This is a genomic window from Brevibacillus centrosporus, from assembly GCF_046622605.1.
Lineage (GTDB): Bacteria > Bacillota > Bacilli > Brevibacillales > Brevibacillaceae > Brevibacillus > Brevibacillus centrosporus.
The window spans coordinates 2394011-2449484 of record NZ_CP176856.1 but is presented as its reverse complement, the minus strand read 5'-3'; the positions used below and the strand labels follow the sequence as shown (position 1 = coordinate 2449484).

Sequence of the window (55474 nt, the reverse complement as noted above, 5' to 3'; positions counted from 1 at the left end):
GGCTACTGCACGTATATGAGCAAATACGAGCTGCCTTACATATTTGCCAACTTCAACGGAACCTCTGGCGATATCGATGTACTGACACATGAAGCTGGGCACGCCTTCCAGGTGTTCGTAAGCCGCAGCTTTGAAGTTCCTGAATACCACTTCCCTACTTACGAAGCCTGCGAAATTCATTCCATGAGCATGGAGTTCTTGACCTGGCCGTGGATGGAGATGTTTTTTAAAGAGGATACCGAAAAATATAAGTTCGCCCATCTGAGCAGTGGTTTGACCTTTATTCCGTACGGGGTCGCTGTGGATGAGTTCCAGCATGCGGTCTATGAAAAACCCGAAATGACACCTGCGGAGCGAAAAAGCACCTGGCGTCAAATCGAACGAAAGTATCTACCGCATCGTAACTACGACGAAAATGAGTTCCTGGAAGAAGGCGGCTTCTGGCAGCAGCAAAGCCATATTTACCGTGATCCTTTCTACTATATCGACTACACACTCGCACAGATCTGCGCCTTCCAATTCTGGAAGCGGGCTCAGGAAAATGCAGATGTCGCTTGGCAGGATTATCTGACATTGTGCCGGGTAGGCGGCAGCAAGTCGTTCACAGAGCTCGTCGCTGTCGCAAAACTGATCTCGCCATTCGCGGATGGATGCGTTGAATCCGTCATCGGCGATATCGAGAGCTGGTTGGATAATGTCAACGATAAAGCACTGTAAAACAGTTTCCCCTCCTCTCTGGGTTGTCAGAGAGGATTTTTCTTTTCAGCAGCGCTGTACAAAAAGAACCAGTGCGTCGTCCGGATTACTCCGAAAAACACACTGGCCTTTTCTTAAACCGTGCCATTACTTTGTCCGATTGCGCACATAATCTGCCAGGGGACTCAAGGCAGAATGCTTTATACCCGCATCTGACAAAGCTGCTTTTGCTTCCGTGATCAATGCTGCTACGCGTTCTTTGGACTGTGCGAGACCAAGAATGCCTGGATACGTCGCTTTTTGGCGTTCCGCATCGCTGCCGACCGCTTTTCCAAGCTGGCTTGCGTCGCCCTCGACATTCAGGATATCGTCCTGAATTTGAAAAGCAAGCCCGATGCAGTAGCCATAACGAGTCAACAGCTCCATCTGCTTCTCGGTCGCTTCTGCTAAATAGCCGCCACCACGCAGGGCAGCGATCAAAAGATCACCGGTCTTGTGCTCGTGGATAAATTCAAGCTGTTTGAGCTCAAGCTGCTTGGTCTCTCCCTCGATATCGGCCATTTGCCCTCCGACCATACCAGTTGCACCCGCTCGTTTGCCTAATTCCGCGATCAGATTGACCGTCGTTAAAGCAGAAACGTCCTTGCGATTGCGGTACGACTCCGCGATGAGAGAAAACGCTCTCGTCAGCAAGGCATCCCCAGCCAAAATGGCGGTTGCCTCCCCAAAAACCTTATGGTTGGTTGGCTTACCGCGGCGCAAATCGTCATCGTCCATGGCAGGCAAATCATCGTGGATCAACGAGTATGTATGGATCATTTCCAACGCAACGGCGAATGGCACTCCACGCTCAAGCGGCTTGTCCAGCGCTTCCAGAACAGCAAGGACCAGCATCGGACGCAGTCGTTTGCCTCCCGCCATCAAGGAGTATTTCATCGAATCGTAAAGTGCTTGCGGGACGCCTTCCTGTTCGAGCGCTGGAATTAACTTTTCCTCAATATAGGCTGTCTTTTCGGCCAAGTAAGTATCAAACGTATCCACAGCCATTATGCTTCCCCTTCCACGCGAAAAGCTTTTTGTTTCAGCATGCCGTCTTCCTCGACCAGCTGAGTAATTTTTGCCTCGATCGCGTCGAGCTTCTGTCCGCATATCCGCGAAAGAGTGACCCCCTCCTGGTACAGCGTAATCGCTTCCTCCAATGGGATATCCCCTTCTTCCAGGCGCGCTACCACTTCTTCCAGACGCTTCATTGCTTCTTCAAACTGCAGATCAGTCTCTTGCTCCGTTTTCTTTCGAGCCATTTTGCTTCTCCTCCCGATCAATCTGTTCCACGCGTGCAGTCGCGCTACCATCACTTAATCGTACCACGAGCTCGTCCCCACTCGCAAATTGCTCGACTGATTTGACGATCTGTCCTCCCGCATAGACGAGTGAAAAGCCTCGCTGCATGACTTTGAGCGGGCTGAGTGCGTCCAGCTGGGCCACTCTTGCAGAAAAGGCCATTTGCTGGTCGGTCAACCTCCTGCGCATCCGCTCATCCAATCGGGCGCGGACGGTGAGAACTTGCTTGCGGCGCTCCCCTACCTGGTCGGCCAACCGGTATCGCCTGATTTGTTGAGCAAGGCGTTCATAGCGCTCACGACGCAAGGTAAGCAAATGCTTCATCGATTGCTTCATTCGCAAATGCGCGCGATCTAGGCGCTCGGCTGCCTCTTCCAATCGGCGCTGCGGCTGGCGCATCGCGTACGAATTGCTCAGCTGGTTCAGACGCTTGCGCTGGTCAGAAATACGAGTAAGTACCGCCCGTTGGATTCTCGCGTCAAATTGCTTGACCCTCTCGACCCATTCTAAATAGTGCGGTACCGCGAGCTCAGCTGCTGCTGTCGGTGTTGCTGCGCGCACGTCCGCTACAAAATCAGCTATCGTAATATCCGTCTCATGACCAACTGCAGAGATGACCGGGATGACGGAAGCGGCGATCGCCCTCGCCACCTTTTCGTCGTTAAAGGCCCACAGCTCCTCGATTGAACCACCGCCACGCCCTACAATCAGCACATCAATATCAGATTGTGCATTGATAATACGTATCGCAGAAATAATGGACGCCGGTGCTTCCACCCCCTGTACGACTGCAGGAGCGAGTACAATCTCTGCCTGCGGGTACCTTCGGCGAATCGTCGTGCAAATATCGCGGATCGCTGCACCTGTCGGAGAAGTCACGACTCCGACTCTTTTTGGAAAACGGGGAAGCTGCCGTTTTCTTTCGGCGGCAAACAGCCCTTCTGACGCAAGCTTTTCCTTAAGCTGTTCAAATGCCAAATAAAGAGATCCCAGTCCGTCCGGCTGCATCTCTTTGGCGTAAAGCTGGTAGGCGCCATCCCGTTCAAACGCGGATATCGAACCACGAACGATAGCTTTGGTCCCGTCCTTGGGCAAGAAGCGCAAAAAACGGTTGTAGCTGGCAAACATGACGACTTTTATTCGCGACTGCTTGTCCTTGAGCGTGAAATACATATGTCCGCTCGAATGATGTGTAAAATTGGATATTTCCCCTCTCACCCACACATCCTGCAACCGCGAGTCTTTCTCCAAAACCATTTTGATATAACGGTTCAGATCACTGACAGATAAAATATCTTGAATAGCCATGCGCTCCTCCTAGATAGAAAACCTCTTTTGCCGGCTGCATCGAGAAGATTCAGGTGCGGACTCTTATAAATTCTTGCTGTATAAAAAAGAAATGGATAAAGTACCTTTACCCATTTCCCTTGTCTGTGACTTATCGGTTGGCTTGCTTGCGAGCCGCCGCCACTGTATTTTTCAAAAGCATGGTGATGGTCATTGGTCCAACGCCGCCAGGTACCGGCGTAATATAGCTCGCGACTTCCTTCACTTCATCGAACTTCACGTCACCTACCAGCTTGCCAGTCTCAATGCGGTTTACACCTACATCGATCACGACAGCTCCTGGTTTTACGTGTTCTTTTCCGATCATGTGCGCACGTCCTGTCGCTACGACGAGGATATCCGCTTTTTTCGTAAATTCCTCAAGGTTTTGCGTTCGGGAATGGCACATGGTCACGGTAGCATTTTCCTGCTGCAGCAAGAGCGAGACGGGCTTACCCACGATGTTGCTCCGACCGATGACAACCGCATGCTTTCCGCTCATATCCGTACCTGTGCGCTTGATCAGTTCAATAATACCATGCGGCGTACATGGGAGAAACGTTTCATTTCCCAGCACCATGTTTCCCACACTGATCGGATGAAAGCCGTCCACATCTTTATCCGGATGAATCGCTTCGATCACGGCCGTTTCGGAGATATGCTTCGGCAGAGGGAGTTGAACCAAGATCCCATTAACGTTCGGATTTTCGTTCAATTGCTGAATAATGGTAAGCAGTTCTTCCTCTGTAATGGAAGCATCCTTTAAAATCAGCTCTGATGCAATTCCAACTTCCTCGCAGCCCTTCGACTTGCCTCGTACATACGATTGAGAAGCAGGGTCATCACCGACCAATACAACGGTCAACCCTGGAACGATGCCTTGTTTTTTTAGTTCCGCCACTTCGTTTGCCAGTTCGGCGCGAATGCTTTGCGCGACTTCTTTTCCTTGGACAATAATTGCAGCCATGGAGAAAAAACCTCCTTCATAACGTCGTTACCTGTAGTGTAACGATTTCACAGCGAGCTGTAAAGGCGAATCATAAAATGTTCAAACTTATGTAATGTTCGTCTTTTGCTTCATCCACCCCAGCATAGCTACCCCGTATGCGTTGTCACCCGAGTAAACCGGGTCACAAAAATACAGCCGAGCCTTGACTGCCGGATGCTCCAAGCGCTTGATCAATCGTTCGCGCATGTATTGATTCGCAGCTACTCCGCCTACAATCAGTATGTCCTTCGGTAGCCCTTGTTCTATCGCATAGCGCAAGGTTTTTTCCAGTGTATTGGCAATGCACTGCTCAGTCGCGCGTGCAATATCAGCAGGAGCTGCTTGGCCTGCCTCGATCGCGCGCAGCAACGAAGCCTCCGGACCGGAAAAACTGAAGGAAAAACCATCTACCGCAGAAGAGATGCGAAACTCACCGGATGCGCCTTTGGCAAGCTCCTCCAGCTGAGGTCCTGCTGGAAACGACATTCCTAGTGCCACTCCAATCCGATCGACGAGCTGCCCGGCATGCAAATCGATCGTCCCGCCGACCTTTTCAATCGCATAGCCAGCTTCATGACGATCACAAACCAACAGCTCGCTCGTACCGCCAGATAAATGGACGACTAAAAAGCGATTTTCGCCCGGACGCTTCTCAGCGGTAAATTCTCCTGCTGCGATGTGCCCTTCCTGGTGCGTCGTCAAATGCAGCGGAACGCGCAGATAGGTAGCCAGTGATTTTCCCAGCCCCTCTCCCACCTTGAATACAGGCATGTAGGATTGATCCACTGGACGCGGCTTTTCGCTGACGCAGATCGCTTCGATCTCGTACTCGTTCCACTTCATTTGTTCACTTAATTCCGGCAAGTTCATCACATGTTGAAAGACGGCTTCAGATTGCTGCAGCCCGCGTTTGCCTTCCTTCACTTTCAGAAGGCGCTTCGCTTCTGCCACAATCCGGCCGTCTTCCTGAGCCAAGCACAGTGATGTCCGGTAATTGCTCGTATCGATGCCCAAAATTACCTTAGTCATGCCCCGGTCCCCTGCCCTATTTACGCCTGCGCAGTCTCACGAGCATGCAGGAAGCTGGACAAGACACCGTTGATGTAACGATGGGATTGCTCATCACTAAACAGCTTAGCAATTTCAATCGCTTCGTTCATGACGACCTTGTCAGGAGTCTCTGCTTCAAACATAATCTCGTAGAAAGCCAGACGGAGTATCGCGCGATCTACGTTGGCAATGCGATCCAGCTGCCAGCCGCGCAAGTATTGTTTGATCTCGTTATCGATCGCAGCCTGATTCGTTAGGACACCGTCCACCAGATAACGCAGATACTGGGCGTTCTCTTCAGAACCCTCCATAACCAGTGCTACAGCTTCCTTTACCGGAACTTCCGCCATATCGATCTGGAAAAGACATTGGACTGCTTTTTCTCGTGCTGTTCTTCGTTTCATTCCATTCACCTACTATTAAATTTGAGTTCGGGAGCGGACAGATTTACCGGGAGCACCCGAACATCCGTTACCGAAACTTGCCTGGCAAAATCCGATCCAAAATTTCCCGCAAGTCTTCTTTATGATCCAGCTTTCGGCCGATGTAATAACCGGTACCGATAAACACAACAAACACCAGTGTATCCCAAAAGCCCACCAGAAGGTAGATGATCCCGAAAATAAATCCAGCCAAGATCCCCAATAGTTTCCCCTTGTGTTCCCACAATAACTCCCATAGCATGGCTCTCACCTTCTATTCCACCCGTTTACGTGCCGCGTAGTTATCTTGTTGAGCCACTTCCGTCACGACGACCGTCACTTCCGAAATCACGACGCCCGCGATCCCTTCGACCTGTTCCTTGACGTCCTGCTGCAGCTTTTGTGTCAAATCAGGCAAAGGAGTTTCTCCGTCTACCGATACACGCAGGGTGATGATATTTCCGCTCTCCAATGCCTTGACACTGGTCTTCATGTCACGTACGCCCTTTACTCGACGAGCAGCACGCTCCGCAATCGTTGTGATGGTTTGAAGGGTAATGTTGACTTCACCCAAATCGCTGCGTTGACGAATACCGCGGTCTACTTTAGGCTTGTTTGAACGGAATGAGCTGAAAAAGAAACGAAGGCTGACAACGAGGAAAATAATCGCGACGATGAGATAGGCTAGATTCGTCCCTGAGAGCATTTGCTCCACGTAAGGGCGAAACACATCTGGAGAAATCAAACCACTAGTCGCTGCAATCGCAATGCAGGAAAGTATAATCAGCGCAAAACTGTAGATCGTCAAAATAAACCGGTCGAACAAGTTCACATGCATCTCTCCTTCAACCATGCTTCACTCAGTCAAACATGGCACGTTCGGGGTAGCAGTATGGTGCAGCGGTTGATGAGGAAAATGCCCCCTGTGAGTAGGGGGCATCCATCCGTTGCCTGTCTTAGCGCACGCGCTGGTAATCTTCCACCACAGCAGTTGCAGCTGCCGGCGCTTTTTCTTCCGCTTTCAGCTCTACATCTACGATATGTACATTTACTTCCACAACTGACAGCCCTGTCATGCTCTCAATTGCATTGCGCACACTATCTTGAATATTTCGAGCGACATCCGGGATGCGGTGTCCATATTTGACAATAATCGAGACATCCACAGCTGCTTCACGAGAGCCTACTTCTACCCGAACTCCCCGAGCAATATTTTTACGGCCTAATCGTTCCGCTATTTCCCCAACGAAACCGCCGCTCATCTGTGCTACGCCTTCTACTTCGGACGCAGCCATGCCGGCGATCACTTCCAAGACTTCAGGAGCGATCTGGACCTTCCCAAGTTCTGTTCTATCTAAATCTGGAGAAAATTCTTCCACGCTTCGCACCTCCCTTTGGATTTGTATTCCATTATACCAAGCGCTCTGTTTTTTTACAAATAAGCGCCTATTCCTCGTCGAGGTTCAGCTCGTACGTCTCCAGGAATTTCGTGTCAAAATGACCGCTCACAAAGACTTCATGCTCGAGAACCTTGAGGTGGAAAGGAATGGTTGTCGTGATGCCTTCCACAACAAACTCTCCCAGTGCACGCTTCATGCGCTCAATCGCTTCGTTGCGATCTTTTCCCCAGACGATCAGCTTCGCAATCATCGAATCGTAGTAAGGCGGAATGGAATAGCCAGCGTAGGCCGCACTATCCACACGCACGCCAAAGCCACCCGGCGCCAAATACTCGGTAATGCGTCCTGGAGATGGCATGAAGTTTTTCGCAGGATTTTCCGCGTTGATCCGGCATTCGATTGCCCAGCCATCCAGCACAATGTCCTCTTGGGTAAACGACAATGGCTGTCCTGCTGCTACCGTCAGCTGTTCCTTAATGAGGTCAAAGCCCGTTACCAGCTCTGTTACCGGATGCTCTACCTGAATACGGGTATTCATTTCCATGAAGTAGAATTTGCCATGTTTGTCCAACAAAAACTCTACTGTACCTGCTCCGTGGTAGGATACCGCTTTGGCAGCAGCGACAGCGGCTTCTCCCATTTGCTTGCGCAGTTCCTCGCTCAAGGCTGGCGATGGAGCTTCTTCAATCAATTTTTGGTGACGGCGCTGAATCGAGCAGTCACGCTCGCCCAAATAGACCGCGTTTCCATGCTTGTCTGCCATCACTTGAATTTCTACGTGACGAGGACCTTCTACGAATTTTTCCAAATAAACGCCCGGGTTGCCGAATGCCGTTTTGGCCTCGTTTTGCGCCTGGCGAATGGCTTTCTCCAGATCCTCATCGTCGACTGCGACGCGCATCCCGCGTCCGCCGCCGCCTGCTGTTGCTTTTACCATCACCGGATAGCCGATCTCGTTCGCTGTCTTGATGGCATCCGCAACATCTTCAATCAGACCTTCCGTACCTGGAACAGTAGGAACCCCCGCTGCCTTCATCGTATCTTTGGCGGTAGCTTTATCCCCCATGTTAACGATAGCATCCGGATCTGGTCCGATAAACGTAATATTGCATGCCGCGCAAATTTCTGCAAAGTCAGCGTTCTCCGCCAAAAATCCATAGCCTGGATGAATGGCATCTGCCCCCACCTTGGTCGCTACGCTCATGATGTTGGCTATGTTCAAATAGCTGTCCTTGGATGCTTTTGGACCAATACAGTAGGCTTCGTCGGCCATTTTTACATGAAGCGCTTCACGATCCGCTTCGGAGTAGACGGCGACCGTACGAATGCCCAGCTCGCGGCACGCGCGGATGACCCGCACTGCGATTTCTCCGCGATTGGCAATCAATACTTTTTGAAACATTCCGCTCTCCCCCACCTTATTCTGGCTTCACTAAAAACAATGGCTGTCCGTATTCAACCAGTTGGCCATCCTCGACCAGAACCTTTACGATCTCGCCGTTGACTTCTGCTTCGATTTCGTTGAACAGCTTCATCGCTTCCACGATGCAAACCACTTTGCTTGCGTTTACTTTGTCGCCGGCTTGTACATACGCAGGCTTGCCTGGCTCTGGAGAGCTGTAGAACGTTCCTACCATAGGAGATACGATCTTGTGCAGGTTTGCATCGTCTGCTGCTGCCACTGCTGGAGCCGCTTTTGGAGCTTCTACAGCAGGTGCAGCCACAGGCGCAGCTTGCAGAGCTGGAGCTACAGCGACAGGAGCAGCTTGTACAGGAGCTGCCGCGACTGGTTGAGATACAACTACTGTTTCCATACCGGTAGACTTTTTCAGCGTTACTTTCGCGCCTTCTGTCTCCAGCTTGAATTCATTAATGGAAGATTGATCAATCAGCTTAATAATTTCTCGGATTTCATGGATTTTCAACACGAATGAGCACTCCTTCGTTTCGTTAGATGTTCCTGGGTGGCTATATATGTATCAAGAGCGAAGCATAAATCAATGGTAGCCTGTTGCCCATAACACGTCAAGAAAGGATTTCCCCCCTTCTGTTTGCGAAGAAGTGAGGAAATCCTTACCATCATGCCCATCTCTCGCTTCCCTTATAACGGTAAACTTATCCACGGGATCCGCTGCGAGCGGGGATGTTACGTTGTTTTAAATTGGACCGTTACGTTTGTCGCAGGCACGTTGAGCTGCTGTTTCACTTGCGCAATGATATCAACCGCTTCGTTTGCAGACAGCTTCTCTTTTTGCACAATGACGGTCACTTTGTCGTTTTGGACGAAGACAACCGCGTCCTGATACCCGTTGGCTTTCAGCATTTCTTCGATGTTTGTCGTCGCACTTTCCTGCGTGGAGAGCTGCTCGTATTTGGTGCGTGCATCTGCTACGGCTTGAGCGGAGGAGTCTGAGCTGCCGATGATCGCCAGCTGTTCATCCTTTTGCTGCTGAAGCTGTGCTTCCCGCTTCATTTTGTAGCCTTGGAAGATCTCGCTGGATGTTTCGGCTACAGGAACCACTGCATTGCCAACATTTTGCTGTGGAGCAGGTGTGGATTGAGCGGCAGGTGCTTTCGTGTCAGCAGGAGCAGGCTGATTGGTTGCTACCGGGTTCTCATTTTTCGCATTTACAGGTGTAGCTTGCTGCGGCTGATCCACTTGCTTGGACTCAACAACGACCCCAGAGATTTGCTCCTGTTTGTCTACTGCCTGCTGTTGTCCGGAAGTGGGCATTTGATCTTGCGGCCCTTTTACCAGGTAATACCCGGACAGCACCACCATAACAGCCAGCATTGTCAACAACCATACCGTTTGCTTGCGCAGAATCATTCGCCATTACCTCCTACCCTTTTTTGGGCAATATGGATATTTTGTAGGCGGGAACATCCAAAACCTTTTGGACAGCTTCGGTGATCCACGCCTTGACCTGGATGTTATCGGCGCCCTTCGCGACTACCAGGACACCTCTGACACGGGGTTTCATCGTCTTGACAATGACAGGCGAATCTTGTTTGCCCCCCTGTACGATGACGACTTCGGAATCCTTTGTTTGGTCGTTTTGATTGCGCGTTGCCCTGTCTTTGTCCATTTCCTGGTTGGTCGAAGATCGGTTGTTGCGATTCTCTGCCATGACTAGCTCGGGAGTGGACTCCAGATTGACCATGACATCGACTTCTCCGACTCCCACGACGCTTGCCAAAATATCGCGAAGCTGCGCTGCGTAATTGTTTTCATATTCAGCGATGATATCCGGTGCAGGTGATCCACCGATTGCGGGTGCTGCCGAATCGCCTCCAGTCCCATCACCACCGCCACCACCGCCACCAAACCATCCTGCACTGCTCGCTCCCGAAGTCGCATCCGTCTCCGTGCCGCCGATAAATCCAAGCGGCGCATCTTTTTCCACGCGCAGAAAGTCGGTCAATATCATGGCGGCGATCCCAATCCCCAGTACGACGATCAGATAGTGAAGGGGCTTCAGCTTTTTGCTTCCACTGTTTCCTTCCCATAGCTTCTTCAGCTTTTCCAGCATCTTACTCACCTCGCTTTTTAAGCCACATCCGTTACTGTTTTTCTCCTTGGTGAGACTCGTCCGTAACGACCACTTGATCGCTCGACAGGCCCCATTGTTTTGCTATATCTTCAGCGATCTTCGCATACGTAGGATCTTGCTTTTGCGAAGCCGCTTCGATGTCTTTTCGCGTATCCGTCACGGTTTGCCCGTTCAGCTGAATCGAAACTGGTTGAACCGGCTTGATTGGCGTGATCGAAGACTTTCCTTTCTGCTCGCTATCCCCCACGCTCAGCTCGATTTTTTCCAAAGCAGGCTGCTGGGGATTTTGATAGTTCACCTGGATTTCCACATGCTGGACCTCCATGCCGTACTCGTCTTTGACCTTTGCTATCACGGCCGCCTCCACTTGCGATTGGACGTATGCTGTCACCTGTGCGTCCTGCTCACCCAGCAGCTTGTCAGTGACGCGCTTCCATTCCACTGCAGCGGGCTTGTTCAACTCCTGCTGGTATCGGTCAAGCCGCAGCGCCAGGTCATCCTGCGACAGGCTAAACAAGGAGAAAACGGGTGAGATGATCGTCAGCAGCAGAATAAGCCCCATCACCATCTTGACGTATCGCTGCAAAGTCGTATTGGGCAATATCAGATCGAGAAAGGCTGCCAAGAGCACGAGCAAGATGATTTTTTTTAGCCAGAGCGTTAACCAGTCCATTTGATCACCTACCGAACCATCATGGAGATGTTGCCCGCTGCAATAATGATGGTAATCGCCAGAAAAAACATCAGTCCCACCGTTGCCAACGCGGCGAATACGAACAACAGACTTTTGCCGATCGTTCCCAGTGCGCTAATGATCGGGCTATTTCCTAAAGGCTGCAATACCGCGGATGACAGATTGTAGATCAGTGCCAGCACCAAAATCTTCAGGGCTGGGAACGCACACAGCATGATCAGGATCACCACACCTGCCAATCCGACTGCGTTCTTGACCAGCAGCGAAGCATTGAGCACGGTATCTGCTGCATCGGAGAACACCCTGCCGACGATGGGAATGAAATTTCCGGTGATGTATTTGGCTGTTCGCAAGGTAACGCCGTCGGTTACAGCTGAGGTCGCTCCCTGGATCGAGATCACCGCCAAAAAGATCGTGAGAAACGACCCGAGTACCCCCATCGCGATGTTGCGCAGCAGCGTTGCAAGCTGTGTCACTTTATACCGCTCGGAAAAGAGACTGACGATCGACAGCATCGCAGAAAGGAAGAGCAAGGGAAACACGACGTAGGAAATCATCATGCCGCTGATGTTGATCATGAAGATGATGAGCGGATGAAACATCGTCGCCGTCGCCAGATTTCCCACCGACGCCAAGAGCGCGATTACCAGTGGAATCATCGCGAGCATGAAGTCGGACATGTCGGTAATTGCATCCTTGGCGTAAGAAATGGCGACGTGAAAGCTGTTGATGGCAAGTACCATCAAAACGAGGTACGCAATCGAGTAAGCTACTGTGGAAACAGCGTTTCGCTCAAAAGCATTTTGCATGGTCTCCAGGATCATCGCGAACACGGTAATGATAATTATGGAGCTGAGCAGCTTGCCGTTCATCAAAATTTCGTGAAAGACAAATTTGCCCATTCCTTTAAGAACTCCTGAGATACTCAGCTCGCCCTGCTGCATGAGCAGTTGAATAAAGCCCGGTGATTGAAGGTCAGGCAGGTAGCCTTTGTACTCGCGCTGCAGCTGCTGCCAATACTGCTCTACCCGCTCCAGCTGCAAATGGTCGACCTGCTCTTGAACCATTTGATTAATCGGTCCGGAGGTGGTTGTCCCCTCGGCAGACGCACCTTCAAACGGTACAAACAGGAATAGCAGGAAGAGTACGATTATTTTGCCTGTACGCACCACGGACTTCATCCCTCCCCTCATGCAGGCAGCAAGTCGATGACTGTTTCGATAATGATCTGGATAATCGGTACCGCCATGACCAGGATGAGAACCTTGCCAGCCAGCTCAATCTTGGAAGCGATTGCCCCTTGTCCCGCATCTCTCGTCATCTGTGCACCGAATTCAGCAATGTACGCAATTCCAATAATTTTGAGGATCGTTTCCAGAAATACAAGGTTCAGATCAGCCTGGACGGCCAATCGTTCGAGGATCCGGATTACTTCGGCGATTTTTCCGACGAGAAAGAAAAAGATGATGACGCCACTCGCGATCGCCAGCAAAAAGGCGAACATCGGCTTCTGTTCCTTGATGACCAGCGCGAGAATGGTAGCCACCAGCCCAAGTCCGACGATTTGTACGATTTCCATCTGCCCTTGCCTCCTCAGTTAAAAAGGAAGACACGTTTCACCTCGGTAAACAGATCGCCAATGTAGTGGGATACCATGTACAGGACGATGACAAACCCGACCAGCGTAGCCCAATGCGCGATTTCTTCCTTCCCTGCCTGCTTGAGTATGGCATGCAGGATCGCTGTGATAAACCCTACTGCACCGATCTGGAAAACAGGTGTCAAATCAAAACCCACTGTGAACACCTCGCCTTTAGAACATCAGGATGACGACCAGCAGTCCACCCAAAAACCCGAGACTCTTGTACATCTTTTCGTATTTCGCTTGCTCGACCCGCGCTTCTTCCTCCAAGCCCCGTAAATGGGTGACAGCGAGACGCAGATGTTTTTGCTGGTCTTCCCGGTCGGAGGAACCGAGTACTTGCGAAAGGCTTGCCAGCACATCGCCTTCTTGCTTGCGCAGCGCTGTCTGCGACCAATGACGGCTCATCGCTTGCCGTAGAGAATCTTCAGCGGAGTGTGCCTTTTCTGTCACTAAGAGCTCTGCAGCGAAGACAAACATTTTGCCGACTTCCTCGTTTACGCGATTGCCTACCTTTACAAACGCGCGGTGGAGAGGGGTCAAGCCGTAGACGATTTCCGTCTCCAGCATTTGCAGGGCGACGAGCAGGGCGCGAAGCTGGATCGGGCGGTACGCGTAATAACGTCCAATTTGCCAACCGACCATGGAAGCGGAAAACAGGATCAGCACTGCTCCAATCAGCTTGACCATGCCACCTTCTCCTTTTCCACTAGTTTTAATTGCTGGTCGTAAATAGCTTGGATCGTTCCGACTCCTTGCGCGCGACTCAGCACGATGTAGCGAGAGAAGGCGCCATACTGAATCAGCTTGCCAAGCATCGGTCTTTGTGACACCTCAGAAACATCAGCCCCATGTGCCGAGCAAATGACGGCGACACCCGCGTGAATCGCTTCCCAGACAGCCTCTCCGTCTTCCGGTCTGCCTACTTCGTCTACGATCAGAACATCCGGGGACATCGAGCGAATGAGCATCATCATGCCGGCAGCTTTGGGACAAGCATCAAGCACATCGGTACGTGGGCCTACATCTCGCTGGGGCACTCCTTGGAGGCAGCCTGCCAGCTCCGAACGCTCGTCCACGATCCCTACCTTGCGACTCGACGCCCATTCACTCCCGTAGCTGATGGAGCGGGCCATGTCACGCAGCAGCGTCGTTTTCCCGCATTGCGGCGGGGAGATGAGTAACGTATTTTGCAGTTTCCCCCCGTCGAACAAGTACGGCATGACCTTCGTCGCTGCTCCTTTTTTCTCGCGGGCGATCCGGATGTTGAAGCTCGTTACATCCCGAATCCCCTTTACTTCACCTCTGTCCAGCACCACCTTGCCCGCAATACCGATCCGGTGACCACCAACGACAGTGATGTACCCGCGCTTCAGCTCTTCCTCCAGCGCGTACAGGGAATGCTGGCTTACCTGATTTAGCAGTTTCACTGCGTTTTCCTCGGTAAACAGCCACCCTTGCTTGGCAATCGCTGTAAGCTGGCCGCTAGGTGTCACATAGCTGGATTGTTGGCCGTAACGGATTTCTAGTGGCTGATTTTGCCGAAGCCGTATTTCCTCCAGATGCTCTCTGACCGCGGAGGGGAGGGCGGTCAAAATGCTTCGTACGGAAGCGGGCAAGATCGCCAGTATCTCTCTCACAGCAGTAACCCTCCTTTTGTGGCCAGATATTCATCCAGCCTTTGTCCACATTGACTTACCTCCATCCTATGCATGGCTGGACGAGATTTATGCTAACAAAACTCTACGAGTCCTCCTCAACTTGCATCCTGTACTCTCGCAGAATTCTACTTTTCCTCCACTCAAAAACTCGACGGAGGAAGCCTTCTGTGATCCCATTTGCCCCCGTGCAGGTTCAACTTGCGTCACGCTGCCCTGCTGCTGGATCAGAATCTTTTCCCATCTTATCTGCACAAAAAAATCGCCCTGCACGATACGCACAGGACGGGCTGCACAAGCCTCGTTTTTAGAAGCTTTTAGGTGGGATTGATAGCTTCGATATCCGATCCCGTATGATACGGCTCGATGACGAAATGATAGTAACCGTCTTCATCTATACCCTCATGCAAGAAAATCATCTCCTGACAAGACGGGCAAGCAAATTCATACGTGGTTTCCAAATGATCTTCGTCGTCAACGGATTCGTACACGCGGGCATCCTCATCATCATCCAGATCGTAGTAGGTAACGTATTCGTCATCCTCGTCCTCGCAATCGGTGACAGTCTCATAGAGCTCCTCCTCGTTGTCAAACAGGATCAGCTCTACATCCTCCAAATCTTCATCGATCGCTTCCATGTAATCCTCTGTTTCCTCGATCCTCATATGCAGCTCGCGAAATTCATTTTGCATCTCATCCAGAATACCCACGATTTCTACCAGCAGCTTGCCTTCTGCACTCTTTTCACTCACATCCAGTCCATCTGCCAGACCGCGCAAGTATGAAATTCGCTCTGTCAACGTTTCGAGCATGATCATTCCCCTCCTCTTGTCCATTCCTTCCTCTATCATTCCCAGAGGAGTAGATGGTTACCAGTGGAAGGAATTGGGGATTTATTTGCGCACCCCTATCAAAATGCACGAAATGCCGACCAAGATCCAAGCCAGCTTGGAAAAGCTGATACGATCCGACATCCCCAGAAGACCGATAGTGGTCGTCGTAATCAAGATAATGGGTCCCACAATCGCCAGCCCGGAATTTATTAAAAGAGCTTTTTCCACTTCGTTTACTTTCAGGATCAACAGAGCAGCCAGGATTTCCAAGCTCCCAGACAGTATGCGCAGCGCTGCCATGCCGATAATCGCTTTTTCCCACATTTCGCTCGTCCTCCCTTTCTTCCACTCTATGCTTGTACCTAGTTCGCTCAGCACTCCTCTGGGCAATCGCCTAGAGACGCAAGCCTTCACTCCTGCTCAGCAAGAGGCATACACTGAACCATACGCCTAGAAGAAATGAGGAAACAGCCTATGCTAGACTGCGACCACCCTTTTTTGCCCGTTCATTGGGCAAATCCCTCCGGTTCCAGGCGAGAAAAGCCACGGGCAGAGGGATTGACGATGGTCATTGACAAGGGCGTCGGACTTACCGCCTATCGAGATCTGCTGGAAATGGCCTCTCCTTATATGGATATATACAAGTTAGGCTTTGGCACAGCGGCTCTGTATCCTGATGAGCTGCTGAGGCAAAAAGTGCATCTAGCAGTCCAGTACGGGCTGCACATTATGCCAGGCGGCACTTTCTTTGAGATCGCCCTGAGACAATCCCCCGTCTCCGCTTACATGAAGGCGATCAAATCGGCTGGCTTTAACGCTGTGGAGATTTCAGACGGTACCTTTCCGCTGAGCGCAGAAAAGCGTAGAGCTGCTATCACGGCAGGATGTGAAGCTGGACTGTTCGTTTATTCCGAGGTAGGGAAAAAGGCTTCGGATTATCGAGCGGAGCGTGAAGAGCTTTTAAAGACGCTGCAGGCAGACCTAGAAGCTGGGGCCAGTCATGTGATCGTGGAAGCGAGAGAAAGCGGCACGGTAGGCATCTTTGACAAAAACGGCAGTGCAGATGACACCTTTATACGAGATGTCGTCAGAGCTGCAGGTGAACGGGCGAGCCGTCTCATCTGGGAGGCTCCCCAAAAAGAACAGCAGGTGCTGTTGATCTGTACACTCGGCACAAAGGTAAATTTAGGGAATATCCACTATCAGGATGTCTTGTCAGTGGAGACACTTCGTCGAGGCTTACGGGGAGACACTGCTGCCATCATGGAGGCAGGGAGGCCTGCCGCGTGCGAATAGAAGTTGTTCCATCCGTAGAGGAAATACGGTTCGACCAGATTAGCAACCATGTGGTCATCGTGATCGACGTTCTGCGCGCCTCCAGTACCATTGTAACGGCTCTTGGCAACGGCTGTGTTTCCGTCATTCCCGTAGAGACAATCGGTCAGGCCAACGCTTTGCGCACAGCGGGCTGCCTGCTGGCTGGCGAGCGTCACTGCCGCAAAATCCCGGATTTTGATTGCAACAACTCGCCCACTGAAATCGCTGCTCGAACATTAACTGACAAACAGCTGATCCTGACCACTACAAACGGAACACGTGCCATCCAAAAGGCAGAACGAGCCGCTGCCCTTCTGATTGGCTGCTTCCTCAATGCTACTGCCTGTATGTCTCACGCTCTGAGCTTTCATCTGGACGTCACACTGTACTGTGCAGGTACGCGCTCCGAGTTCGCCCTCGAGGATGGATTGGCAGCGGGACTCATGATCGCGCAGGCACAAAAAATGGCACCTCATTTTCAAGTCTGCGATCTCGGAGAGGCTCTCAAGGCAAGCTACTTGTATTTTGCGGACAGAATCAGTGAGCTTTTGCCGCAAACCACTACGGGAAAACGCCTGATGCAGCATCATTTTGCGGACGATGTATCCTACTGTGCAAAAGTGGATCAGTACCGACTCGTTCCCTACATCAAGGAGAAACGCATACTCCCACACCTTGTCTCATAAAGTGAAAGGAGAACAGGAACAGGGGTTTTGATGCCAATGATGTCTGGAGAAGTGATGCTCGTCATCCTAATCGTGATAGGGTTAATAGGCCGTTCACCGATCATCGCTACTGCCGCGAGCATCCTTTTGGTTCTGAAGCTCACGGCGCTGGAACGTTTTTTTCCTTCCGTAGAAAGACGCGGGCTGGAGCTGGGGTTGCTTTTCCTGACGATCTCCGTCCTCGTTCCCTTTGCCAGTGAAAAAATATCGTGGAAAGATGTGCTCCCCTTATTCACTACCGTCGTCGGCTTGACTGCACTGGCGGGCGGAGCACTTGCCACCTGGATGAACGGCAAAGGACTCGATCTGCTTCGGACCGAGCCCCATATGATCGTCGGCTTGGTCATTGGCTCGATTATTGGTATCGTCTTTCTGCGGGGCATTCCGGTCGGCCCTCTCATGGCTGCGGGCATAACGGCTTTCGTGCTGAAGCTGTGGGAATGGCTCGGGGGACGATAATACAAAAAGGCAGTACCCTTCGAGTGGGTACTGCCTTTCTTTCGTCTTTCCCTTTTTATGCGCGAGAAACGTATGCTTCGGTACGCGTATCGATGATCAGACGCTCGCCTTCTTCTACGAAGAGAGGTACGTTGACAACGAATCCTGTTTCCAGGGTAGCTTTTTTCGTTACGTTGGAAGCAGTGTCGCCTTTTACGCCTGGCTCACACTCGGTAACCACGAGTTCAACAGTGTTTGGCAGCTGAATTCCGATGGTTTCACCGTTGTACTGCATGATTTGCACGTTCATGTTTTCTTTGAGGAAACGAAGTTCGCGCTCGATTTGGCTGCGAGTGAACGTCATTTGCTCATACGTTTCCGTATTCATGAAAGTGTAGTCATCGCCGCTTGCATACAGATATTGCATTGTGCTGGATTCAATCCGCGCAGGGTTTACTTTTTCTCCGCCGCGGAAGGTCATTTCAGTGGTATTACCACTACGCAGGTTGCGCAGTTTGGAGCGAACAAATGCCGCACCTTTACCCGGTTTCACGTGTTGAAACTCAAGAACCGTAAAGATATTGCCGTCCACTTCGATCGTCAAACCTGTCCGAAAATCGTTCACAGAGATCATAGTAGTCCTCCCAAATCAATCGATAACAGAATAAGTATAAATTACACCGGCAAAATGATCAACTCTTTCGTAGACTTGTTCAGAACCTCGTGTCCGTCAGCTGTGATCAGCACATCATCCTCGATCCGAACGCCGCCTAAGCCACTAACGTAAATTCCTGGCTCCATCGTTACCAGCATGCCTGGCTCCAATACAAATGTGCTGACAGTGGAGAGGCTTGGCAGCTCATGCACCTCAATACCCAAACCATGTCCTGCACTGTGGCCGTAGCAGTCACCATAACCCGCTGCCGCGATAATGTCGCGAGTAGCAGCGTCCGCTTCTTTCCCTGTCACACCCGGCTTCAACGCCTCCACACCGGCGAGCTGGGCACGCAGAACGATGTCGTAGATTTCTTTCATTTTGGCACTTGGTTCACCTACGGACAAGGTACGGGTAATATCGGAATTGTAGCCTTTATAAGCCGCGCCAAAGTCAAGGGTAACCATTTCACCGGCTTGAATGATTTTTTCACTTGCACGACCATGTGGCAGCGCGCCGCGAGGACCAGAAGCCACGATCATGTCGAATGCAGAACCGGATGCCCCTTGCTTCCGCATGAAAAATTCCAGTTCCAGCGCTACGTCTTCCTCGCGCACTCCCGGTCGGATATAGCTTTGAATATGCGCAAAACCTGCTTCGGCAATACGCACCGCTTCTCGAATGATGACCATTTCGGACTCATCCTTGAACATGCGGATCTTTTCCAACAGGCCGTTTGTCGCTACCAGCTCCACGCCATCAAAAGCTTTGCTCCACTCTTGATGAGTATGGAAAGAAACAGAGCTTTCAAATGCCAAACGCTTTACTCCTTTTTCTTTCAGAAGCTTTGCGATCGCTTCTACTGCTTTGCGTTCGTTGTTCACAACCGTGAAGTGAGGAGCTTGTTCCCCAGCCTGCTCCACATAGCGGAAATCCGTTACGAGAAACGCTTCCTTTTCGGTTACGACGACCCACCCCGTAGAACCGGTGAATCCACTAAAATAAAATCGGTTTTCCGCTTTTTCTGTGATCAGAGCATCTGCCCCCACATTTGCCAAAGCCTCGCGCAATTTGTCCAGACGTTGTTGCATGACAACCTCCCCTTTCTATGAACAACCCATTGGTCTATTTTTTCTCGATTTTACGAACCAAGGCACGCAATGCCCACTCGTATCCGTCTGTTCCCAAGCCGACTACCTGCCCAACGACAACAGGGGCGATCACGGATTGATGGCGGAATTCTTCTCTCGCATGAACATTGGAGATATGTACTTCAATGGTTGGCAGAGCCACACTCGCAAAAGCATCGCGAATCGCGTAGCTGTAGTGTGTAAATGCACCTGGATTGATTAGGATCCCATCATGCACGCCTTTTGCGCGATGAATGGCGTCGATCAGCACGCCTTCGTGATTGGACTGAATGTGCTCCAGTTCGCCACCCAGCTCTTGCATCACCTTGCGCAGGTTTGTGACCACGTCCTCTAGCGTTTCACTGCCGTATACTCCCGGTTCCCGCAACCCCAATAAATTGAGATTCGGCCCATTCAGCACCAGAACGGAAGCCATCGTTCATCCCTCCCAGGTAGAATTTCTCACAAAAAGTTTTTTTACTAATGAAACATTTTACCACAAGCCTTGCAGAGTTCAACTGTCGATCCGCTGTTTTAAGAAAGATGGCAAGATTCGCACGCTAACGGACAGAAATGGGCGTTTCCACCCATCAGTAGGAAAGCTGCTATTCCTCATCGGATGCCTCAAGGGTCAAGGTCATCCCGATAAACAACCCGTAAGACAAATACCAAGCAGCTTCTGTACTTAACGTGGACATCTCCCAATTCCCGATCCGAAAGAAAAATCCTGCTACCAAGAGCATAACAGCCCCCAGTACCAATCCGCTCCACCACACTCTCAGCTTGCCAAACAGCGTGGAAAAAATAGCGGAGACGATCAGCGACTCTACAAACAGAAAGATAACTCCCAGACCGAGAGCAGCAAGGGACTTCTCATCGATTCCAGCGAGGATCGGACGCGCGAACGATCCTAAACCATAGGGGGTCAGATTTAAAAAATGGGCAGTCAAACGGATGATTCCCCAGAAGATTGTCCCCCAGAGGGCGACCTCCAATATTTTCTTCGATGCGCTCTGTTCCGTTCGCTGCTCTTGTCGATGTTGTTCACTCTGTCTTCCCCGCAAACCTCTAAAACTTCTCCGAGTTTTCGTTGCATCCACTCTCCATCACCTCGCCACTAGTATGTGCGTTGCTGCTGTTTTTCACTAATTGTTGACATTTGCTTGTTAGGCCATGAACTGTATGTAGCTTCAAGACTCTATTTCCGTTAATATAGGGAATAAGGATGGTGATTCAAGTTGGCGCAGCAAATCGTACCCAGCTACGGTGGTCAGGCCGTCATTGAAGGTGTCATGTTCGGTGGCAAATCCATGACCGTCACAGCTATTCGGAAAAAAAATCAAGAAATTGAGTATTTTGAAGCACCACGTACGGAATATAAATGGATTACTCCCTTGAAAAAGATTCCGTTCTTGCGTGGGGTTGTTGGATTGATCGAATCCGCTGCAAACGGGGCCAGACATCTGAACTTTGCCTCTGAACGCTACAACTCAGAGTCCGGCGAAGAAGTGACAGAGAGTCCTTCCCGCTTGACGATGATTCTCGGCGTAACCCTCGTAGGTGTCCTGTCTTTCTTGTTTGGGAAATTTGTCTTTACGCTCGTCCCTGTATTCCTAGCCGAGTTCCTTCTGGGAAAATGGGTCCCGGATGGTGTCCCGCAGACCCTTGCAGAGGGCGGCTTCAAAATTATTCTGCTTCTCGGCTACATCACCGCGATTGCGAAAGCACCGATCATCAAAAGGCTGTTCCAATATCATGGGGCAGAACACAAGGTGATTAACGCATTCGAGTCCGGGGTAGAATTAACAGTAGCCAATGTACAAAAATTTTCCACCTTGCATTATCGTTGCGGTAGCAGTTTTCTCATATTCACGGTGTTCGTTGGCGTAGTGATTTACTCCCTGTTCCCTTATGACTCCCTGACGGAACGAGTCATACAGCGCATCGTTCTCCTGCCAGTCGTAATGGGCGTCTCTTATGAGGTGCTGCAATGGACAAACAAGCTCCGCGATACACCTGTCCTGCGTTTTTTGGGATACCCGGGATTGTGGCTGCAAAGAGTAACAACCCGTGAACCGGAAGACCATCAGGTGGAAGTGGCCATCGCCTCCTTCCTGAAAATGCGTGAGCTTGATCAACAACAGTTCCAAGAGAGAATGGCAGCGAATTGATAACGTGAGGCATTTTTGAATCTCTCAGAGGTGAGGCCCTATGTTACGCCGCATTCCACCAGTGATTTTAATCGTGATGTTGCTGGCCATTTACGGTTTTCTGTTGACGTTCATCGAAGACCCTGTGAATACGTTGATCATTCTGGGGTTGTCTGCCTTGCTCATCATCGTAGTGCGCAACTACTTGCGTACAGGATCGTTTTTCCAGCGTAGCAGCGGGCCTCGCAAACCGAAGCCAACCAAGCCGAAGTCGCCTGGATTGCGACAAGCGACCAAAAAGCAAGCTCCCACCCCCAGGAGAGATCATCCTTTCCGTGTCATTGATGGCAAAAAAGGAAAGGCCAAGCAAAAACAGGACGACCAAAACTCACACAACAACATTTCGCATTAAACGAAAAAGAGACAGACAGCCGGTTGCAGCTGTCTGTCTCTTTTTTTATTCCCCTCTTTTCTTACACCAGATGCTTGGGGGACGTATTCCGAAAAACCTTGACGTACTCCTCGAAGTCCCATTTCCCCAGAAAGCGCTGCGCCGATTCCTCCCCCGACGTGAACAGCTTTTGACGAAGCTCGAGAGGCATTTGAAACTGAGTAGCACGAATCCCAAGGGTGTTGATGAATATGGTGCGGACAGCACTTGCTTTCTCTACGTAGAGTCTGTCGTGCGCGTCCAGCATCGTCGTCAACAGGCCTCGCGTAAACGAAAAGAGCCCGTGTATAGGTGTCGCTTCCGTTTCGATCTTATTGTCGTGCAGACGAAATCCGATCGTCGGCCACTGCGGTTTGCCTGGCACATCAAATAACCAAACCGGATAGTTACTGAGTAAAGCCCCATCGACAATATAATGGTTCTGTCCCTCGCTTTGCAGATGAGCAGGCTGAAAAAAGAAAGGAATGGAGGAGGACATCCGCGCTGCTTTTGCAATCGGGAAATCATTTGGGTCTATATCGTAGCGCGGCAAGTCATCCGGCAAAACCAGCATCTTGCCCGCAGTTACATCTGATGCAACTATTCGCAGCTTTTCCGGCGGCAGATCCCCGAATGTACGTATCCCCTTGCGACGCAGCAAATCCTCTATAAACAGCTCCAAGCGATCTGCTCGAAAGAGGCCTTCGTGAAACACAAGCTCAATGATCGGGCCAATCACGGGAAGACGCCCCAGCCCTTTTCGCTGAAGAAAAAATAGATAATCCATTTCTTCAAAAATCGGCTTCAGCTCCAGGCTGGTATAGCCAGCGCTCAGTAAGGCGGCTACAATCGAGCCAGCCGATGTTCCCGCGACTTTTTCCCAGGTGTATCCATGCTCCTCCATGACCTTCAAGGCTCCGATAAAAGCGATCCCCTTCACCCCTCCACCTTCAAAGACCGCGTCCGCTTTCATCTGCTCGCCCCCTGTGACTGGAATTCTTAGTCTCTTTACCAAATATAGGGGGATAGCCTATCCATTACGACTAGAAAACTCGGAATTGCCGAGCATTTCTATACGAAAGCTTGACTGCGCCAAGAAAGTCTTGCTTTCTCACTTCGTTCGAAGTCTCGCTATGTAGCACGTATACAGGCTCGGAATCTTTTACGTTTTTTCTGCACAAGAAAAGCGTAAGCCACATCGCGGCCTACGCTCTCATTTCCCCACCTATGCTATTCTTCTTTTTGCTCATCTTCCTGACGAATGCGCCGCAGCTCTTCCATCCGGATGGGATCTGCCTGAAAGTATTGAACCAAATATTCCAAGCAAGTGATCGACTCCCAGCTCAAGTGGTGTTCGATCCCTTCCACGTCCTGATAAATATGATCTTCATCGACACCAATCACCCGCATGAATTCTTCCAGCAGGCTATGACGATCAACGAGCCGTTTGCCTATCTTTTTCCCTTTTGTCGTCAAAACAAGACCACGGTACTTTTCGTAGACAAGGTATTTGTCTTTGTCCAGCTTTTGTACCATCTTCGTAACCGAAGAGGGATGTACTTCCAACGCTTCAGCAATATCGGAGACACGAGCATAGCCCTTTTCTTCAATTAAGCTGTAAATGCGTTCCAAATAGTCTTCCATACTCGGCGTCGGCATGTGAACCCCTCATTTCAAACCGTATTTCTGACGTCCTTCAAAAAAAATCGGGTTTTCGCCAAAGAGCGCAAGCCATCATTTTTCATATACTATCGTTTCCGTATAGTACAAAAAAGCACGTAGAAATATAATACCGCGTAATGAAAACGATTTGCAAGGGGAACCTGCCTTAGTGGACCTGTTTTTCCGTTTGCGGGTTCATCGATTGGATGTACTGGACAAGTTGTTTGCCCAGCAATTCAAATCGGGCCTGCAGACGCTCGTCCTTTAGCTTACCTTCCGGTGTGAATGCATTGTAAGCATTGGGGATGCTCGGACTTGCAGGAAGCGGCCATGCATGCAAATTGCGCATGATGAGTTGCAATGTGTTGACTGTATTGGTTGCCCCCATACTTCCCCCTGCAACTCCGATAATGGCGACCTGCTTATCCCGCAAATGGCGACCTTCCAAAAAGTCCAAGCTATTTTTCAGCGCCCCTGTCATCGTACCGTGATACTCGGGTGAACCGATGACCAGCCCGTCTGCTTCCGTAATTTTCTGGATAAAATCATGAACCACCTTTGGATAGGTGGAGGATTCCTCGCGATTGTCATATATAGGCATTGGCCACTCACCCAGATGAATCAGCTCTACTTTTGCACCTGCCGTTTTTGCTGCATCAAGAACGATGCTCACAGCCTTTTTCGTAGTGGAGTCGGCGTTCATGCTCCCGGAAATTCCTACAATTTTCACGAAACGTCACCTCGTCTTCACTTATTTACCTGTTGTCCTTATCCATTATATGCAATTTACCATAAATAGTAAACATTAAAGTTTAATTAGTATCCTCGGTTCTGAACAAGCCTTGCATCCTCATACACTTGTACCAAGCTGGAAATAAGGATGATGCCTATGGACAAAGGCGCTTGGCAAATCGCCGTTCTTTTTGCAGGAGCTGCCCTTGGGGGTACGTATCTGGGTGGATATGAGTGGCTGCGATTCTTTGCTTATTTCGGTTCTTGGGGAACGATCGGGGTGGTGCTCGCCAGTCTTGCCCTCGGATGGTTTGGCTATTCTGTTTTGAGTATTTGTTATCGTGCCCATATCCGTTCCTTGCACGAGCTATTTTTGCACTGGTTCGGGGAAGCGTTTGGTCCTACGCTTTCCGTTCTTACTCATTTGTTTTTATTAGCGTATGCGGGCGTCATTACGGGACAGTTTGCGATGCAGGCACCAGCTGGAGCTTCCCCGCTCCTCTTTGTCCTCGTCCCCTTGCTTGTCGCCATTGTTTGGCTGCAAAAGGGCTGGTCATGGCTGATTACCGGGATGTCTGTCTCCCTCGCTACAGGGTTTCTGCTGTTCGGAGTGATCTTCCTGGAACAACCCCATGTTCCGATCCCCAATCTCGGTTATCAGATGAACCTGAACTGGATCGTTCATGCCCTGCTGTACGTAGGACTGCACTTTTTGCTCTGCCTGGCTGTAGCCATTCCTTTGGTAAAGCATGTCGCGCACCACCAATCCATTCGACTCGGGGTTGGCATCGGCTCCTTGCTGTTCTTTCTCCTTCTGATCACCGGACATGCGATTTTGCTGTCTTACTGGCACGATGTTCATGCTTCTGCATCGCCATTCAAGCTGATCATGCTGCAGCTGATCCCCAAGGGTGACTGGCTGCTCGGCTTGTTTTCCCTCTTTCATGGGGGCGTCCTCATCGCAGCAATCCTGTACGCGCTCGCCGAGCCTATCACAGACCGCCATGATCTTCATCTCCTGCCACTGCTCCTGGTGATGCTGTCCTTTCTTGCCCTTTTTGCCCTGCTCCCCATGGCGTTAAGCTGGAGTGTGTCGCTCGTTGCCTCGGGTACTACCTACTGCGGCCTCAGCCTGTTAATTCGCTTCATCTGGAAACGCCAAGCTCCCAAATAAACGGATCCCCTGGGCAAATAGACTCCAGGGGTCTTCGTCTACCTATACAGGCAGCGTAATATGTACGGTCGTTCCTTTTTCCGGCTCACTCTCGATCGTTAAACTGCCTCCGTGTTCTTCCAAAATGCGATAGCTGACCATGAGGCCAAGTCCTGTTCCATTTTCCTTCGTCGTATAAAACGGCTCTCCCAGACGTGGTATACGGATTGGATCGATCCCTTTCCCTGTGTCACGGATGCTGATACGGATACGTGATGCGGCAAGTCTCGAGCTTTCCACGTAGATATCTCCCCCCTCTGGAAGTGCCTCAATCGCATTCTTGCAGACATTAATGAAGACCTGCTTCAATTGATTTTCATCACAAGAAATAGTCGGCAGGCTCCTCTCGAGATGGTCGTGAAAGATGACGTTGTTCATGTTTGCCTGGCTTTCGAGCAAGGAGATGACATCATAGATGATTTGCGTCGGTTTTTTGTCCTGGAATTTCATCTGCTTAGGCTTGGCCAAAACCAGCAGCTCGCTCACGATAAAATTGATCCGGTCCAGCTCTGCCAGCATAATTTCGCAGTAGCGCGGGTCAGCTAGCGAGGCTTGCAGTAGCTGCACAAACCCTCTCAAGGCCGTTAGCGGATTTCTAATTTCATGCGCAATACCTGCGGCAAGCTGTCCGATCGCAGAGAGCTTGTCAGTTTGTCGGAGCAGCTCTTTCGTGTGCATGACCTCGGAGACATCCCGAGAGACAATCATGACACTGTCGAGCCTTCCCGCTTCATCCAGAATGGGGTTGTACCTGGATTCGATCGAGATCCAGTGTCCTTCCTGATGTCGGATCCGAAACACAATCGTCGTCCCGCTGCACTTTTCCCAATTCCGAGTGAAAACCTTTGCGACCATAGCCAGATCGTCTGGATGAATCAAACCGGCGAGTTCATCCGGCTTCATCGCGACAAGCTCATGGATGGGGTAACCAAGCTGCTTCGTGTGGGAAGCAGATGCGTACAGAACGTTGCCACTTGGCTGATAGACAAAAATCATATCCGACATATTTTCTGTAATCAGGCGATAATTGGCTTTACTCGCTTTGAGCTCCTGCTCGATTCTTTTTCGCTCTGTCAAATCTCGAGAGCATCCGATTATCCGTACGACCTCTCCCCTCTGATTGAAAACGGGGGTCAACGTATAAGAAACCGCGAGCGGCGATCCGTTCTGGTGTACCCACGTTTCACAACCACTGGCGGTACTGCCTTGCAAAACCTGGGTGTACATCGCTTGAATATCTTCACTTCGTTTTTTATGTAGATGCGGCTGTTTTTTTCCGAGCAGCATTTCTTCTGTGTATCCCGTCAGCTCCGCGTAGGCGTGATTGATACGCTCAATTCTGCCCTCTGCATCCATGATCGCGATCGCATCAGTGGGATGCTGCAGCAAGACTTCCAATAGCTCCCGCGTTTGCTCCAGGTCGGCTCCTCCCTGCCTGCCCCGATGAAAGGTGCGCCAGTTCCCATACAGCAGCCAGATGATTCCCCCGCCTAGAATTACAGGAATGACACTGAGATGCGGTGTGTTGATCAGCTGTTTATTCGACGCGAGCAAATAAAGAGTGAACGGGAACCACCCCGCGAGGAATAGAACAAGAATGAATAAAGGATGATACCCAATGCGATTCATTACGACCTCCACGATCTTTGGTGTGCGAACTTCGGCTTTATGTGAGGATGGATAGCTAGGAAGTATGTCGTATAATCCGTGACGCTCATTCACAAAAATCAGATAATGGAGAACTTTTTTAGGACTCTTAAAAATTATACGACTTTTCTAAGTTCGTGACCATTCCTTGTCACTCGACATTGTTCGACACACACGCTCTCTCGTTCGAGCCAATAAAAATAGCGCCCTTTTCAAGGACGCTTTTTCACTCTCTTTGCTATTGCGTTGATTCTGATTCCGTTGATTTCCCGCTTTGACTGCCGTCAGCGTTTTCCCTGTAGGCAGGTGATGCAAAGTCAGTTATTTGGGTCACCGCGGAAAACACAACATGAACAGCCTCTGCGAGACGCTCACGGTCGATCTTTTCTACTGTGTCCTCTGGTTGATCCCGCCATGTATCTGCGGGTGCTCTCGTGAGAAGGGCTGCCGGTATGCCTGCATCTGTGAGAGCCAGATGATCACCTGTTTTCTCCCCCCGATCATTCCAAACCGTAGAGAATACGGCACCGCTGCTCTCTGCCAGGGAGACAGGCAAATTTTTCGTTCCTTGCTCATCGGTTACCGTGAGATTTCCCGCCTCCCTGCTCCCGACAGCATCCAGACAAAAAGCGGCGATGGTTTTCCGTCTATCGGCATCCGAGAGGGATTCTACATATGCAGCTGGTCCTCTCTCCCCTGTCGAGGTCGAGCCAAAGCTCACCAGGCGCACCTCCGTATCGATCGGTCGCTCCGCTAGCATCCTCGCTACCTCCAGTAAGGCTGCAACACCGGAAGCCCCGTTGTTCGCACCTGGCGATTTCGCTGCACTGTCATGATGAGCGGTCACAAGCACGGTTTGTCCTGTTCCCGCCTGGCTCGGCTTTCGAGATGCCACGAGATTGTACGAGGTTTGCCTGGTCGTTAATCCACCGTCTACCTTTACGATTCCTTTGAGCGTTCCCTTTTTTAGCGCCTCCTGCAATCTGCCCCCCTGCTCTTTTGATAGGGAAACCACGGGAACAGACATATCAAGCGGTTCTCCAAGAGTTGCCTTCCGATTGTCATCCCGATCGTTCCAGATGATGACTGCCACAGCACCGGCAGCAGCTGCCTGTCGCACTTTTTCCCCGAATGGCGTCTGCCCTCTTTTTACCAACGCAATTTTTCCTCTTGCTTTCCCATCCTGAAAGTCAGCAGCCGTTCCAAAGCCGCTGTCTACCAGCTCTCCTGTTCCTGTCCCGTTCGGACCGTATGTAAAGCTGCGCACATCCCACGCAGAGCCCTTCCATCCCTCCACAGAGAGGGTTAGACTGGATGGCTGGCGATAGGTGTAGTAGTAAAAAGGCTGCAAGTCGGTTTCATAGCCGTATGCACGAAGCTGATTCTCTACATAAACAGCTGCTGCAAACTCGGACTCCGTAGCAGGTGGCCGCGGTGTACGCGACAATTTTTCCACATGCTCGTATAGCGTATCTGCATCGATCCATTCAGGTACCGATTGGGCATTTGCCTCTGTGAAGAAGGGCAACGGCAGCAGTAGCAGCCCACTGGCTAGCAAGGCAGTCAGCGAGTAATTTCGTAACGGTCGCACGGCAGTTCCCTCCTTACGTCCTCTTTGCCTTTTTATTATGAGCCGTTGCTGCAAACAGCGTCTAGTCAGAATAGTTAGTCAAATACTTTCATCCCACGCCAGCGGACGACAGCTTTAGTTTTCCTTCCCCCTATTCTTCCTTCCGACCGCTGTCGAATCAGAAATACCGTCGATTCTTGCTTTTTCAGGAGGCGTTCCGACAGCATTATATTTCTTTATAGACTCGGCTTTTTCTGACGAAATAATTGATAGCCTTTTCGCTACTTTCAAATTGACCCTCCTGTGTCGATTTGCTAAGGTTGAGTCATAAAAGCGCTGGAAGGGTTAGCAACCAATTGTTCGTAAGTAGGGCAATTGCAGATTGTTCTAGCAATTCATTCCTGTCATCATTATTCTTGAACTGACCGAAGGAGGACTCACCATGCTGTATGTAGGTGGAAAATGGGTAGAAGAAGGGGAAGTAGCCGTTCATCCAGAGGATCGAGGTTACAACTTTGGAGACGGGATTTACGAGGTTGTGCGGATCTACAAAGGCAAGATGTATCAATGGGATGCTCACCTCACCCGCTTGTTCAGAAGTGCACGGGAGATCAAAATGGAGCTGCCTTGGACTGCTGATGAGCTGAGCACGCTCGCCCAGCAGCTGCTGGAGAAAAACAACATCACGAAAGATGTGGATGCAACTCTCTATCTGCAAGTCTCTCGCGGCATTTCCCCTCGCGTTCACGATATACCAGAAAAGACTGAGCCTGTCCTCATGGCTTTTGCCCGTCCGAAAGCACGCCCTCTGGCAGATATGAAAAAGGGAATGACTGCGCAATTGATCGAGGATATCCGCTGGCTTCGCTGCGATATCAAAACACTGAACCTCTTGGGTGCTGTTCTCGTGAAACAGTACGCAAAGGACGCGGGCGCTCAGGATTCGATCCTGCACCGGAACGGTACCGTGACCGAATGCAGCTCCGCGAATGTTTTTGCGGTTAAAAATGGCGCTCTCTACACTCATCAGGCAGACAACATGATCCTGCACGGTATCACGCGCCAAGTCGTCATCGACCTCGCAAAGGAAAATGGCATTCCTGTTCACGAGGAAGCCTTTACCACAGACTTCCTGAAGCAAGCTGACGAAGTGTTCTTGACCAGCACTACTGCTGAAATCATGCCGTTGGTGTCTGTAGACGGACAGCCCGTGGGAACCGGCGCAGTTGGCCCCCTTTCCCTGAAGCTGCAAGACCTGTTTGAGCAGCACATCAACGAGAGCGTACTAGTCTAAACAGCAAAAGCTCCCTTGGTCATCTCGATGGCCTCGGGAGCTTCTTTTGTTCTGGTGCGGGTAATGCTAGCGTCGCAAATTCCATTCATCAGTCGAATATCGCGTGCGGGCCAGCTCTTCTGCCAGCGCCAGCTCTTCTGCGGTCAGCTCCGTTGACACGAGCTCTACTTCCAAACCAGATGCAAAGCCCGGCCCAAATGCTGCGATCGCTTCCTGCAAGCCGATCGGACGCGGGCTCACTTCGTTGATCGTGACTGCTTTCTGGCGGAAGCTGTCCATCATTCTTTCCTTGACTCGCTCAGACGGGAAGTTCAACAGGGAGAACAACAGCTCTACGTCCATGTCCAACAGGATGGAGCCATGCTGGAGGATGACGCCTTTTTGTCTAGTCTGCGCACTGCCTGCTACTTTTTTCCCTTCTACCACGAGCTCATACCAGGAAGGAGAGTCAAAGCAAGCAGACGAGCCAGGAGAGCTGTACTTCTCTTTTTCTTCTTCACTGGCGAGCGACACCATCTCTGCCTTCAGTCCCAGATTTTGAAAACCGTGCAGCAGCCCAAGACTTATGATCTTGTAGGCTTCTGTCACGCTGGAAGGCATCTTGGGATGGTCCTCGGACACGATCACACTGTAGGTGAGCTCTTTATCGTGCAGAACCGCACGTCCCCCTGTCGCCCTGCGCACAAACCCCAAACCGCTCTCATGCAAAGCCTCCATGTTGATTTCCTTGACTGCCTTTTGAAAATAGCCAATCGACAGCGTGGCTGGCTTCCACGTGTAAAAACGGACAGTTGGCGGTACTTTGCCTTCACTGTGCAACTGCAAAATCGCTTCATCCACTGCCATATTCATCGCGGGAGACATCGCTTCCGTCACGATATAACGCCACTGTTCCATTCTATGTACCTCCCTCATCACTACGCATACATTGTAGCCTTCTGCCTCGAGAATCGGCAATACCTCTGTGGGCTTCCTTTTGTTGACGGATAATAAAGTGTTAGACTGGCTTAGTTTATCGAAGGCCGCCGGTTTATAATCGGCAGCCTCATTTTGTGTTTATTCCGCTATCAAACCCCGCTAGCGTAACAAAGTATGTCAAGCCGCCTATATCGATTCAATATAATGGCGCGTACCTACAGAGTACGCGCCAAGACAACTGTTCGAGTTACGAGGATCAGATCATGAACCCGCCGTTGTTAAAGGGTATGCGATTCTGCAAATCAAGGAAAATGATAATAAGGTTGCATTAATTAATTTATCTAACGAAAAAAAACAATGTGGTTTCCCATAATTAGAAATGGATGTTTCTTCAATGTCTATGCTGATAAAATTTTTCTGCAGGGAAACTCTATAAACAAAGTAAACTTTTATCGGTTGGAGGCCGTTAAAATGAAGGTTTTATCAATGATTCAGCCTTGGGCAAGTCTTTTTGTCCTTCGTGAGGCCAAATATGAAACAAGGACATGGAGAACGAATTATCGAGGGCAATTGGCGATTCACACAAGTAAAAAAATAGATAAGGCTGTCTGCAACCATGTAGCAATCCAGGCGTTGCTTGGAAAGCATGGGTACACAAAAGAGAACCTTCCAACTGGCATGATCATTGCGGTATGCAGGCTGGAAAATTGTTTGATGGTGACTGAAAACAACCAGACGAGTTCAATCCTGGAGGATGGAAGAATCGTATCAGGTAATGACTATTTTTTAGGTGACTTTCAAGTGGGAGGTTTTGCTTGGGAAGTTCAGGACATGCAGATACTGGATGAGTTTATTCCAGCGAAAGGAAAACTAGGACTATGGGAATATAATTTATAACAATTTTTAGATAAAACTTATCGGCAGAATAAATTACACTGACTTAATTATTAGGGTGCTATTCAGTTTTTAGATCTTTTTTCACCACAACACGTATAGAACGGTTACATATGTTCGTTGAAATTAAATTCTTTATTTTTCAGTCTAATGGTTTATTTTCTTTTATCACCTTTACCCTGCTGTTTGCTCAAGCAAAGCGATGACCTTCACCAAAGAATCGGTGTGAGGGTCTTCCTTCATCCGGTTCAATAGCTGGAATCGATTTTCCTCCAGCTTTTTCAGTGCTGCAAGAAACGTGGATTCTGTCAGCTCCTCCTCCAGCAGAACCTCGCAAAAGCCTCTTTTTTCAAACGACCGCGCATTTACTATCTGATCCCCGCGGCTGGCAGCTTTGGGCAAAGGAATGAGGAGCATCGGCTTTCGCAATGCCAAGTATTCAAAAATAGCATTGGAGCCAGCCCGGGATACGACCATGTCGGCCATAGCCAAGAGATCAGGAAGCTCCTCTTTGACATATTCGTATTGGCGATAGCCTGCCCTTTTAATGGAATCATCACATTGACCTTTGCCGCAGATATGAACAACCTGATAGCTCTCCAGGAGAGCAGACAGCTGAGAGCGAATGACTTCATTGATGCGTCGTGCGCCCAGGCTACCTCCCATCACAAGCAGAATCGGCTTTTTGGGAGTAAAACCGCAGTAGGAGATACCATGCTCCCGAGAGCCCTTCAAGAGCTCATCGCGGATCACAGCTCCTACATGCACCCCTTTTGCTTGCGGCAGATGCTGGACCGTTTCTGGAAAGGTCACACAAACCTTGCTCGCGAACGGCACGGACAATCGGTTGGCGAGCCCTGGGGTCAGATCCGATTCGTGTATGACCACAGGCAATCGGTTCATCCACGCCCCTAGTACCACCGGCACCGAAACGAAGCCCCCCTTTGAAAAGATCACGTCCGGCTTCCACCTTCGCAAAAAGAGAAAGGCCTCCCCGATTCCTTTGGCGACACGCATCGGATCCGTGACATTTTTCCAGTCAAAATAACGCCGCAGCTTCCCGGTGGAAATCCCGACGTACTGAACTCCTGCCAGCCCGGCTACCAGTTCCTTCTCTATTCCGCTTGTGGAGCCAATATAGGCGACCTCCCAGCCAGATTCGAGAAAATGGGGAATCAACGCAAGATTGACGGTCACATGTCCTGCAGAACCACCGCCGGTAAAGACAATTCGCTTTTTCATCCCGACACCCCCATACCCCACATCATAACATCGCCAAATGGAAAGAAAAACCGCCCAAATGATCAGGCGGTTGTTCGCTCCTCTTGGCTATTAAGCTTGCGGCTGGTAGCGCAGGATCGGTTTGCGGGCAGCTGTTGCTTCGTCCAGTCGTTTTACCACAGTGGTGTGTGGCGCTTCCTGTACGAGTTCCGGAGTTTCCTCGCACTCACGGGCAATCTGCAGCATAGCGTCAATGAACTCATCCAGTGTTTCTTTGGTTTCGGTCTCGGTTGGCTCGATCATCAGGCACTCGTCGACGATCAACGGGAAGTAGATTGTTGGTGGATGGTAGCCAAAGTCCAGGAGACGTTTTGCAATATCCAGTGTACGAACACCCAATTTCTTTTGAATCACGCCAGACAAGACGAATTCGTGCTTGCAGACCTGATCAAACGGCAGATGGTAAGCCGTAGCCAGGCGGCGCATCATGTAGTTCGCGTTCAGCACTGCGTTTTGGGATACCTGCAGCAAGCCTTCTGGACCCATCGTACGAATGTAGCTGTACGCGCGAACCAGAATACCGAAGTTTCCGTTGTAGCCTTTTACGCGGCCGATAGATTGTGGACGGTTGCTGTCCCAGTAGAATGTGCCATCTTCTTTTTTCTCCACGATTGGAGTTGGCAGGAATGGCTCGAGTACTTTTTTGACCCCGACAGGACCTGCACCCGGTCCGCCACCGCCGTGAGGACCCGTAAAGGTTTTGTGCAAGTTGAGATGCACCACGTCAAAGCCCATATCCCCTGGTCTGGCAATACCCAAGATCGCATTTGCATTGGCTCCGTCATAATACAGGAGTCCACCTGCTTCGTGCACGATTTGTGCCATTTCCACAATATCTTCTTCAAACAGACCAAGCGTGTTTGGATTGGTCAGCATCAGGGCAGCGGTGTCAGACCCAACTGCATCACGCAGCGCTTGAATGTCTACCAAGCCGCGCTCATTCGACGGGATCGTTACTGTATCGAGACCCGCAACAGCTGCAGAAGCTGGGTTGGTACCGTGCGCAGAGTTTGGCACGATGACTTTTGTACGATGTCCTTCCCCACGGCTCTCGTGGTAAGCACGAATCATCATCAAACCTGTCCATTCCCCTGCGGCACCAGCTGCTGGCTGCAGAGTCACTTTATCCATGCCCGTGATTTCAGCCAGCTCTTCCTGGAGGTTGTAGAGCAGCTCCAGTGCGCCCTGTACCGTCTCTTCCGGTTGGTAAGGATGCGTCTGAGCAAAGCCAGGATAACGGGCAATATCTTCATTGATTTTCGGATTGTATTTCATGGTGCAGGAGCCGAGCGGATAGAAGCCGTTGTCTACCCCGTGGTTGCGACGGGACAGCTCGGTGTAGTGACGAACGAGCTGCAGCTCGGATACTTCCGGCAGCTCCGCAGGTGTTTCCCGGATGAGATGCTTCGGCAGCAGGCTGGCTACCTCTACCTCAGGCACATCCAATTCAGGCAGATTGTAACCCACACGGCCTGGTTTGCTCATTTCAAAAATCAGTGCTTTCTCCTGGTTTTTATGCACGGGTGATCGCCTCCAGTTCCTGCGCCAGTTGGTCAATTTCTTCTTTCGTTCTCAGTTCTGTTACCGCCAGGAGCATATGGTCCGCAAACTCTGGATAATCCAGTCCCAGATCGTAGCCACCGATGATGCCTGCAGCAAGCAGGTTTTTGTTTACTTCTGCTACTGGTTTGGACAGCTTCACGGCAAATTCGTTGAAGAACGGCGATGCGAAAACAACTTCCAGCCCTTTTGCTTGCAGGGCTTGTTTGGCATAGTGCGCTTTTTGCAGGTTCATCATCGCCATTTCCTGAACACCCTGCTTGCCGAGTGCCGTCATGGTGATGGAAGCTGCCAAAGCGAGCAGCGCCTGGTTGGAGCAAATATTCGAAGTCGCTTTTTCACGACGGATGTGCTGTTCACGAGCTTGCAGCGTTAGTACGAAGCCGCGCTTGCCATTTTCATCTTTCGTTTGACCGACGATACGACCTGGCATTTTACGCATCAGCTTGGTAGTGGTTGCAAAATAACCGCAGTGTGGTCCGCCAAAAGAAGCCGGAATCCCGAATGGCTGCATGTCGCCTACAACGATGTCTGCGCCCAGCTTTCCTGGAGCCTCCAGCACGCCCAAAGCAAGTGGGTTGGAGGAAGTGATCAGGAGTGCGCCGTTTCCATGTGCGATGGATTCGATCGCAGACAGATCCTCTACGTTGCCGAAGAAGTTCGGGTATTGGACAATCACAGCTGCTGTGCTGTCGTTGATCAGAGCTTCCAGCGCTTGTGGATCCGTCACGCCGTCACTGTTGATGCCAACTTCAACCAACTCAACGTTTTGGCCGTACGCGTACGTTTTCAGAACGCCGCGTGCTTCTGGATGTACGGCGCGAGAGACGATTACGCGCTTTTTGCCAGTATGTCCAGCAGCCATCATGGCAGCTTCTGCCAAAGAAGTGGCGCCATCATACATGGAGGAGTTCGCTACTTCCATGCCTGTCAGCTCGCAAACCATGGTTTGGAATTCAAAAATCGCTTGCAGCTCGCCTTGGCTGATTTCCGGCTGGTAAGGTGTATACGCGGTGAAAAATTCCCCGCGAAGCAGCATGTGGTTGACTGTGCTTGGCGTATAGTGCTGATAGACTCCGGCACCCAGGAAGTTTACGTGTGTGCTGAAGTTGACGTTTTTATTGGACAGGCCGGTAAAGTATTTGACCAGCTCTGGCTCAGAGAGTGCTTCCGGGATTTGAAGCGCACCTTTGAAGCGCACTTCCTCTGGGATGTCAGAAAACAGTTCTTCTATGCTGGAAATGCCGAGTGTTTCCAGCATTTCGCGCTTGTCCTGATCAGTTTGTGGCAGGTAGCGGTATTTCACGAACGTAGTCCTCCTTTAGTATGGGAAATAGGCATTGCCATTAGTTTTTCGGACGTTTATAGAAAGGAGCGGCAACCACTTGCGCTTTCAGTCGTTTTCCGCGAATTTCCACTTCGAGTGTCGTTCCCAGAGCGGCATGCTCTGTTTTGATCAGCGCCAGACCCACATTCTTTTTCAAAGTCGGCGATTGTGTTCCTGTCGTTACTTCTCCGATCAGCTCTTCCCCAGCATAAACCGGATAGTGCGTACGCGGGATACCGCGGTCGATCATTTCGATGCCGACCAGCTTGCGCGGAGCACCGTTTTCTTTTTGCGCTTTTAATACTTCTTGGCCGATAAACGGCACTTCTTTGTCGACCTTCACCGCGAAGCCGATACCCGCTTCGATCGGAGTAATCGTTTGGCTCAGCTCTTGTCCGTAGAGAGGGAGCTTTGCCTCGAAGCGCAAAGTATCACGAGCGCCGAGACCGCATGGAACCAGGCCTTCTTCAGCACCTGCAGCCAAGAGGGTGTCCCAGAGCTTTGCTGCTTGGTCTGCAGCCAGATAAATTTCAAAGCCGTCTTCACCCGTATACCCGGTACGGGAAACCAGTGCAGGAACTCCATCGACCAATACGTCGGATTGAAAGCGGAACACGCCGATTTGAGACAAATCTGTCGTCGTCAGCTTTTGCAAAATCTCTTCTGCCGATGGACCTTGGATCGCAAGCTGAGCGGTTTGAGGAGAGATATTTTCAATCGTAACCCCTTCGATCAGATGCTCTTGCAGCCAAGCGTAGTCTTTGTCAATATTGCCAGCATTAATGACCAGCAGGTAGTGATCATCTGCGTATTTATACACCAGAAGGTCGTCGACGGTGCCTCCATCCGGGTAGCAAAGCACGCTGTACTGTGCCTGACCAACCGCCAGTTTCGACACGTCGTTGGTTGTGACGCGCTGGAGATAAGCCAGTGCGTTCTCTCCTTTTACATCCACTTCTCCCATGTGGGAAACATCGAACAGACCAGCCTTTGTCCGGACTGCTTCGTGCTCTTGACCGATGCTGGAAAACTGAACAGGCAATTCCCAGCCACCGAAGTCAATAGTTTTCCCACCGTACTTTGCATAAGAATCAAACAGCGGTGTTCTTTTTAATGTGGACATATCGGCACCTCCTGATAGCCAACTGGGTTGGCGTTTTTCCCCGCGAATAACATCCAAGCTGGAAAAACGAATGACGTTTTTCCGCATAAGAAAACCTCTGTCGAGGCCATCTCATGGAGGAGCGACCGCGTTTTAGCGGAAAGTTTCCATGCGCTCCAGAATTCATAAGCATTACGCTTATAAATTCCTACACGTAAAAAAAGAGGAGGAAAAATGGGTACACCAAGTAATGGTGCCCATTTCTCCTCCTCTGTCCTTGGTACCTGAGAGTTACCTTGCATATCAAGCGAGGCGGGGAACACCTCGCTTGCAAGTTTCCCCTTTGGTGGCTCCGAATTGAGCTCTCTCCAGAGTTGCGTCCAGTAGAGGTACTTTTGCCTGAGAGATTCACCGTTACCGGCTTGCTCCTTCGGCGCTGCCTCGATCGGCAGTCTCTCCCTGCTACTATCATTCGCGTTGGATTTGTGGTCATACATAAGTTTTTCATATGATTCCATACTAACAAGTGAACTTCCTCTATATCCTACCATGAGAGTACGCACTTGAAAATATGCAAATTCACAGTCATCTTAAGAAATACTTAACAAAATGATCTATCAAAATAAAAACGTTAAGATTTTTTCCTCTCGTTATGTAAGATATGGCACAGACATGCAAAGGAGCTATACGTATGCCGAATATTCCTCTTACCTTCGACACCAGCTGGCTCGATCCGCTTGCGGAGCGCATGCAGGAGGACGGACCTTGGGACAAGTGGGAGCTGTTTAAACTGGCTCTGGAGGCCGAAGAAGCCATGGCCGTGCGCGAGTTTGACCAGCTGCAGTCCTTAAAGTATCTGCCTCTTTTGTCTCCTTTTCCTCATCAGCTCCAAACGGCGGAGAAAGTCCTGCTAGAAATGCGCGGACGTGCCATTTTGGCGGATGAAGTAGGATTAGGCAAAACGATAGAGGCCGGACTCATTATGAAGGAATACATGGTCCGCGGTCTGGCGAAAAAGATCCTGGTGCTGGTCCCCGCCTCCCTCGTGATTCAGTGGACGAAGGAGCTGTATCAAAAATTCGGGATCGCCGCTGTCGCCCAAAAAAAGGAGTACATGTGGCGGCAGCATGATGTCGTCGTGGCTTCCATCGATACGGCGAAACGAGACCCACATCGTCGCCACGTCCTCGATATCGACTATGACATGCTGATCATTGACGAAGCACACAAGCTCAAAAACAAGCGCACGCGCAACTACCAGTTCGTGAAGGAAATCCGCAAGAAATACTGCCTGCTTTTGACCGCAACGCCGATTCAAAATGAGATGGACGAGCTGTACAACCTGATCAATCTGCTCAAACCTGGTCATTTGGGACATAACGCGACGTTCTCTTCCAATTACGTCGAAGGCAAACGCCAATCCAAAAACAGTGAGAAGCTGCGGGAAGAAATCGAAAAGGTCATGATCCGCAACAAGCGAAGCGATGGCGGGATTCAATTCACCAGCCGCCGCGTACAATCTGTGCCCATTCAGCTGTCTGCCGAAGAAATGGCTCTCTATGATGGCGTAACCCGCTTCGTTCGAGAGCAGTACCATACCGGCATCACAGGCGGAGCAGGCGGTTTTAACTCGCTGTCGCTGATCACCTTGCAGCGCGAGGTTTGTTCCAGCAAGGAAGCGGCCTTCATGACCTTATACAATATGCATCAGCGCACCGCTGAGAACTCTGTGATGCGCGAGCAAATCATGGAGCTCGTCGAGATGATCAAGCAGATCGACACGCATTCCAAAGCCGCCAAAACTGTCGAACTGATTCAAGACATCAACGACAAGGTAATTATCTTTACGGAGTACCGTGCCACCCAAAACTATCTTCAAAAGTATTTGCATGACCATGGCATCACCTCTGTCCCCTTTCGCGGCGGCTTCAAACGCAGCAAAAAGGACTGGATGACCGACCTGTTTCAGAACCGCGCCCAAGTCCTGATCGCTACGGAAGCAGGTGGGGAAGGCATTAACTTGCAATTTTGCAACCAGGTCATCAACTACGATATGCCCTGGAACCCCATGCGCGTCGAGCAGCGGATCGGACGCGTCCATCGACTCGGTCAGAAACGGGATGTCCATATCCACAATCTGTCTACCGTGGGTACAATTGAAGAGCATATCCTAAATCTGCTCTATGAAAAAATCGATTTGTTCGAGATGGTAATCGGAGAGCTGGATGACATCGTGGAGCGTCTCAGTCTCAACCATTCGCTCGAAGAAAATCTCATCCAGATCATCATGGATTCCCGCTCGTCCAGAGAAATGGCTCTCAAGCTGGACAATATGGGACATGCCATTCGTGCCATCCGGCAGACGCAGGCTCGGACTTCATCACCTCTATCCGAAGCCGCAGACCAATAAACACGAAAAGAGGTTCTCCTATGCAGCAAGAGCAGGTTCGACAATTTGTGGAGCGCTATCTCGCCTCCTTTTCTGCCCATATCGTCGAATCCCATCCCGATTACTTGACCGTCAAGCTCCCCGTCGAGGTAGACAAAGATATCGGAAATCGCCCGTTTTATTGGAGCTGGGTAGAAAAGATGAATATCGCTTACCAGCCATTAGTGATGACGTTTGCCTTTCACCCTGACCGTATTCCTGAAGGGAAGCGGGCAGAATACCTCCATCTCGGAGCCGCGCGCATGCAGCAGATCTTTGCTTCTACCCAAAAGCATGGCCGCTTTCTTTGCATGTATGAGCAAAAGGGCGGGGTGCTGGGAGGAACGCGCCGCTCGACGCCGCTGGTGCCTTGGCTGGGGCTAAATTTGAAAATCTCCCTCCTCTGTGACAAGAAGCGAGACATCCTGCTCTACCTGGGGATCAATCTTCACAAACCGCAAGTGATCCATGATTTCACTTCGTTTTTATTCAGCCTGCCGCTCACTCCGACGATCCCGGACTACTTTTACACCTTGGATCGACGGATCACCGTTCCTCAGGCACTCAGCATGGCAGAAAAGACGGTAGCAGATGTATTGGAGCTAGAAGACCAAACCTGGGCAGAGGAAGCCAAAGCTCGTCTGCAAGAAGAACTGGAAATTCTCTCAGCCTACTACGAAGAGCTTGCCCGGCGCGAGCCCGAATCTGCGGAGAAAGAAGAAGACGAGCAAGAAGTGGAGGAAAATGTCGAGATAATCCCGGAGGTGGAAGCTCCTGCCGCTCCTACTTCCCCTCCTGTCGAACAAGTGCAGACGTTTGACGAATATCGAGCTTCGGGAGGAAGAATCCTCGACTTTTTACGTGCGAACGGCATTCATGAAACCCCTAAAGAAGAAGTCAATCAGAAGGAATGGCGAAAAAGTACACCAGATGAGGAACGGCAGCGTCGCATGGACGAGCTGACCTGGCAGTACGAGCCGCGAATCGAGGTGCAGTTTATCAACGGAGGCCTGTTTTACCTGTCGTCTACCCCTCCGTCCAACTCGACGCCAAGAGGGAAAAACGCATCCAAATCCCTCGTATCCGGACGAATTCTGTAAAAGAAGTGCGAGAAAAGATGACAAGGAAAAGACAAGTTGCAACAAATCTTTTTGGCATACCTGGTTACAATAGGAACGTAGAAAGCCTTTGCAAAAGGTGGTGCATGCAAGTGACCAGACGCTTGGTTCCGTTCTTTATCGCGCTGTTTTCCCTGCTCGTGTATCTCACTCCTGCCCATGCAGAAGGGGAAGGCGGCTGGGACAAACAATTTCAGACGCAAATTCACTCGTGGATGGACACGATCGCAACCCGCGATGCCCAATTCAAGCTATGGCAAAATGCAAAAATCGACGTTCAAACATTGGGAGCAGGTCAACATCAATGGCTTGTCAGCATTAGCCAAAACGGAAAGCAGGTCGGCTATCTCGTCGTCGGCGAGCTGCCCTCCCCGAAGGGTGCTGAAAAATTCGTTCTGATGGAATATGGGGTAGGCGAGTACATTTTGTTCGATGACGCTTTTGCTCCACGCGAAATCGCTGCTGAGCCCGTCTATGACGGATTCGCTTCCCACTGGCTGCTGACTCAAAACCCTGCCGCACAAATGGTAAATGCGAAAACGGGTGAATCCTACCCGACAGACTTCACCGCGAATGAAGCGGTAATGAACTCCTTATCCGTGGATGAGCTTGCAGCCGAGGGTCAGAGTCTCACACAAGCAAGGGTGCTGCGTTCCGAAGAGGCAAGCCCCTTCGATCAGATCAGCTGGGTGTATGATTTGTATTCCGCTTCAGATGTGAGCTTGGGGCAGCTCTGGCAGCAGCAATCTGAGGCGGGGCCAGTTACATTGACCGTACCGATGTACCATTCTCGTGTGCTTGCTCCTTTCGTTGTCGGCTCTCTCCACCTGTGGAACGATCAAAATGCCTATGTCGGGGTTTGGGATGAAGGATTGCGTTTCGTCCCTTACTCGTACGCCCATAAAGTCGGCACGTTTCACATCAAAACTGCTCAAGCGATGCCGGTACAGTAAATTTCCAAAAAACAAAAAAGGATAGAGCACTGAATTCACTCAGCCGCTCTATCCTTTTTCTTGTGGTTCTTCGCTTCGTTAATGGGCGGGGTGTGTCTCGAGAAAATGCTTTCCGTATTCCCCATGGTTATGGAAGGAAGCGTGCTCCGCCTGAATCGTTGCATGAGTAATCCCGTACTTTTCCTTCAGCATTTCGTTAATCGCCAAAATGACGCAAAACGTCTGAATGTTGTCATGAATAAATACGTGGGCAGTAAGCGAGTAGTGCTCGGTGGAAATGGCCCATAAATGCAGTTCATGCACATCCTCCACGCCTTCGATCTTGGAGATTTCAGAACGGATTTCATCGAGGTCGAACTTTTCCGGCACCGATTCCATCAGGATCAAGAAGGATTCTCGAATAATTTTGGCTCCGCCGATGAATATGATCACAGCAATCACCATACTGATCAACGGGTCAAAGAAGTACATGCCTGTAAAATAAATGAGCACGGACGAGATGATGACTCCAATCGAGCTGAGCAGATCCCCGATAAAATGCCACAACGCGCTTTGCACATTCAAGTTTTCTTCCTCTTTCATGCTGCGCGACAAAACGAGTGTCAACACCAGATTCACGATAAGGCCGATGGTGGAGATGATCAGCATCAGCTTGAAATCAATGTTTTGAGGTTGAATAAAGCGATGAATGCCCTCCACCAAAATTCCAATCGCAATGATGGCCAGCGCCAAGCCATTCAGGAAGGAGGCGATGATCTCAAAGCGCAGATAGCCAAAAGTACGTTTGGCATCGGGCTCGCGCGTAGCCAGATAGATCGCCAGCATACTGAGTCCCAGCGCCAGCACATCGGAAATCATATGCGCGGAGTCAGACAGCAACGCGAGTGAATTGGAGGCAATTCCCCCTATAATCTCTACGATCGTAAAAAACAGTGTCAAAAAGAGAGTGATCCACAATGTTTTCTTTGATTTGGATTGTTCCTTCACATGAGGAAGATGATGATAATCGTACATAATTGCGCACCTGCTTTCTATGATTCATGTCTCACAGAGAATGAATGTTATTTAGAATAATTTTAATCAAATACTTATTTTTATTGTATGCGCCTTTTTCCTATTTTACAAATGGACATTTTATGGATCTTCATATTGAAAATCATTATCTGTCAAGAGGTTTTGAGAATCTTTATCGACAAAATCGTTAACTGAATAGACAGAAAATGGTCATAGACAAAAAATAAAACAAGCTCCCTTGCCGTATCCACGGTGGAGAGCTTGTCTTTTGTCGCGGCTTTTTCCCTGCTTTAGCGATGCTCTGTCGGGGACAATCGCTCATGAACCGCATGAAACACTTCGCTGGCAGTCATACCTTCCGCATTGATGACAGGGGCGCCCGTAATGGTCTTGCTTTCATCACCTAGCACATTCACATCTTGTCCTGTAATGATGACAGCATCTACAACCTGCTGCCAGTTACCCAAATCGACGACATCATACCCGTTATCCCGCAGCATCTTGCTGATTTGGGATAGAGATTGTTCTACTGCGACTCTCGCCATATGCATCCTCCGTCCACGTTTCCAGGTATGGGGTTATTTACGCCATAACAGCTTTATCGACATGGGGATCGCCCCAAACCAGCGGGACGACCAGGATTCCCGCGGCATCTTCCGCTGACGCCGTTCATCTTTCGGGGTTTCCATGTACTGGACAAACAATCTGGTCAGAAATTTTAAATACTCCTGAAAAGACATGGTACGTGCCTCCTTTGTCGTGCGGATTCACGCCGTCTTCCCTGCGGCGGAGCGCTTCATTCCTAGTCTTCCCCGCCTGTTTCGTTTTCAACCAAAAGCCCCTTTATTTCCTCTACGATCGCGGTCAGGCTTTTCCCCGTCGTGTCTATCTGGATCGGTGCGAAGTCATAAGCGCCAGCACGCTCTGCAAGCAGCGTACGCACGCGCTGTGCCACTCCTCCTGCCAGCAACGGACGGCCTGTATCGTTTTCCAACCGCTTGATCAGCTCTTCCTCGGATGCGGACAGAGCCACGACCAAGCCCTTTTGGACCATGACCTCAACGTTTTGCGGACGAAGAACGACTCCTCCCCCGGTGGTCAGGATGCAAGGACCATGCTCCAGCAAATCGGCCAAATACTTGCTTTCAGCATCCCGGAAGTACGGTTCCCCCTGTTCAGCGAACAAAGCAGGGATGCTTTTGCCTTCTCTTCTCACGATCTCTTCGTCCAGGTCGATTTGAGTCATTCCTAGCGCCTCTGACAACGCCGCTCCTACGGTTGTCTTGCCCGTTCCCATAAATCCAACCAGCACCACGTTTTTCATGGATTATTCTCCCGCCTTTCCGGATGCCTTGCGCGTCACCATTTTTACTGTTCTTTCCTGCGCGTCATACACGCTTTCAAAATCCATCGCCAATCGGAAGAACGCCATAGGAACCATCGTACGCTCTTTGATCGAACGGATGGGCTTACCCAGATCTACCCGCTTACCTGCTACCCATGCAAAAGAGTCGCCTTCTTTGAGGTAGGCTACACGCCCATTTCCGGATACCTCAATCATCTGCTTCTCTTTGGACCATTCCACCGAAAGCCCCATACGTTCCCCCACTTCCCGCAAAGGAATGTAGGCCGTTTGATTCGTCACTCTTGCGGGGATGGACGGATAAAAGCTCATTCCGTTAATAAAGGTAGTTACATATGGCTCGAATTGTACCGGCCCAAACGCTGTTGTATTGAGAGCCTGCGTATATTTACGGAAATATACCGCTTCGCCTCGCAAGGCTTGTCCTAATGCCTGGTCGAGATGCTCAGCACCAATGACACTGCCATGATAATTTTGCTGCACCTTATGCAAAAATTGTTTATAAGCTTCGTCGCCGATCTGACGTCTCAAGTGGTCAAAGAGCAGTGCTCCCCGCGAGTACCACGTCCAGTGAAATTCTTCTTCTGTAGCAAACTTCTGCAGCGGCTTGTCCAGCTTTCCACCCGGATAGCGCTGCCCCAAACGCTGAGAGTCACTCGCATACTCGTCCAGCAGGGAGGTAGCCGCTTGGTTCCCGTAGCGTTTTTGCAAATAATGCGTCACGCTGACCTCTACCAGGCCCTCGTCCAGCCAGCCGTGTGTTGCTTCCAGCGTAGCCACGCTGTTGTACCACCACAGATGGGCGATCTCATGCGGCAGCCAATGATCGATTAGATTTCGCTGGTACATATCTCGCTTGAAAATGGCCATATTGGCATACTCCATCGCGTATGTAGTCCCCGTGCTCGTCTCGGCAATGGCTACATGTGGATACGGCAGATTTCCGTACCAATCCGCGTAGGTAGGGAATACCGACTGGGCAATCGTTTTGATCCTCTCGATGTTGCCCTTGTCCACTGAGGCGATATCCACGGAGAGGTTTTGACCGAGCGTGATCGTTTCCACGTGATAAAGAGGACTTCCCACCAACGCAAAATTCAGCAGCTTTTTCCCCTGATAGCGTACCTGCTGCCTGCTTCCATCCAGCGGAGTGCTGACACCCCGCCCCCAGGAGCTCACCCAGTTGTAGCCTTGAGGCGAGACGAAGGTCACGTCGTAATCCGCGTAATGATAAATGAACGGATCACCGTAATCGATGCGCAGGGGAGGATCGTACCATTTTCCTTGCTGGTTTTGCGCGCCCAGCATCGGGTACCATGTCGTCAATGTCCAGATGTCATCTTTGACCCCAAAACGGGTCCCTCTACGCGGTACCGGGTTTTCAAACTCAATCGCAAGCGCCCCACGCAGCTCTGCTCCAAACGGGTTCGAAAGCTTGATGGCTGTTGTCTCTCGGTCGAAAGCAAGCGGCTTATCCTTATATCGGATCGATTTCACACTCATTCGGTTCCATAGATAGTCATAAACGTACAAGCGGATATCCTTGGTTTTCGGATTATCGAACTCCACAGTCATTTTACCGGCTATTTTTGCGTCTGACGTATGCAGTTCAGCCTGTATGTGGTATTTCGGATGTAGGTCTTTTACATAGGAAGGCAGCGGCGGATCATAAGAAAACGGATCTGCCCCGATCTGTTCTTCTCCTGTTGATTTGCTCATCGCTTCTGCCAGCACCTGAGATATCGTAGGCCAGTAAAAAACGATTCCTGCTGAACCAAACAGGATTAAAATCGTGATGCAAACCAATAAACTCGTTTGTTGAATTTTTTTCATGTCAACCCTCAAATCGCTCGGCGGCAAGCATTCGTTTTTTTTATAATAGCAAATCCTTGTCAACCTGAGTAGAAATTCGGGAGATTCTGTAAAGAAAAGGTTTATTTTGTCGACCAAATGTCCAGAGATAATATAGTTTAGACTAAAATAATATAGCATTAGACTGAATAATAAAGTTATAGACTGGCAGGTACTTAAGAGAACGGGAAGTTTTGTGCAACACTGTTGTTTGCAAAAAATTCAGTTTCCCCCTTGAAGCTTACGTAACGTCATGATTTATAGTGAACGTAGCAACAGGACAAAAACACAGGACAACGTCCAAAAAATCGAAAAAGATAAATCGAAATCGGAGGAGAAGCAGACATGAGAAAACTTGTATTGTTCATGCATGTGTCGCTGGATGGGTATGTGTCAGATTCGAAAGGGGGACTGGGTTGGATTCCGTACGACGAGGAATTAGAGAAATATGCCGAGGAGGTCGTAGCCGAAGTCGGCTCACCCGTTTACGGACGTACGACGTATCAGCTGATGGAGAGCTATTGGCCCACGGTGCTAGAAAATCCGAATGCGTCGAGGCACGACATGGAGCATGCTAAATGGGTGCAGGATGTTAAGAAGATCGTCATTTCCGGCACGATGGACAAGGCTGAATGGAACAATACGATGCTGATCAAGGACAAAATCGCAGAGGAAATCAAGGCGCTCAAGGAGCAGCCTGGCAAAAACCTCGTTATCTTCGGCAGCCCGGGGGCAGCGAAGACGCTGCTTGATCTCGGTCTGATAGACGAATTTCTTCTGACGATTTGTCCGGTCGTGCTGGGCAGCGGAAAATCGATATTCGGCGACGGCGTCGAGAAAATCAGGCTCAAGCTGCTATCCAGCCGAATGCTCAAGTCGGGCATTATCGCGACCCGCTATGAGTTGGAGAAATAGTCGCGCCGAACAAGGTGTTCCACTATAACGGGTACGATAGTTCAATCTGAAGTATAGTTTAAAACTAATTTCCAAAATTTGGTGTATAAGAAGACCGGGACTCCTTCTACCATAAGGGGTTCCGGTCTAAAGCTTTATTATCACTGAACTCCAAACACAGAAAAAGCCGCCTCCTCGCAATCACTCTTGCTTGGACGGCGGTCTCCATGTGGTTTACCAAGTCTCGTACATGATCTTCCCTGTATGCGTCAGCTCGTACCCTCCGATTGCACTCAGCTCTTTTTGAAAAAGCTCTGACCGTAATATCTCCAGCACGCGGGATATCAGCTGCTCGTTCTGCTCGTTTTTCAGAATCACCAAATCGTATCGCTCGCGGACCAATGGCACAAAATCCACGCCGACCATGGCGGCTGCCCGCTCAATGCCTATGCCTACATCGGCTTCCATCCGTGCGACGGTGCCTGCCACAGCGAGATGATTGGCTTCCTCCCGCTCGTAGCCCATTACTTCGCTGCCCTTGATCTTGTGCAGGCGAAACTCCTCTTCGATCAGTGTACGCGCTCCTGAGCCTTTCTCTCTATTGACCATCTGGATACCTGCTTTACGCAAGTCTGCCCAGGTCTGTATCGCTTTCGGGTTCCCTGGCTGCACGTAAAAGCCAGCCCATCTCGACAGCAGATTGACGATCATGTACCGGTGACCGGAAAGAATGCTCCTCACGTGCGGGATGTTATATTCGCCCGTTTCTCCATCAAACAGGTGTGTGCTTACAATGTCAGCTTGTCCTGCGTACATCGCGATGAGACTGTTTATACTTCCTACATAGGAGCGAAGAGGTCGATAGGCTTGATCGCGGCTTCGCAAGTGACTGGCCAGCATGTCGAGGCTGACATCCTGACCGCTGATGATAATGTCCCGGACCGCTCCTGCTTTTACCAAAACGGGTTCTGCCACTTTGGTTCCAGCCACAGGAGCAGAAGGTGCTGGCTGCTGCTTGTACTCTCCCTTGGCCTTTGCTTTATAGGCTTCCAGATCGCTTGCATCTACTCGCATCTGCCGTCCAACCCGGTATGCAGGCAAGTCTCCCTTTTTTATCAAGTCGTACACGGTCAGCTTAGAGATCCGCAACAGCTTGGCGATTTCCTCTGTCGTATATGAATTTTCACTGCTCATGGCTGACCCCCTATTTCCTTATTCCTACCTTTCATTTTCTTTTACTTTTCGTAAAATAGCAATTGATTATTGAATACAACCTAATATAATCTGATTATATCAAGTTATATTTAATTATAACCAAATATAATTACGGAGGGTTTTCTTCATGAAAAAGCAATTACTCGCATTATGTACTTCTCTGGGCCTTTTGCTCACTGCGTGCTCCGGCACTCCTGCAGCACCTCAGGCAGCTCAGCCTGCCCCTGCCACATCGGCATCGGAATCACCTGCAGCTCCTGCAGCGCCAACCGAAAAAGCAGAGATCTTGGTTTCCGCCGCTGCCAGCTTGACCGATGCTCTCAATGAGTTGAAATCCACCTTCGAAGCAGATAATCCTGGCATCACTGTTTCCTATAACTTTGGAAGCTCGGGCAAATTAGCGCAGCAAATCGGACAAGGTGCTCCTTCTGACGTATTCTTGTCAGCAAGTGCAAAGGACATGAATGGCTTGGAAGAAAAGCAGTTGATTACCAAAGATACCCGTCAAGACTTCACCAAAAATGATTTGGTCCTCATCACCGGTGCGTCTAGCTCCGTTACCATCGATTCCTTTGAAAAGCTGACTGATGCTTCCCTGAAGCATATTGCTGTTGGCGAACCGGAAACCGTTCCAGCAGGCCGCTATGCAAAAGAAGTCATGGACACCCTGAAAATCGGCGACAGCGTCAAGGATCGGCTCGTCTACGGCAGCGATGTACGCCAAGTGTTGACCTTTGTAGAGTCTGGTAACGCTGAAGTGGGAATCGTGTATGCCAGTGATGCTCTCATCTCCAAAAACGTGAAAGTATTGGCTACCGCAAAATCCGAATGGCACAAACCGATCGTGTATCCAGGTGCCGTTGTCGCCGCTTCTGAGCATGCAGATGCAGCAAAAACTTTCCTTTCCTACTTGACTTCTGATAAAGGAAAAGAGATCTTAAAAAAATACGGTTTCCAATAATAGACGGAATGGAGGTGGCCAGCGTTGATCGAAACCAATTTCACACCCTTGATCCTCTCTTTAAAAGTAGCCGCGCTTTCCACCTCCCTTGTTTTTGTCATCGGCTTACTGCTTGCCCGAATCATGACCCAGCGGGATTTTTTTGGAAAAAACCTGCTGGAGTCTTTCTTTTTGCTCCCGCTGGTTCTCCCACCAACTGTCGTGGGGTTCGGCCTCTTGATTCTGTTTGGCAAATACGGATTTTTCGGAAAGCTGTTACATGAATGGTTTGGAATCCAAATTGTCTTTACCCTGACAGGGGCAGTGATTGCCTCCATCGTCGTCTCTTTTCCTTTGATGTATCAAAGCGCTGTTGCTGCTTTTACCAGTATCGACCGCCGATTGGAGGATGCCGCCCGAACTCTTGGGTCGTCTGAATGGCGTCTGTTCTGGACCGTTTCCTTCCCTCTCGCATGGCCCGGGCTTTTGGCAGGGATTGTCCTTTCCTTTGCACGTGGCTTGGGAGAATTCGGGGCTACGCTCATGCTCGCAGGCTACATCCCCGGGAAAACGGATACCATTCCTGTTGCGATTTACTTCGCCGTCGAAGCAGGTCAAATGGAAAAAGCGATGTTCTGGGTCGTCATCATCGTATCACTGGGAATGGGTACGACTTTCTGGCTGAACTGGTGGAGTAAGCGAAATCTCCGTCGGTATGCCCATCACAAATGAGGAAGGTGGTCTCCATGTTGAAGGTTTCGATCCAGAAGCAGCTTCCGGATTTTTTGCTGGACGTCTCGTTCTCAGTGAACCAGGAAATTGTGGCTCTATTCGGCCCATCCGGCTCCGGGAAAACAACTATCCTGAGCACCATCGCCGGCCTCGTACATCCGGATGCCGGAGAAATTACCCTTGGGGATCAACATTATTTCGAGCAGGGGAAGAAGCCCATGCCCGTACAAAAACGAAAAATCGGCTACCTGTTTCAGGACTACGCGCTCTTTCCTCACATGACCGTCGACCGAAATATTCGCTACGGGATGAAGCCAGGCCATGAGCTTGCTCTCGAAGCCTTGCTCTCGACTGTCGGCATCGATCACCTGCTGGACAAGTACCCCCATCAGCTCTCCGGGGGGCAGAAGCAGCGTGTCGCCCTGGTGCGGGCATTGGCTACCGAGCCTGAAATTTTGCTTCTCGATGAGCCGCTCTCCGCCCTAGATGCAGACACACGCAAGCAGTGCCAGGATGAGCTGCTTCGTTTGCATCGAATGTGGAATATTCCTTTTTTACTTGTCACCCACGATCGCGAAGAAGCCGAAAAGCTTGCGGACGTGATTTTGTTTATCGAGAACGGACGAATCAAAGAAAGCCATGCTGCGACATCCTTGTCCCGTTAACCGGGGGATGTCACATGCATGGCTTTTCTTTTCAGCTTTGTGCCTATCGGGCATGAATTGGTTCGATGATGACCTCGTTCTGCTTTGCCCAGCGATGCAGCTCGACTAGAAACTGCAGGACATCCGAGCTTTCGTGATGGACACAAAGTGTATCTGCAGCCAGATCGATCTGCTGGCCATCTACCGTCTTCACTCTTTGGTTGAGAACCAGCTGACGCGTCTGATCCATTCTTTCCTCTTTACTGATCAGCACACTGCCCTCCAGCTCGCGAGGGGCAAGCCGACCGTTCGGCAGATAAGCACGCTCTGCAAACACTTCCTCAGCTACCTGAAGGCCATGCTCCAAGCCTGCCTCCACCAGCTTGCTGCCTGACAAGGCATACAGAATCAGATCCTCGTCGATGTCAGCAACTGCCTGTACGACAGCCTCTGCCAACTCAGGTCTTTCTGCAGCCTCGTTATAAAGCGCACCATGCAATTTCACATGATGCAATTCTCCTCCGAGAGCTCGAGTCATGCCTGAAAGAGCTGCGACCTGATACAAAACCAGTTCATAAACCTCGTTCACCGATAGATTCATGGAACGGCGCCCAAATCCTTGAACATCCGGATAGCCAGGATGCGCCCCAATTTTCACATCATGCCTAAGCGCTGCTTCGATCGTTCGGCAAATGATGTGTGGGTCACCAGCGTGCATACCACACGCGATATTGACGGAGGTGATCCACTTCATAATGCCCAAATCCTCAAATTGTCGCCCTCTGCTAAAGCCCTCGGCCAAGTCACAGTTAATATCTAGATGTATCATGAAGGTACTCCCCCACCTTTCCACCGCTATTCTTTATTCCATGAAAACGGATTCATACTTGCTTCTTATGGATTTCCTCTTCTAAGAATACCATGTTCTAGGTGTAAGCAAAAGGAAAAAAGCTGCCGAAAACTGGCAGCTCGTGTCGGTTTTTAGGAAGAAACTGCTGTCGGTTGATTCCCTTCTTCTGTGGAGAGCGTCTCAGCCAGAGCCAGCAATTGGCTTTTCTCTTGCTTGTAATCGTACTCCTTCGCCTTATCCGGTCTGGCGTTATTGTACTCAACCGGAATCTCATGGCGATGGGACCGCTCGATTTTTGTGACGAAATGTAATTTCTCCATGGTGCGGATCGTTTCGTCGATGAGCTTGGCATCAACGTACATCGAAACGTAATTCAACCGCTTGGAGATGTAGTGAATGGTGCCAAATTTACGTAAATTTTTGGCGGCACGCGTGTTCTTCACCCACACGGCAACCCCCAGACGTCGCTCTCTCATGTCTTGGCGTCGGTCTCCTTCCCAAATCGTGGTATAATGACCTTGAAAGCTTCCGATGAAAGGAATCGTGGTCGATAATGCTGGCTACGTTTTATCAGCAATTTGAAAAAACGCTTCTCCAAGAAGGAACCATCACGTCTTACAACTGGCGCACGCACGCCGGCCAGCGCTTCTTTTATGTAAGCAGCGCGCTCCCCGCCACGAGCCTGACTACACGGCTGATGGAAACAGGAGAGCGCCTGACTACTGGTACAAAGTTGAAACCTGAGTGCATCTACGTACGCTCAGATGACCGCCATCACGTGTATCGTTTCCGTTTTCTCGTTCCAAGCGAGAAGCAATTTTGCTGCGGAAACCTTTGTGAGGACTGCTTTTTGCTAAGAGAAAATCGCTAGTACGATGCGGTTCAGGATGGCTTTTTCACGCTGCAGCCGCAGCTTCCTCCTGTTCCGCAGCCGCTGCTCTGTGCTTCGAGAAACGGATTGTTGCTCGGAACCTTGATCGTACCCGATACGGCATTTGCGATCGTGCGGCTCACTTGGTAAAGCAGTTCATCCAGGGAGTCTTCCGCCCGTTTGAATGCCTGTACGGAATCCAGCAGCTCGATGGTACGCTTCAGCTCGCGAACTTCTTTGGATATATGGTTGTAGTCGGGATGGTACTTCCCGAATCTTTGAACATCCTCGTACTGCTCTTTCTTCTTTTCAAAAAGCGCCAACAACCGCTGCGCCTCCACATCTGCCTCCATTTGCCTTTTGGCCGACAGATAGTCCGAGACCTCGCGCGACTGGTTGATCATTGTGGACAGTTCATGTGACTCCATCAGCAGCTGTGTCATGTCCGCTGCTTCCAATGTTTCCATTTGGCGAGACCTCCTTTCTCAAGGTAACTACCCCTCGATTGTACCACGATCATACCCCTTCGTACAGATAATCGGGCACTACAATGCGCACTCGCTCAATATCGTCCAGGCGATAGCGCTGTTTGCCACCTTCGCCCGCAAGCAGCACAGTCCAGTACCCCATCTCAATCCGTACTTCGGTTGGCAATCCTCGCAGCTTGTCCTTGCCCGCCCGCCGAATCTCGACCTCAAGCTGCAATTCGCTCGCTCGTTTTAACAAGTCCCGCATCGATTGCGGATGGTACGATTGAAAATGCTGCGTCCACATTTTTGGAAGAGCTGCCACCTCCCCCATCCCTTCTAATGGGTCGGGAAAAGTGTTCTCTACCGCGTATCCATCCCACGGACGCTCCACCACGAACCAGCCTGCGGGCGCATTTGCTCCCTCTGCCGTTTGATCAGCAGTCTCGAAGAAATCTGGCGTTTGCGAAAGCACTTGAGGCTCGTAGCCATACTCACGGAGCAGCTCCACAAGCTGAGATTTCTGGGAAAGTGCGATCAGAAAGTCGGTTGGAGAAATGATCTGCGACAAAAATGGTTGAAAGTCAGCGATTTCCTTCCACTCTTCGAGAAACCCTGCGTGGGCGGTTCGAACCCGATAATACGGCTCCATCTGAATCTGACGTGCCGTCTTTGCCCAATGGCTGATCGTCTCCACAAGTGCTTCTGGCAGCGGATGAACACATCCTGCACGCAAAAAGTCGATGATTTGCTCTTCGGTTTTCCCAGAGGCGAGATACGCTTGCACCTCTTTCGCTTGGATCTCCCCCCGGATCATCGGACCATCAAAATGAATGGTGCAAAACCGACTGATTTCCCACACATGCAGTAGCGGTACGAGGGGAGGGATCGTGATCGCGCCTGTCGCATCGATGAACCACCCTTCTTCAGCAGTCAAATGAGGCAGACTGATCCAGCGCCAGTACAATTGATTCTCACTGTCGCTCCCTAGCTGAATCCATCCCATCCCCAGAAGCAGGTGTAGCCATTTGGATGCAATGAGCTGTTCTGCGTCAGCGGGCATAGAAAAACCAGCTTCCTTTAGTATGTGCATTTGCTCCGCCAAGGAACACCACTGATCAAGCGGGGCTTGTCTCATGAGAAGGGAAAAAGCCTCCCACCAGTCGCCATGTGGCAAATACTGGGCTGCCACCTGCTCATACAATCCTCTCCAGCGGTCAGGAGACGACTGTGCCATCCAGCGCCGGACCTCTTGCGGACGTATGGAGAGGTGCTTGTTTTGAACGTGGATGAAACCAAGGCGAATCGCTATGTCCAATGCGACGGTTAATGCCAGCCCTTCTCTTTCTTCTTGATCCAAAGGGGCCAGCGTCAAGCCCGCACAATGCTCGTCCGCCAGGGAAATGATTCCTGCCATGCGTACCGACATCCTGCGATGAATGGTGCCTTTTTGTGTAACGGGTACCTGGTTGTCGCGAATGAAAAGCAGGAGCCCAAAAAGATCCAGATGTATGCCCCGTCCACCCGTTATATAATAAGGGAGCGTTTTTGAAAGAGTAACGAACGCCCTCGAAGGTTCCGCGAGCATGAAGCTTGTTATTTGCTCCCGAATCTCTTGCGGCATGAGATAACCGATCTCGCTCCACATTTTGCGGACGGTCATAACCAATCCCAGCCGTCTCAGCCTAGTCAAGCCGACGGTTAATTGTCTTTGGTCAGAGGCAGCTTCTCGCTCCCAAGCGCGTTTGCTAAAAAAGCCTCTGGTTGATGCGATGACAAATCGCTTCATCACGTTTCGTTCGATGTCACTGGCCTGCTCCCACACGCACCGCAGAAATTGCGGGTCTTGCAGCCGAGTGGACAGATTTTGATCATCAGCGGCACCAAAGCGTTTCGTCTGCTCCACCATGATTGCTTGCCGAGTTGTTTCGGACAAATATTCCAGCGAATCCTGGACTCGCACGACTGTCACCTCTTCTTTATCATTTTCAAAAGGATATCCACAATAATGGAGGGATGTTTGAGATGTTTACAATGATTCCCGGACTGTTGCTCTCTGCTGCTTTGACATTGACAGGAATTCAGCCATCGCCTACTCCACATCCTACCCCAACAGCAACTTCTGTGAAAGAGGTCAAGAATGCGGGTGCACAGTACGAGCCGGTAGCTGCCCCTTATCCACCAGCCGTTCAGAGCGCTCTTAGCAAAGTACGAAAAAGCGGTGGTCATACAATCGTTCGTGCCAATGGCAAATCGTACGTCGTCATCGGAGCCGGACAACGCCCAACTGGCGGCTATCAGTTGGTAGCCGATCAAGTGAAGCGTACAGGTCCGCATGGCTTTACGGTATCCGTACACATGAAGGCCCCCGCTCCCGGCTCGATGAAAATCCAGGTCATTTCCTACCCAACCCTGGTCATTGCTCTGCCGGACCAGCAAGCACAAGTAACGGTACAAATGCGATAACAGAAGCTTGTTACAGAAA

63 protein-coding genes and 1 riboswitch (1 of these 64 only partly in view) are annotated in these 55474 nt (G+C 50.5%); of the genes, 17 read left to right on the top strand and 46 right to left on the bottom strand.

The genetic code is table 11. The features are described from left to right. Nucleotides 1-717 carry the 3' portion of a M3 family oligoendopeptidase gene (locus tag ACLIN2_RS12595; protein WP_411504191.1) on the top strand. The gene continues 978 nt to the left of window position 1, outside the view, so 717 of the gene's 1695 nt are visible here — the last part of the coding sequence; its start codon lies off the left edge, out of view; it ends in the stop codon at nucleotides 715-717. Nucleotides 718-843: 126 nt separating this feature from the next. Here ACLIN2_RS12595 and ACLIN2_RS12590 read toward each other — a convergent pair whose 3' ends face one another. The 21 genes from ACLIN2_RS12590 to ACLIN2_RS12490 all read right to left on the bottom strand — a co-directional run bounded on the left by ACLIN2_RS12590 (nucleotide 844) and on the right by ACLIN2_RS12490 (nucleotide 15928). Further along, nucleotides 844-1743: a polyprenyl synthetase family protein gene (locus tag ACLIN2_RS12590; protein WP_122960904.1), complete on the bottom strand. Its 900-nt coding sequence runs from the start codon at nucleotides 1741-1743 to the stop codon at nucleotides 844-846. After that, on the bottom strand, nucleotides 1743-1997 hold the full coding sequence (gene xseB / locus ACLIN2_RS12585; RefSeq protein ID WP_092268136.1) for an exodeoxyribonuclease VII small subunit: 255 nt from the start codon (nucleotides 1995-1997) through the stop codon (nucleotides 1743-1745). The genes ACLIN2_RS12590 and xseB overlap by 1 nt, the downstream gene beginning before the upstream one ends. Next, entirely contained in the window at nucleotides 1966-3345 is a 1380-nt protein-coding gene (gene xseA / locus ACLIN2_RS12580) for an exodeoxyribonuclease VII large subunit (RefSeq protein ID WP_411504190.1), read from the bottom strand. Before xseA ends, xseB begins: the two co-directional genes overlap by 32 nt. Before the next feature lie 130 nt (nucleotides 3346-3475). Next, nucleotides 3476-4330: a bifunctional methylenetetrahydrofolate dehydrogenase/methenyltetrahydrofolate cyclohydrolase FolD gene (gene folD, locus ACLIN2_RS12575; protein ID WP_411504189.1), complete on the bottom strand. Its 855-nt coding sequence runs from the start codon at nucleotides 4328-4330 to the stop codon at nucleotides 3476-3478. A gap of 87 nt (nucleotides 4331-4417) precedes the next feature. Further along, nucleotides 4418-5380 carry an O-sialoglycoprotein endopeptidase gene (locus ACLIN2_RS12570; protein ID WP_400582088.1) on the bottom strand — a complete coding sequence of 321 codons (963 nt, stop codon included), beginning with the start codon at nucleotides 5378-5380 and terminating at the stop codon, nucleotides 4418-4420. Nucleotides 5381-5400: 20 nt separating this feature from the next. Then, nucleotides 5401-5805, bottom strand: coding sequence for a transcription antitermination factor NusB (gene nusB / locus ACLIN2_RS12565; protein WP_092268132.1), 405 nt, complete (start codon nucleotides 5803-5805; stop codon nucleotides 5401-5403). Between the two features lie 67 nt (nucleotides 5806-5872). Next, the gene (locus ACLIN2_RS12560; RefSeq protein ID WP_092268131.1) at nucleotides 5873-6085 is read right to left on the bottom strand and encodes a DUF2273 domain-containing protein; all 213 of its coding nucleotides are present in this window, start codon (nucleotides 6083-6085) and stop codon (nucleotides 5873-5875) included. Nucleotides 6086-6097: 12 nt separating this feature from the next. Further along, complete coding sequence (gene amaP, locus ACLIN2_RS12555) at nucleotides 6098-6661, bottom strand: alkaline shock response membrane anchor protein AmaP (protein WP_174769252.1); 564 nt, start codon at nucleotides 6659-6661, stop codon at nucleotides 6098-6100. Between the two features lie 118 nt (nucleotides 6662-6779). Then, nucleotides 6780-7202 (bottom strand): Asp23/Gls24 family envelope stress response protein, encoded by a 423-nt coding sequence (locus tag ACLIN2_RS12550; RefSeq protein ID WP_092268129.1) that lies wholly within the window; start codon nucleotides 7200-7202, stop codon nucleotides 6780-6782. Nucleotides 7203-7269: 67 nt separating this feature from the next. Further along, nucleotides 7270-8625 (bottom strand): acetyl-CoA carboxylase biotin carboxylase subunit, encoded by a 1356-nt coding sequence (gene accC / locus ACLIN2_RS12545; protein ID WP_327930088.1) that lies wholly within the window; start codon nucleotides 8623-8625, stop codon nucleotides 7270-7272. Between the two features lie 16 nt (nucleotides 8626-8641). Next, a complete protein-coding gene (accB, locus tag ACLIN2_RS12540) occupies nucleotides 8642-9151 on the bottom strand; it encodes an acetyl-CoA carboxylase biotin carboxyl carrier protein (RefSeq protein ID WP_411504188.1) in 510 nt (169 codons plus the stop codon). A gap of 218 nt (nucleotides 9152-9369) precedes the next feature. Next, on the bottom strand, nucleotides 9370-10053 hold the full coding sequence (locus ACLIN2_RS12535; RefSeq protein WP_327930086.1) for a SpoIIIAH-like family protein: 684 nt from the start codon (nucleotides 10051-10053) through the stop codon (nucleotides 9370-9372). Between the two features lie 13 nt (nucleotides 10054-10066). Next, nucleotides 10067-10756 carry a stage III sporulation protein AG gene (gene spoIIIAG / locus ACLIN2_RS12530; RefSeq protein WP_092268126.1) on the bottom strand — a complete coding sequence of 230 codons (690 nt, stop codon included), beginning with the start codon at nucleotides 10754-10756 and terminating at the stop codon, nucleotides 10067-10069. A gap of 31 nt (nucleotides 10757-10787) precedes the next feature. After that, nucleotides 10788-11450, bottom strand: a complete 663-nt coding sequence (spoIIIAF, locus tag ACLIN2_RS12525; RefSeq protein ID WP_411504187.1) for a stage III sporulation protein AF — start codon at nucleotides 11448-11450, stop codon at nucleotides 10788-10790. 8 nt (nucleotides 11451-11458) lie between these two features. Next, nucleotides 11459-12643 (bottom strand): stage III sporulation protein AE, encoded by a 1185-nt coding sequence (gene spoIIIAE / locus ACLIN2_RS12520; RefSeq protein WP_092268215.1) that lies wholly within the window; start codon nucleotides 12641-12643, stop codon nucleotides 11459-11461. Between the two features lie 17 nt (nucleotides 12644-12660). After that, nucleotides 12661-13050 (bottom strand): stage III sporulation protein AD, encoded by a 390-nt coding sequence (gene spoIIIAD, locus ACLIN2_RS12515; protein ID WP_092268124.1) that lies wholly within the window; start codon nucleotides 13048-13050, stop codon nucleotides 12661-12663. A 14-nt stretch (nucleotides 13051-13064) separates the two neighbouring features. Then, the gene (gene spoIIIAC / locus ACLIN2_RS12510; RefSeq protein ID WP_055743465.1) at nucleotides 13065-13268 is read right to left on the bottom strand and encodes a stage III sporulation protein AC; all 204 of its coding nucleotides are present in this window, start codon (nucleotides 13266-13268) and stop codon (nucleotides 13065-13067) included. A gap of 16 nt (nucleotides 13269-13284) precedes the next feature. Further along, the gene (gene spoIIIAB, locus ACLIN2_RS12505) at nucleotides 13285-13803 is read right to left on the bottom strand and encodes a stage III sporulation protein SpoIIIAB (protein ID WP_092268123.1); all 519 of its coding nucleotides are present in this window, start codon (nucleotides 13801-13803) and stop codon (nucleotides 13285-13287) included. Continuing rightward, entirely contained in the window at nucleotides 13791-14753 is a 963-nt protein-coding gene (gene spoIIIAA / locus ACLIN2_RS12500; RefSeq protein ID WP_411504186.1) for a stage III sporulation protein AA, read from the bottom strand. Before spoIIIAA ends, spoIIIAB begins: the two co-directional genes overlap by 13 nt. A 335-nt stretch (nucleotides 14754-15088) precedes the next feature. Next, complete coding sequence (locus ACLIN2_RS12495; RefSeq protein WP_411504185.1) at nucleotides 15089-15583, bottom strand: CD1247 N-terminal domain-containing protein; 495 nt, start codon at nucleotides 15581-15583, stop codon at nucleotides 15089-15091. Nucleotides 15584-15664: 81 nt separating this feature from the next. Next, complete coding sequence (locus ACLIN2_RS12490; RefSeq protein ID WP_092268120.1) at nucleotides 15665-15928, bottom strand: DUF2619 domain-containing protein; 264 nt, start codon at nucleotides 15926-15928, stop codon at nucleotides 15665-15667. 150 nt (nucleotides 15929-16078) lie between these two features. On the opposite strand from ACLIN2_RS12490, the gene ACLIN2_RS12485 reads away from it, so the two are divergent. The 3 genes from ACLIN2_RS12485 to ACLIN2_RS12475 are packed head-to-tail and all read left to right on the top strand — an operon-like array spanning nucleotide 16079 to nucleotide 18105. Continuing rightward, nucleotides 16079-16900 carry a phosphosulfolactate synthase gene (locus ACLIN2_RS12485; protein WP_092268119.1) on the top strand — a complete coding sequence of 274 codons (822 nt, stop codon included), beginning with the start codon at nucleotides 16079-16081 and terminating at the stop codon, nucleotides 16898-16900. Continuing rightward, complete coding sequence (locus ACLIN2_RS12480) at nucleotides 16891-17607, top strand: 2-phosphosulfolactate phosphatase (RefSeq protein WP_092268118.1); 717 nt, start codon at nucleotides 16891-16893, stop codon at nucleotides 17605-17607. The genes ACLIN2_RS12485 and ACLIN2_RS12480 overlap by 10 nt, the downstream gene beginning before the upstream one ends. A gap of 36 nt (nucleotides 17608-17643) precedes the next feature. Further along, nucleotides 17644-18105, top strand: coding sequence for a DUF441 domain-containing protein (locus ACLIN2_RS12475; RefSeq protein WP_092268117.1), 462 nt, complete (start codon nucleotides 17644-17646; stop codon nucleotides 18103-18105). Between the two features lie 55 nt (nucleotides 18106-18160). On the opposite strand, the gene efp is transcribed toward ACLIN2_RS12475, so the two are convergent. From efp to ACLIN2_RS12455, 4 genes are all read right to left on the bottom strand, one after another. Next, nucleotides 18161-18718, bottom strand: coding sequence for an elongation factor P (gene efp / locus ACLIN2_RS12470; protein WP_411504184.1), 558 nt, complete (start codon nucleotides 18716-18718; stop codon nucleotides 18161-18163). A gap of 41 nt (nucleotides 18719-18759) precedes the next feature. Then, nucleotides 18760-19830, bottom strand: a complete 1071-nt coding sequence (locus ACLIN2_RS12465; protein ID WP_411504183.1) for a M24 family metallopeptidase — start codon at nucleotides 19828-19830, stop codon at nucleotides 18760-18762. 34 nt (nucleotides 19831-19864) lie between these two features. After that, nucleotides 19865-20305: a type II 3-dehydroquinate dehydratase gene (aroQ, locus tag ACLIN2_RS12460; RefSeq protein WP_092268114.1), complete on the bottom strand. Its 441-nt coding sequence runs from the start codon at nucleotides 20303-20305 to the stop codon at nucleotides 19865-19867. A 169-nt stretch (nucleotides 20306-20474) separates the two neighbouring features. Then, a complete protein-coding gene (locus ACLIN2_RS12455) occupies nucleotides 20475-20933 on the bottom strand; it encodes a YqhR family membrane protein (protein WP_092268113.1) in 459 nt (152 codons plus the stop codon). 174 nt (nucleotides 20934-21107) lie between these two features. On the opposite strand from ACLIN2_RS12455, the gene ACLIN2_RS12450 reads away from it, so the two are divergent. After that, nucleotides 21108-22040, top strand: a complete 933-nt coding sequence (locus ACLIN2_RS12450; protein ID WP_411504182.1) for a DUF1385 domain-containing protein — start codon at nucleotides 21108-21110, stop codon at nucleotides 22038-22040. A 40-nt stretch (nucleotides 22041-22080) separates the two neighbouring features. Then, nucleotides 22081-22431, top strand: coding sequence for a hypothetical protein (locus ACLIN2_RS12445; RefSeq protein WP_122960490.1), 351 nt, complete (start codon nucleotides 22081-22083; stop codon nucleotides 22429-22431). A 61-nt stretch (nucleotides 22432-22492) separates the two neighbouring features. On the opposite strand, the gene ACLIN2_RS12440 is transcribed toward ACLIN2_RS12445, so the two are convergent. The 3 genes from ACLIN2_RS12440 to ACLIN2_RS12430 form a co-directional block, all read right to left on the bottom strand. Beyond that, the gene (locus tag ACLIN2_RS12440; protein WP_092268111.1) at nucleotides 22493-23422 is read right to left on the bottom strand and encodes a patatin-like phospholipase family protein; all 930 of its coding nucleotides are present in this window, start codon (nucleotides 23420-23422) and stop codon (nucleotides 22493-22495) included. 257 nt (nucleotides 23423-23679) lie between these two features. After that, nucleotides 23680-24108 (bottom strand): transcriptional regulator MntR, encoded by a 429-nt coding sequence (mntR, locus tag ACLIN2_RS12435; RefSeq protein ID WP_092268110.1) that lies wholly within the window; start codon nucleotides 24106-24108, stop codon nucleotides 23680-23682. A 169-nt stretch (nucleotides 24109-24277) separates the two neighbouring features. Continuing rightward, nucleotides 24278-24841, bottom strand: coding sequence for an NADPH-dependent FMN reductase (locus tag ACLIN2_RS12430; protein WP_411504181.1), 564 nt, complete (start codon nucleotides 24839-24841; stop codon nucleotides 24278-24280). A 159-nt stretch (nucleotides 24842-25000) separates the two neighbouring features. On the opposite strand from ACLIN2_RS12430, the gene ACLIN2_RS12425 reads away from it, so the two are divergent. Next, on the top strand, nucleotides 25001-26017 hold the full coding sequence (locus tag ACLIN2_RS12425; protein ID WP_411504180.1) for a hypothetical protein: 1017 nt from the start codon (nucleotides 25001-25003) through the stop codon (nucleotides 26015-26017). Between the two features lie 42 nt (nucleotides 26018-26059). On the opposite strand, the gene ACLIN2_RS12420 is transcribed toward ACLIN2_RS12425, so the two are convergent. The 3 genes from ACLIN2_RS12420 to ACLIN2_RS12410 form a co-directional block, all read right to left on the bottom strand. After that, entirely contained in the window at nucleotides 26060-27685 is a 1626-nt protein-coding gene (locus ACLIN2_RS12420) for a PAS domain-containing sensor histidine kinase (RefSeq protein ID WP_411504179.1), read from the bottom strand. 256 nt (nucleotides 27686-27941) lie between these two features. Further along, entirely contained in the window at nucleotides 27942-29294 is a 1353-nt protein-coding gene (locus tag ACLIN2_RS12415) for a M28 family peptidase (RefSeq protein WP_411504178.1), read from the bottom strand. Nucleotides 29295-29408: 114 nt separating this feature from the next. Then, a complete protein-coding gene (locus ACLIN2_RS12410) occupies nucleotides 29409-29564 on the bottom strand; it encodes a hypothetical protein (RefSeq protein ID WP_411504177.1) in 156 nt (51 codons plus the stop codon). Nucleotides 29565-29715: 151 nt separating this feature from the next. Between ACLIN2_RS12410 and dat the strand changes: the two genes are divergently transcribed. Further along, nucleotides 29716-30567 carry a D-amino-acid transaminase gene (gene dat, locus ACLIN2_RS12405; protein WP_310228110.1) on the top strand — a complete coding sequence of 284 codons (852 nt, stop codon included), beginning with the start codon at nucleotides 29716-29718 and terminating at the stop codon, nucleotides 30565-30567. A 66-nt stretch (nucleotides 30568-30633) separates the two neighbouring features. Here the strand turns inward: dat and ACLIN2_RS12400 are convergent, their stop codons facing one another. Continuing rightward, entirely contained in the window at nucleotides 30634-31464 is an 831-nt protein-coding gene (locus ACLIN2_RS12400) for a lipoate--protein ligase family protein (protein ID WP_092268104.1), read from the bottom strand. 492 nt (nucleotides 31465-31956) lie between these two features. Between ACLIN2_RS12400 and ACLIN2_RS12395 the strand changes: the two genes are divergently transcribed. Beyond that, complete coding sequence (locus ACLIN2_RS12395; RefSeq protein ID WP_411504176.1) at nucleotides 31957-32382, top strand: 2-oxoglutarate dehydrogenase E1; 426 nt, start codon at nucleotides 31957-31959, stop codon at nucleotides 32380-32382. 171 nt (nucleotides 32383-32553) lie between these two features. Here ACLIN2_RS12395 and ACLIN2_RS12390 read toward each other — a convergent pair whose 3' ends face one another. The 4 genes from ACLIN2_RS12390 to gcvT form a co-directional block, all read right to left on the bottom strand. After that, nucleotides 32554-33621 (bottom strand): undecaprenyldiphospho-muramoylpentapeptide beta-N-acetylglucosaminyltransferase, encoded by a 1068-nt coding sequence (locus tag ACLIN2_RS12390; protein ID WP_411504175.1) that lies wholly within the window; start codon nucleotides 33619-33621, stop codon nucleotides 32554-32556. Nucleotides 33622-33711: 90 nt separating this feature from the next. Then, nucleotides 33712-35181: an aminomethyl-transferring glycine dehydrogenase subunit GcvPB gene (gcvPB, locus tag ACLIN2_RS12385; protein ID WP_092268102.1), complete on the bottom strand. Its 1470-nt coding sequence runs from the start codon at nucleotides 35179-35181 to the stop codon at nucleotides 33712-33714. After that, entirely contained in the window at nucleotides 35174-36526 is a 1353-nt protein-coding gene (gene gcvPA, locus ACLIN2_RS12380; RefSeq protein WP_092268101.1) for an aminomethyl-transferring glycine dehydrogenase subunit GcvPA, read from the bottom strand. Before gcvPA ends, gcvPB begins: the two co-directional genes overlap by 8 nt. A 40-nt stretch (nucleotides 36527-36566) precedes the next feature. After that, nucleotides 36567-37670: a glycine cleavage system aminomethyltransferase GcvT gene (gcvT, locus tag ACLIN2_RS12375; protein ID WP_092268100.1), complete on the bottom strand. Its 1104-nt coding sequence runs from the start codon at nucleotides 37668-37670 to the stop codon at nucleotides 36567-36569. 356 nt (nucleotides 37671-38026) lie between these two features. Beyond that, nucleotides 38027-38121: riboswitch (glycine riboswitch) on the bottom strand. 219 nt (nucleotides 38122-38340) lie between these two features. Between gcvT and ACLIN2_RS12370 the strand changes: the two genes are divergently transcribed. The 3 genes from ACLIN2_RS12370 (at nucleotide 38341) to ACLIN2_RS12360 (ending at nucleotide 42148) form a co-directional block, all read left to right on the top strand. Further along, on the top strand, nucleotides 38341-40059 hold the full coding sequence (locus ACLIN2_RS12370; RefSeq protein WP_092268099.1) for a DEAD/DEAH box helicase: 1719 nt from the start codon (nucleotides 38341-38343) through the stop codon (nucleotides 40057-40059). A gap of 20 nt (nucleotides 40060-40079) precedes the next feature. Beyond that, on the top strand, nucleotides 40080-41177 hold the full coding sequence (locus ACLIN2_RS12365) for a YqhG family protein (protein ID WP_411504174.1): 1098 nt from the start codon (nucleotides 40080-40082) through the stop codon (nucleotides 41175-41177). 110 nt (nucleotides 41178-41287) lie between these two features. Beyond that, nucleotides 41288-42148 (top strand): hypothetical protein, encoded by an 861-nt coding sequence (locus ACLIN2_RS12360; RefSeq protein ID WP_310228115.1) that lies wholly within the window; start codon nucleotides 41288-41290, stop codon nucleotides 42146-42148. A gap of 78 nt (nucleotides 42149-42226) precedes the next feature. Here the strand turns inward: ACLIN2_RS12360 and ACLIN2_RS12355 are convergent, their stop codons facing one another. From ACLIN2_RS12355 to ACLIN2_RS12335, 5 genes are all read right to left on the bottom strand, one after another. Then, complete coding sequence (locus ACLIN2_RS12355) at nucleotides 42227-43162, bottom strand: cation diffusion facilitator family transporter (protein ID WP_092268096.1); 936 nt, start codon at nucleotides 43160-43162, stop codon at nucleotides 42227-42229. A gap of 290 nt (nucleotides 43163-43452) precedes the next feature. Further along, entirely contained in the window at nucleotides 43453-43707 is a 255-nt protein-coding gene (locus ACLIN2_RS12350) for a YkuS family protein (RefSeq protein ID WP_411504173.1), read from the bottom strand. Between the two features lie 33 nt (nucleotides 43708-43740). Then, the gene (locus ACLIN2_RS12345) at nucleotides 43741-43902 is read right to left on the bottom strand and encodes a YqzE family protein (protein ID WP_092268094.1); all 162 of its coding nucleotides are present in this window, start codon (nucleotides 43900-43902) and stop codon (nucleotides 43741-43743) included. 62 nt (nucleotides 43903-43964) lie between these two features. After that, on the bottom strand, nucleotides 43965-44486 hold the full coding sequence (locus ACLIN2_RS12340; RefSeq protein WP_092268093.1) for a shikimate kinase: 522 nt from the start codon (nucleotides 44484-44486) through the stop codon (nucleotides 43965-43967). Between the two features lie 3 nt (nucleotides 44487-44489). After that, nucleotides 44490-46358 (bottom strand): stalk domain-containing protein, encoded by a 1869-nt coding sequence (locus ACLIN2_RS12335; protein WP_411504172.1) that lies wholly within the window; start codon nucleotides 46356-46358, stop codon nucleotides 44490-44492. A 363-nt stretch (nucleotides 46359-46721) separates the two neighbouring features. On the opposite strand from ACLIN2_RS12335, the gene ACLIN2_RS12330 reads away from it, so the two are divergent. After that, a complete protein-coding gene (locus ACLIN2_RS12330; protein ID WP_400582112.1) occupies nucleotides 46722-47291 on the top strand; it encodes a dihydrofolate reductase family protein in 570 nt (189 codons plus the stop codon). A gap of 213 nt (nucleotides 47292-47504) precedes the next feature. Here ACLIN2_RS12330 and ACLIN2_RS12325 read toward each other — a convergent pair whose 3' ends face one another. Next, nucleotides 47505-48464 carry a substrate-binding domain-containing protein gene (locus tag ACLIN2_RS12325; RefSeq protein ID WP_411504171.1) on the bottom strand — a complete coding sequence of 320 codons (960 nt, stop codon included), beginning with the start codon at nucleotides 48462-48464 and terminating at the stop codon, nucleotides 47505-47507. A 148-nt stretch (nucleotides 48465-48612) separates the two neighbouring features. Between ACLIN2_RS12325 and modA the strand changes: the two genes are divergently transcribed. Genes modA through ACLIN2_RS12310 form a run of 3 tightly spaced genes read left to right on the top strand, consistent with a single transcriptional unit; the run spans nucleotide 48613 to nucleotide 50822 of the window. Next, nucleotides 48613-49446 carry a molybdate ABC transporter substrate-binding protein gene (gene modA, locus ACLIN2_RS12320; protein WP_411504170.1) on the top strand — a complete coding sequence of 278 codons (834 nt, stop codon included), beginning with the start codon at nucleotides 48613-48615 and terminating at the stop codon, nucleotides 49444-49446. Nucleotides 49447-49470: 24 nt separating this feature from the next. After that, a complete protein-coding gene (gene modB, locus ACLIN2_RS12315; protein ID WP_411504169.1) occupies nucleotides 49471-50157 on the top strand; it encodes a molybdate ABC transporter permease subunit in 687 nt (228 codons plus the stop codon). A 14-nt stretch (nucleotides 50158-50171) separates the two neighbouring features. After that, the gene (locus ACLIN2_RS12310) at nucleotides 50172-50822 is read left to right on the top strand and encodes an ABC transporter ATP-binding protein (RefSeq protein WP_310228121.1); all 651 of its coding nucleotides are present in this window, start codon (nucleotides 50172-50174) and stop codon (nucleotides 50820-50822) included. Nucleotides 50823-50865: 43 nt separating this feature from the next. Here ACLIN2_RS12310 and ACLIN2_RS12305 read toward each other — a convergent pair whose 3' ends face one another. The 4 genes from ACLIN2_RS12305 to ACLIN2_RS12290 form a co-directional block, all read right to left on the bottom strand. After that, nucleotides 50866-51630: a 5-oxoprolinase subunit PxpA gene (locus tag ACLIN2_RS12305; protein ID WP_411504168.1), complete on the bottom strand. Its 765-nt coding sequence runs from the start codon at nucleotides 51628-51630 to the stop codon at nucleotides 50866-50868. 152 nt (nucleotides 51631-51782) lie between these two features. Beyond that, nucleotides 51783-52127, bottom strand: coding sequence for a YlbG family protein (locus ACLIN2_RS12300; protein WP_092268086.1), 345 nt, complete (start codon nucleotides 52125-52127; stop codon nucleotides 51783-51785). A 406-nt stretch (nucleotides 52128-52533) separates the two neighbouring features. Then, nucleotides 52534-52989: a YlbF family regulator gene (locus tag ACLIN2_RS12295; protein ID WP_092268084.1), complete on the bottom strand. Its 456-nt coding sequence runs from the start codon at nucleotides 52987-52989 to the stop codon at nucleotides 52534-52536. A gap of 49 nt (nucleotides 52990-53038) precedes the next feature. After that, a complete protein-coding gene (locus tag ACLIN2_RS12290; protein ID WP_411504167.1) occupies nucleotides 53039-54952 on the bottom strand; it encodes a hypothetical protein in 1914 nt (637 codons plus the stop codon). A 62-nt stretch (nucleotides 54953-55014) separates the two neighbouring features. On the opposite strand from ACLIN2_RS12290, the gene ACLIN2_RS12285 reads away from it, so the two are divergent. Beyond that, nucleotides 55015-55455, top strand: a complete 441-nt coding sequence (locus tag ACLIN2_RS12285; protein WP_411504166.1) for a protease complex subunit PrcB family protein — start codon at nucleotides 55015-55017, stop codon at nucleotides 55453-55455. Nucleotides 55456-55474 lie beyond the last annotated feature (19 nt).

What these genes read in the sequence shown, in the direction of transcription:
- ACLIN2_RS12420 (WP_411504179.1), bottom strand. Translation starts at nt 27,685, where the DNA reads ATGAATCGCATTGGGTATCATCCTTTATTCATTCTTGTTCTATTCCTC.
- ACLIN2_RS12495 (WP_411504185.1), bottom strand. Translation starts at nt 15,583, where the DNA reads ATGCTCGAAACGTTGACAGAGCGAATTTCATACTTGCGCGGTCTGGCA.
- ACLIN2_RS12300 (WP_092268086.1), bottom strand. Translation starts at nt 52,127, where the DNA reads ATGAGAGAGCGACGTCTGGGGGTTGCCGTGTGGGTGAAGAACACGCGT.
- amaP (WP_174769252.1), bottom strand. Translation starts at nt 6,661, where the DNA reads ATGCATGTGAACTTGTTCGACCGGTTTATTTTGACGATCTACAGTTTT.
- spoIIIAD (WP_092268124.1), bottom strand. Translation starts at nt 13,050, where the DNA reads ATGGAAATCGTACAAATCGTCGGACTTGGGCTGGTGGCTACCATTCTC.
- ACLIN2_RS12465 (WP_411504183.1), bottom strand. Translation starts at nt 19,830, where the DNA reads ATGCAACAACGTCTGGACAAATTGCGCGAGGCTTTGGCAAATGTGGGG.
- ACLIN2_RS12295 (WP_092268084.1), bottom strand. Translation starts at nt 52,989, where the DNA reads ATGGAAACATTGGAAGCAGCGGACATGACACAGCTGCTGATGGAGTCA.
- ACLIN2_RS12400 (WP_092268104.1), bottom strand. Translation starts at nt 31,464, where the DNA reads ATGGAACAGTGGCGTTATATCGTGACGGAAGCGATGTCTCCCGCGATG.
- ACLIN2_RS12310 (WP_310228121.1), top strand. Translation starts at nt 50,172, where the DNA reads ATGTTGAAGGTTTCGATCCAGAAGCAGCTTCCGGATTTTTTGCTGGAC.
- ACLIN2_RS12570 (WP_400582088.1), bottom strand. Translation starts at nt 5,380, where the DNA reads ATGACTAAGGTAATTTTGGGCATCGATACGAGCAATTACCGGACATCA.
- dat (WP_310228110.1), top strand. Translation starts at nt 29,716, where the DNA reads ATGCTGTATGTAGGTGGAAAATGGGTAGAAGAAGGGGAAGTAGCCGTT.
- ACLIN2_RS12445 (WP_122960490.1), top strand. Translation starts at nt 22,081, where the DNA reads ATGTTACGCCGCATTCCACCAGTGATTTTAATCGTGATGTTGCTGGCC.
- ACLIN2_RS12590 (WP_122960904.1), bottom strand. Translation starts at nt 1,743, where the DNA reads ATGGCTGTGGATACGTTTGATACTTACTTGGCCGAAAAGACAGCCTAT.
- ACLIN2_RS12305 (WP_411504168.1), bottom strand. Translation starts at nt 51,630, where the DNA reads ATGATACATCTAGATATTAACTGTGACTTGGCCGAGGGCTTTAGCAGA.
- mntR (WP_092268110.1), bottom strand. Translation starts at nt 24,108, where the DNA reads ATGCCGACGCCGAGTATGGAAGACTATTTGGAACGCATTTACAGCTTA.
- ACLIN2_RS12390 (WP_411504175.1), bottom strand. Translation starts at nt 33,621, where the DNA reads ATGAAAAAGCGAATTGTCTTTACCGGCGGTGGTTCTGCAGGACATGTG.
- folD (WP_411504189.1), bottom strand. Translation starts at nt 4,330, where the DNA reads ATGGCTGCAATTATTGTCCAAGGAAAAGAAGTCGCGCAAAGCATTCGC.
- nusB (WP_092268132.1), bottom strand. Translation starts at nt 5,805, where the DNA reads ATGAAACGAAGAACAGCACGAGAAAAAGCAGTCCAATGTCTTTTCCAG.
- accC (WP_327930088.1), bottom strand. Translation starts at nt 8,625, where the DNA reads ATGTTTCAAAAAGTATTGATTGCCAATCGCGGAGAAATCGCAGTGCGG.
- xseB (WP_092268136.1), bottom strand. Translation starts at nt 1,997, where the DNA reads ATGGCTCGAAAGAAAACGGAGCAAGAGACTGATCTGCAGTTTGAAGAA.
- spoIIIAB (WP_092268123.1), bottom strand. Translation starts at nt 13,803, where the DNA reads ATGGTCAAGCTGATTGGAGCAGTGCTGATCCTGTTTTCCGCTTCCATG.
- ACLIN2_RS12325 (WP_411504171.1), bottom strand. Translation starts at nt 48,464, where the DNA reads ATGAGCAGTGAAAATTCATATACGACAGAGGAAATCGCCAAGCTGTTG.
- ACLIN2_RS12490 (WP_092268120.1), bottom strand. Translation starts at nt 15,928, where the DNA reads ATGTGGGAAAAAGCGATTATCGGCATGGCAGCGCTGCGCATACTGTCT.
- ACLIN2_RS12485 (WP_092268119.1), top strand. Translation starts at nt 16,079, where the DNA reads ATGCTAGACTGCGACCACCCTTTTTTGCCCGTTCATTGGGCAAATCCC.
- ACLIN2_RS12345 (WP_092268094.1), bottom strand. Translation starts at nt 43,902, where the DNA reads ATGTCTTTTCAGGAGTATTTAAAATTTCTGACCAGATTGTTTGTCCAG.
- ACLIN2_RS12365 (WP_411504174.1), top strand. Translation starts at nt 40,080, where the DNA reads ATGCAGCAAGAGCAGGTTCGACAATTTGTGGAGCGCTATCTCGCCTCC.
- spoIIIAG (WP_092268126.1), bottom strand. Translation starts at nt 10,756, where the DNA reads ATGCTGGAAAAGCTGAAGAAGCTATGGGAAGGAAACAGTGGAAGCAAA.
- efp (WP_411504184.1), bottom strand. Translation starts at nt 18,718, where the DNA reads ATGATCTCTGTGAACGATTTTCGGACAGGTTTGACGATCGAAGTGGAC.
- ACLIN2_RS12330 (WP_400582112.1), top strand. Translation starts at nt 46,722, where the DNA reads ATGAGAAAACTTGTATTGTTCATGCATGTGTCGCTGGATGGGTATGTG.
- gcvT (WP_092268100.1), bottom strand. Translation starts at nt 37,670, where the DNA reads ATGTCCACATTAAAAAGAACACCGCTGTTTGATTCTTATGCAAAGTAC.
- ACLIN2_RS12340 (WP_092268093.1), bottom strand. Translation starts at nt 44,486, where the DNA reads ATGAAAAACGTGGTGCTGGTTGGATTTATGGGAACGGGCAAGACAACC.
- xseA (WP_411504190.1), bottom strand. Translation starts at nt 3,345, where the DNA reads ATGGCTATTCAAGATATTTTATCTGTCAGTGATCTGAACCGTTATATC.
- ACLIN2_RS12535 (WP_327930086.1), bottom strand. Translation starts at nt 10,053, where the DNA reads ATGATTCTGCGCAAGCAAACGGTATGGTTGTTGACAATGCTGGCTGTT.
- aroQ (WP_092268114.1), bottom strand. Translation starts at nt 20,305, where the DNA reads ATGGCTTCCGTTCTGGTGCTGAATGGGCCGAATCTCAATTTATTGGGG.
- ACLIN2_RS12355 (WP_092268096.1), bottom strand. Translation starts at nt 43,162, where the DNA reads ATGTACGATTATCATCATCTTCCTCATGTGAAGGAACAATCCAAATCA.
- ACLIN2_RS12475 (WP_092268117.1), top strand. Translation starts at nt 17,644, where the DNA reads ATGATGTCTGGAGAAGTGATGCTCGTCATCCTAATCGTGATAGGGTTA.
- ACLIN2_RS12395 (WP_411504176.1), top strand. Translation starts at nt 31,957, where the DNA reads ATGAAGGTTTTATCAATGATTCAGCCTTGGGCAAGTCTTTTTGTCCTT.
- modA (WP_411504170.1), top strand. Translation starts at nt 48,613, where the DNA reads ATGAAAAAGCAATTACTCGCATTATGTACTTCTCTGGGCCTTTTGCTC.
- ACLIN2_RS12350 (WP_411504173.1), bottom strand. Translation starts at nt 43,707, where the DNA reads ATGGCGAGAGTCGCAGTAGAACAATCTCTATCCCAAATCAGCAAGATG.
- ACLIN2_RS12425 (WP_411504180.1), top strand. Translation starts at nt 25,001, where the DNA reads ATGGACAAAGGCGCTTGGCAAATCGCCGTTCTTTTTGCAGGAGCTGCC.
- ACLIN2_RS12440 (WP_092268111.1), bottom strand. Translation starts at nt 23,422, where the DNA reads ATGAAAGCGGACGCGGTCTTTGAAGGTGGAGGGGTGAAGGGGATCGCT.
- spoIIIAF (WP_411504187.1), bottom strand. Translation starts at nt 11,450, where the DNA reads ATGGACTGGTTAACGCTCTGGCTAAAAAAAATCATCTTGCTCGTGCTC.
- ACLIN2_RS12285 (WP_411504166.1), top strand. Translation starts at nt 55,015, where the DNA reads ATGTTTACAATGATTCCCGGACTGTTGCTCTCTGCTGCTTTGACATTG.
- ACLIN2_RS12370 (WP_092268099.1), top strand. Translation starts at nt 38,341, where the DNA reads ATGCCGAATATTCCTCTTACCTTCGACACCAGCTGGCTCGATCCGCTT.
- ACLIN2_RS12560 (WP_092268131.1), bottom strand. Translation starts at nt 6,085, where the DNA reads ATGCTATGGGAGTTATTGTGGGAACACAAGGGGAAACTATTGGGGATC.
- ACLIN2_RS12335 (WP_411504172.1), bottom strand. Translation starts at nt 46,358, where the DNA reads ATGAAAAAAATTCAACAAACGAGTTTATTGGTTTGCATCACGATTTTA.